The sequence below is a fragment of the Lachnoclostridium sp. An14 genome (assembly GCF_002160755.1).
Lineage (GTDB): Bacteria > Bacillota > Clostridia > Lachnospirales > Lachnospiraceae > Lachnoclostridium_A.
Genome location: NZ_NFLE01000006.1, coordinates 57672 through 115103, shown reverse-complemented (window position 1 = coordinate 115103; position 57432 = coordinate 57672). Strand labels below are relative to the sequence as shown.

Genomic DNA, 57432 nt, shown 5'->3' with positions numbered 1-57432 from the left:
GACCTGATTGTGGATTATGAGATTAAACTGCCCTTTCCGGTGTTTTCCCTGGAGGAACTGCCGCAGCAGGTTCGCTGCCTGAGGCGGGCTTGGACCGGAAAGGATGGTTTGAGGGCGGAAAACGGGGATCAGAGCGAAGGGGAAACCATTGTATACGTGGGCCGGGACAGTGTCCGGTATCATGTAAGCCGAACCTGCCACTATCTCTATAACCACATCACAGCGGTTTCCAGAGGGGAGCTGGACAGTTTGAGGAATCAGGACGGAAAGCGCTATAAGGCCTGTGCCATATGCGGAAACGGGACGGGAGATACGGTCTATATTATGCCGGGCGGGGAGAGTTATCACTCCAGACGGGATTGCAGGTCTATCACTGCCTATGTGCGGGCCGTTCCGTTGGAAAGCGTTCGTCATTTGGGGGCTTGTTCTTATTGCTCTGCCGCAGGAAACTGAGCTTTCCATGGTGAAAATGTTTCCGGCGGAGAAACGCTCTACACAGAGGGAAAAGGGAAACGGAAACGGTCGCGCTCCGGCGCCAGTGGGTGCCACAGCCTGCCCTTTTCCCGGAAAATTTATGAAACGAAAAGGGGAAAGGAATATGAAGGAGATTTTGTTTTTAGGCTTTTTGATAATCGCGGCATGGCAGGATGCCAGAAAAAAAGAGATTGACGCCTGGATTTATGTGGTGTTTGGGAGTTTGATCTGGTTTGGAAAGCTGTGCTTTGACGGACCGGTATCTTTAGGCTCGGAGATGGTCAACGCGGTGCCGGGGATATTGTTGGTCCTGTTTTCAAAGTGGTCGGACGGGGCTGTGGGAGAGGGAGACGGCTGGTTTTTCGTGGTGGCCGGGATTGCCCTGGGGTTTAAGAGAAATGTGGCTTTGTTTTTTGTCAGCCTGTTTTTGTGCGTTCTCTGGTGTGCCGGGCTGCTTATGTGGGGAAGGGCAAAGAATATTTCCGTAAGAAAGAGGACGGTGCCTTTTCTGCCCTTCACAGTGCCGGCAGTGTTGTGGATGCTTGTGAGATAGGAGGGCAGACCGGTATGAAATTAAGGGGAAGCTATACGGTGGAGGCAGCGTTTGTCATGGGAATGCTGCTGCTGGCAGTGACCCAGGGGATTTTATGGACTTATCGCCTGAAGGACCAGGTGGTAGGGGCGATGATCCTGGAGGAGGCTGTGGAGTGGGTTCGGTACGACGAGGAAACGCCCCTTGGGGAAAACCTGCAAAAGGGGCTGGAGATCCTGGGATTTGGGGTACGCGTTGCGGATGAAGGCACCTATTTAGAGGGAACGGTGGAAAAAAACGGGCAAAAGCGGGAGCTTTCCATGAAACGGTACGAACCGGAGGAGTTTCTGCGAAAAGTATCAATGATAGAGGAGGGAGTGGAACATGGAAATTCGGTATCAGCGGGAGATTAGACATAACTATCTTATTATAGGAATGGAGTGGCGGCCGGATGATTTTGAAATGAGAATGGCGGAAGAAAACAATATTTCCGGATTTCTGCCGTTCCAGGCAAAGGAAGTGGGAGGGAAACTGGAATGTTATTATGAAATTACCTCCAGACAGCCCTTAAGCCGTATGGTGGAACGAAAGGAGATGCGGGCGGAGGAGCTGCGCCATCTGATTCTGGGAATTTCTGCTGCGGTGGAGGAAATGGAGCGCTATCTTTTGGGCGAGGAACACATTTTGCTGGAGCCGGAGTATATATACATTGAACCGCAGAATTATACAGTATCCTTATGCTTTGTGCCAGGATATATGGGAAATTTCCCTGTGGCGGTGTGCCGGCTAATGGAGTACCTTCTGGGACGGATCAGCCATGAGGACCGGGAGGGCGTGGTTTTGGCCTACGAACTGTTTCAGGTGACGAAACAGGAGAATTATGGGATCCGTGATCTGTTGAAGACGCTGTATCAGCCGGAGCACACCCTGGATACACCGATTCCGGAAACGGATTGGTTTCAGGAGTCATTTGCACAGCAGGGCAGAACGGAGACCGATTTCAGTATGGAAGAAGGAAATGTGGAGAAAAAAGGGCTGCTGACCAGGCTGAAACGAAAGAAAACGGAAAAAATACCGGAGGAAAGACGGGAAAATACCGGTTTCGGGCCGAAGGAGCTGTTCCGTCCCAAACGGGCGGAGAATTCCTGGCAGATGGTATTCCCGGAGGATGAGTACGAGAGGGTGGCGGAGCCGCCGGCCCGGTACGGAATGGAGTCTCAGGAGGGAGAGAATACTGCTTTGCTGACGGAACGGGAACCAGCGGAGCGAAGGCTGATCAGCGTTTCCGGAGAAGGGGAGATTTCCATTCCCTATTTTCCCTTCCTTATTGGAAAGCAGGAGGGATTGGTGGACTGTGTGCTGCCAAAAGATACGGTGAGCCGGCTTCATGCCAGAATTGACAAAGAGGGGGACGGGTATACGGTGACAGACTTAAATTCCACAAACGGCGTGCGTGTGTCCGGCCGGCTTTTGCAGACAAATGAGACCGCCGCCCTGCCGGTGGGAAGTGAGATTTATTTCGCGGATGCAGGCTTTTTGTTTTTATGAGTCTTAACAAATTCTGGAAAATATGTTACAATAAGCGTGTATAAAAAGGAGAAAACGTATGCAGCATCGCCGGAGAAAGCCCGCGTATATCAATGACACGCTGATCATTGTCAACATATTATATTTTCTATGGCTGGAATTTTGCGGATCTACGGAAAATGCCTGGTTCATGGTAGAACATGGAGCAATGTACGTGCCGTTGATTGTAAAGCACGGGGAGTACTACCGCCTGCTGACATCGGTGTTCATGCACTTTGGGATTTCCCATTTGGTGAACAACATGATTATTCAGTTTGTGCTGGGGGATAATCTGGAACGGGCGTTGGGCAGGATCAAGTATCTGGTGTTTTACCTGGTCTGCGGAGTTGGGGCAAACGTTTTTTCTATGATAGTCAGTATTAATGATTATGAGCCGGCAGTTTCGGCAGGGGCGTCGGGAGCGATCTTCGGAGTGATCGGCGGCCTGCTGTACGCAGTGATCCGGAACAGAGGACAGCTGGAGGATTTAAGCACCAGACAGCTTACGATGCTTGTGGTATGTTCTCTCTATTTCGGATTTACCAGCACAGGTGTGGATAACGCGGCTCATATAGGCGGCTTGGTTCTTGGATTTCTTCTGGGGGTATTGTTTTATACCGGCCCGGAGGAGAGGAAGCCGTATGCTGAGGAGGGAGGCATGAATGAAGGACGATAACTGCATTTTCTGCAAAATTGCAAATGGAGAGATCCCATCTTCTACCATATATGAAGATGAGGACTTTCGGGTAATTCTGGACCTGGGGCCGGCTTCCAGGGGCCATGCACTGATTCTTCCGAAGAATCACTATCAGGACGTGTGCGCTCTGGATGATTCGGTAGCCGCAAAGGCTCTTCCCCTGGCGGCAAAAATAGGCGCTGCAATGAAAAAGGCATTGGGCTGCAGCGGCTTTAACGTGGTGCAGAATAATGGGAGGTCAGCCGGCCAGACTGTGTTCCATTTTCATGTACATATTATTCCACGGTATGACGGCGGCCCTGAAATGGTGTCCTGGAAACCGGGTGAACCAACAAAGGAGGAGCTGTCAGAGACAGCGGAGCTTATTAGAAATGAATTATAATAAACGGCAGGCAGGAGAGAATATGGAACGTGAAATGAATCAGTTGTTCCGGTCAATTTACGAAACGTATCAAGCACCTTTGAGAACGATTGCCAGAAGGTACGGAGTGGAGTATGACGATATTGACGATGTGGTTCAGGAGACCTTCGCTGCGTATTATCAATACTATCTGTTCAAGGACGGAGAAGAAATCGGCAATATCAAAGCGATGCTGACGAAGATCCTAAAGAACAAATGTGTGGATCTGTACAGAAGGAATTGCCGGATCGGAAAAGTAGAATGGGATCCAGAAGATGGCAGAGTGCCGACCGCGGTACTGTTGCGGTGTATGGGAAAAGATGTTTCAGACCTGGTGATTGAGAACCATCGCTATATGGAGATTCGCGGAATCATTGATGCGATGAAACCAGATTGGAGAGATGTTGTTTACTATTGCTGTGTTTTGGAGTATTCGCCTTCCGAGGCCAGCGAACTGTTGGGCATCTCGGGAACGGCGTGCCGTTCCCGATTGATGAGAGCCAGGATCTATTTGAGAAAGAAATTAGGTCCGGAGTATATGCCTCAGTTTGCGGAATAGGATTCGATCAGAGATATGATCGTATCCACCGCGTTGGAGAGCGGGCTCTGTTCCATTGAGGAGATAAACTGCGACCGGTTTTGATCGGTGGCGGTGATGGCCTGATAAAGGGAATCCTCCGTCAGGCTTTCCTCCTCAAGGACGGTGCTGAATCCCTGCTTTTCAAAGGATCTGGCATTTAAAATCTGATCACCGCGGCTGGCAGCTGCGGACAGCGGGATCAGTACGTTCGGTTTCCGGAGGGCCAGAATCTCGCAGATAGAGTTGGCGCCAGCTCTGGAGACGATCACATCAGCAGCGGCAAACAGATGCTTTAACGGCGCGTCCACGTATTCATACTGAACATATCCGGCGGTTCCAATCAGGCCTTCGTCCAGATTGCCTTTCCCGCAGATATGTACCACCTGGTATTGGGAGAGGAGCTTGGGGAGAATCTTTCTCACCGCGTTGTTGACGGTGACAGAACCTAAGCTGCCGCCAATTACCAGTATGACAGGACGGTTTGCGGACAAGTGAGCGTATTGAAGTCCGGAGAGCCGGTCACCCTCCAAAAGCTCCTTGCGGATGGGGGAGCCGGTGAGAACTGCTTTTTCCTGAGGAAGGTATTTTAAAGTCTCAGGGAAATTGCAGCAGACCTTCTGGGCAGAAGGAATACATATTTTGTTGGCCAGACCGGGAGTCATATCGGATTCGTGGATAATCGTCGGGATTTTGTAATGTTTCGCGGCCAGAACCACAGGAACGGCAACAAAACCACCCTTGGAGAATACAACGTCCGGTTTGTATTCTTTCAGCAGTTTTAAAGCCTCGCCGTAACCTTTCAAAACGCGGAAGGGATCTGAGAAATTTTTCAGATCAAAATATCGGCGCAGCTTACCGGAAGAAATGCCGTGGTATGGAATACCGGCATTTTCAATCAACTTCTTCTCAATACCCTGATAAGAACCGATGTAATGAATCTCGTATCCCAGTTCCTGTAAAGACGGGATCAGAGCGAGATTTGGAGTGACGTGCCCGGCTGTACCGCCGCCGGTTAGGATGATTTTTTTCATATGGTTACCTCCACAGCAATTCGGGTTTTATCTCTATTACTATACTACCCATAAGATGTGAAAAGTCAACCCTTTCAAAAAAGGGAAGTTGAGGATAATTGGCAGAATGAGGTGCTTTGTGGACAGCAAGAAGATCAAGGGGCAGCAGGATGATTATATAATGGATGAGATCAAAGCAGCCTATGGGTTTTCTGAAAGGCAGCTGAAAATGGATATGGATGATGCCATCGCCCACCCAGACACCTCTCCGGAACTGAAAGCTCCGGACGGCGAATTTGAGCTGATTATGCAGAAAGTGAAAATGTGGATGAAGGAGAGAGAGGAAAAACAGTCCGATTCAAGCGTTTCAGACCCTTTGCCAGATACAAATGGTTCCCCATCCCCGCCCCGGCGTTTCCGAAGAAGGAAATGGTCGCGGGTTGTTGTGGCAGCGGCTGTTGTTGGGGTGATTTGCGTGGGGGGGACGGTTTGTGTTGTGGGTAGGAATGGGTTTAGGTATGGGGAAGTGAGTGAAAGTGATGGAAATAAAGGTGTTGTATGGAATAATGTTCCCGTATTGGCAGGAGATATAAAAACGGCAGAAGATGCTTGTGATGAAATTGCAAAAGAATTGGGAATTCCTGTTTTGTCACTAAGCTATGTGCCTTCAGATATGTTTTTTCAAGAGTTAGTATTTGAAGGAAAACGAGCAATTATTAAGTGGGAGTATAATGATCATATTATAAGATTAACGGAACTTGGTGATGAGGAAGAAATTGTCAATATGCATATATCAGATAGGATACCATATGCAAAACAGCACAATCGTTTGCTGGGTGAAGATGTTATTTTGAGTAAAAATTATTTAACTAATGGAGCAGTAGAATTTAGTGCAGAGATAACAACAAGAACAGCATATTATCTTTTAAGCGGTATAATGGAAGAAGATGAGTTTAAAAAAATCGTTGAAAATATGCGATATTATTAATGAGAGGATGAGGGACATATGAGAAAATTGTTAAAGAGTATTTTAATAGGGATATTAATTGCAATTTTAGGAACTAGTCCGACTTTTGCGCAAACAGCCACTCAGGAAAATAGTCATAATCAAAATTTGCAGGAGAAACAACAAGTTATTGTGCAGCTTTATGATCCAAGAGGAAACTGGGTTGCCGATGGGATCTTATCTATTAGCAATCCTAGAAATGGTAGGATAGGTATCTATATGACAACGCAATGTCATGTGGCAGTTGATGAGATACAAATGGATATAGCAGTAGAACAATATGATGAAGATCGAGAAAGATGGAATCAGGTTGATTATTTAACATATAATTTTTATCCAAGTGGAGGCAAACCTTTAACAGAAGCATCCGTTGATTTCCAATTATCTGGACATGAGTCAAATTGTACATACAGACTAAGGGGTTGGCATACAGTGTTTGTGAATGGAAACTATGAAGAATTAAAAAGTGAAACACCTGGTATTAAAATCACCGGCTAATCCCTGAAACGCACATCACCAACCAGCAAATCACCCCCAAAATTATCTTACACCTCCAAGGCCTCTGGACCCATCTCCAGAGGCCTCACTCTTTCCACAATTCATCCCCTTCACCTAAAAATCCATTCTTTTACCCGTCCACCCCCACCGGCCCGCAGCTCTCCCTCACCACAATATGATGAGGCACAATGGTTTTCGTCGCCATCAGGTTCGGGTTTTCGATATGGCTGATCATCTGGGAGGCGGCCTCAATGCCCAGCTGAAGGGAGTTTACGTCCATAGAGGTAAGGGGCGGGCTGGAAATCTGGGAGAACAGGGAGTTGTTGAAGGAGATGATAGACAGATCCTTCGGAACCGACAGGTTCATCTCCAGACACAGGCGCTCCAGGCAGGAGGCCAGGATGTCATCACTCACCAGAATAGCCGTGGGGCGGTCCGGGCGTTTTAAGAGGGCCTCCACGGTCTCGTTTCTGACTCCGGGGTGGAACGCCGTCTCCAGGCAGTAGCCTTTGGGGGAGGAGAGGCCGTTTTCCGCCAGGGCCAGCAAATAGCCGGATTTTCGGTCTCCGGCAAACAGCAGGGAGTGGCCCACACTTATATAGGCGATCCGGCGATGTCCCAGAGAAATGAGGTACTGGGTGGCCTCTCTGCCCGCCAGAATGTTGTCATTGTCCACGTAGATGGTCTGGTTGGCGTTGCGGTAGGCCTTGCCCACCAGAACGTAGAGGATTCCCTCCTCGTGAAAATAATTGATCACCGGATCATTTTCGCGGGAATAGAGCACGATGAATCCCTCTGCCAGGCCGCTGCGCACCATGGTTTTGGCGGCGCGAAGGATCTCGTCTTCGTTTTTTCCGGTGATGACGGTGTTGATGTACTGCTTTTCGTTGCACAGCAGGCTGATGCCGCGGATAGCCTCCAGATAGAAAGAGTTTTCATAGGCCTCCCATTCCGACGGAGGAAGAATGATTCCGATGGTGCGGGAGTTCTGGGTGGCCAGGCCGCTTGCCTGAAAATTGGGCTCATATCCCAGAATATCCATAGCCTGACGGACCTTCTCCTTCGTCTGGCGGCTGATGGACGGATGATCCTTGCAGGTGCGGGAAACCGTGGAGGGGGACACGCCCGCCAGGGCGGCCACGTCTTTTAAGGTAACTGGCATGGAAAACCTCCTTTGCTGCCGGCTGTTCGGAGTAAAAATGACCGCCGGCGAAAATAATGAAAATTGCATAAAGCGTACGTTTCACGCAAGAAAAATCAAAAATTTATACTTCTAGTTTAATCAGTTTGCGGACGTTTGTCAAATGATTTTGCATAGTAAATGCAAGCGATTGCACAAAATATAGGATAAAAAGTGCACAAAACAGGGGTCGATAATTTGTTGAAATGGTAGAAAACGAGAAAAATAAAGGAAAACACTTGCTTTTTCGCGGCTGGATGCTATATATTTAATGCAAGCGATTGCACAAAATAATGCAAACCATCAGCGCAACGGTGCAGAAAGCAGAGCAGACCTGAGAATGAGATGTGCGGGATGGGTATGAAAAGCTGAAAAAGGATGAAAAGGTAAGGAGGAAATTGTATGAAGGAGCAGACCAAGGACGGTTGCACAGGGATTGTCATTCGGTCACCGCTTACGGGTACGGCGGTTGCGGTTGATCAGGTTCCGGATCCCGTATTTTCCCAGAAGATCATTGGGGACGGGGCGGCCATTGAGCCGGCAGATGGGCGGATTGTCAGCCCGGTGGACGGCGAGGTAGTGTCGGTGGCGCCAACGCTGCACGCTTATGGATTCCGCACGGAGGACGGTGTGGAAATTTTAGTGCACTTCGGACTGGAAACAGTTTCTCTGAAAGGGGAGTGCTTTAAGGCTCATGTGGAGCCGGGCGACAAGGTGAAAGCCGGAGATCTGGTGGCGGAAGTGGACGTGGAGGATTTAAAGAGCCGCGGCATGAATACCATCACGCCGGTGCTGATCTGTGAAGGGCTGACAGACCGGACGATGAATGTTCATTTAGGCCCGGTTGAGGCAGGCAAAACGGAGCTGATCACCATTCTGGACAACTGCCAGGAAGGCATGGACACCGCGGCAGAGACCAAAAATGAGACGGCGCAGAAACCGGAAACCGATGGCAAGAAATCCGCGGCCAGCTCTGTGGAGACCACCCAGGCTGGAAACGGCGGCGCAGGTTCCGAAAAGAAGAAAAAGAAACTGCCCATTGATTTCGATTTCCTTCAGAAACTGGGCAAGGTGCTGATGACGGTTATCGCCGTAATGCCGGCGGCTGGTCTGATGATCAGTTTGGGAAAGCTGGTGCAGATGAGCGGCGGCGATATGTCCATGATTCTCACTGTGGGCAGTACCATGGAGAATATCGGATGGGCGATTATCAATAACCTTCACATCCTGTTTGCCGTGGCCATCGGCGGTTCCTGGGCGAAGGAGCGGGCTGGCGGCGCGTTTGCGGCAGTGATCGCGTTTATCCTGATCAACATGATCACCGGCTCGGTGTTTGGCGTGACCAGCGAGATGCTGGAGACGGAAGGCGCCATCACCCACACCCTGTTTGGACAGGCGATCCAGGTAGACGGCTATTTCACGTCGGTGCTTGGCGCTCCGGCCCTGAATATGGGTGTGTTTGTGGGAATTATCGCCGGATTTGTCGGCGGGACGGTTTACAACCGCTACTATAATTATAGAAAACTTCCGGATGCCCTGGCATTCTTCAACGGAAAACGGTTTGTGCCCCTGGTGGTTATCGTTTGGTCCGTGATCATTTCCCTGGTGCTGGCTGTGGTTTGGCCGGTGATCCAGACGGGAATCAACGCTTTTGGTGTGTGGATCGCCAATTCCTCCTCCACGTCGCCGGTACTGGCGCCGTTCATCTACGGAACGCTGGAGAGACTGCTGCTGCCCTTCGGACTGCACCATATGCTGACGATCCCCATGAACTACACCTCCTTTGGCGGAACCTACACGATCCTCACCGGTGCCAACGCCGGAACCCAGGTATTCGGACAGGATCCCCTGTGGCTTGCATGGGCGACTGACTTAATTAACCTGAAAAACGCCGGAGATATGGCCGGCTACCAGAACCTTCTGACCACGGTAACTCCCGCCAGATTTAAGGTGGGCCAGATGATCGGCGCTACGGGCCTGCTCCTTGGCATCGCCCTGGCAATGTACCGGAGAGTAGAGCCGGAGAGAAAGAAAAGCTATCGTTCCATGTTTGTTTCCATCGTGCTGGCAGTGTTCTTAACGGGAGTGACGGAGCCTCTGGAGTTCATGTTTATGTTCTGCGCGATGCCCCTTTACCTGGTATACGCGGTGCTGCAGGGCTGCGCCTTCGCTATGGCCGGAATCATCGACCTGCGTCTTCATTCCTTCGGAAACCTGGAGCTGTTTACCAGACTTCCCATGTCGGTACAGGCCGGTCTGACAGGTGACATTATCAACTTCGCGATCTGCGTGGTGGCATTCTTCGTCATCGGCTACGCGGTAGCGTACTTTATGATTGGAAAATTCAAATTCGCTACGCCGGGACGTCTTGGAAACTATACAGATGAGGGCGGAAACGACGAGTCCGCGGACGCTCCCCAGAGCAGCGGGGCCACGGCCGGCGGAAATGGCAGCCAGGCAGAGCGCATCATTGGCCTGTTGGGCGGCAGAGAGAATATCGTGCTGGTGGACGCCTGCATGACGAGACTGAGAGTAACCGTCAAGGATATGGACAAAGTGGCAGACCTGGCAGCCTGGAAGGCAGAGGGCGCCATGGGCTTAATCAAGAAGGACGGAGGCATCCAGGCGGTTTACGGACCGAAGGCGGATGTGTTAAAATCAGATATTAACGATCTTTTATAAAGCGCGGAGGCGGTTGGAGATGAAACTTTTGACTTTAAATACCCACAGTTTGGCAGAAACGGAGTATGAGCGAAAACTGGAGGCGTTTGTGGCCGGGATTCTGGAGGAACAGCCGGACATTATGGCGCTCCAGGAGGTGAACCAGAGCATTTCCGGGGAGGAAGTCCCCCTGGAGGAGCTGCTTGCCAGCGGGTATGTGGAGTCTGTGGAAATGAAGGACGGTTCCGGGGATCTTCTCCCATCCCCGGCCGGCCAGCCAGCCTCGGCGGAACCGCCCCATCCCATTCCGCCCGTCCGCCGGGACAATCACGGCTTTCGCGTGGCATCCCTTCTGGCGAAAGCCGGCTGCCCCTATCACTGGGCGTGGGTTCCCGCAAAGCTGGGATATGGAAAATATGATGAGGGAACGGCCCTCTTTAGCCGCAGGCCCATTGACCGGGCATTCTGGCAGTATTTGACGGATTCCAGGGACTACACGAACTGGAAAACGAGAAAGGCCCTGGGCATCACGGTGCAGACGGAGGGCGGGGCGGCCCATTTCTTCAGTCTGCACATGGGTTGGTGGCAGGACGAGGAGGAGCCGTTCACGAAACAGTGGGAGCGGCTTTCCCGGACGGCAGAAACCCTGAAAGACACGGGAGCTGTGTGGCTGATGGGCGATTTCAATTCCCAGGCCGGGGTGCGGGGCGAGGGCTACGACTTAATCCGCGGCGCCGGTTGGGAGGATGTGTATGAGGCAGCCGCCCGAAAAGGCGGTGAAATGACGGTGCCGGGAGAGATCGACGGCTGGAGAACCGGCGAGGCGGCATCGGGAATGCGGATTGACTATATTTGGCACGGCGGCGCCGAAAGCGTGGATATTTCCTGGGCCGGGACCGTTTTTGACGGCAAAAACCGGCAGGCGGTGTCGGATCATTTCGGATTGATGGCGGAGTACGCCAGAAACTGACGGCGAAGTGAGCCGGAAATGGATGGCAAAATATGCCGGAAATTCATGGCAAAACGCGCCGGGAAGGAGAACGATTTATCATGAAACGAGAGAGCGGGATTTTACTCCCTATCACCAGCCTTCCGTCCAGGTACGGCATCGGCTGTTTTTCAAAGGAAGCTTATGAGTTTGTGGATCAGCTGAAGGCGGCGGGGCAGTCTTATTGGCAGATCCTGCCTCTGGGGCCCACCAGCTATGGGGATTCGCCCTACCAGTCCTTCTCTACCTTCGCGGGAAATCCCTACTTTATCAGCCTGGAGCGGCTGCAGGAGGAGGGCGTTCTCACAGAGGAGGAGTGTGAGGAGGCAGATTTTGGCAGCAGGGCGGACAGCATCGACTACGCAAAAATCTACAAAGGCCGTTACCCGCTGCTGCGGAAGGCCTATGAGAGGAGCAATATCAGCGAAAATCCGGATTTCTGCCGTTTCCGGGAGGAAAACGGATGGTGGCTGAAGGATTATGCCTTATATATGGCGGTGAAGGCCCGGTTTGAGCAGAAGGCCTGGTATGAGTGGGCGGAGGACATCCGTCTGCGGTGGGACAACGCCATGGATTACTACCGGCGGGAGCTTTACTTCGACATCGAATTCCACGAGTATTTACAGTTTAAATTTATGGAGCAGTGGACAGAGCTGAAGGCCTACGCCAACAGCCAGGGAATCCGCATCGTGGGCGACATTCCCATCTACGTGGCCATGGACAGCGCCGACGCCTGGGCCAATCCCTTCTTGTTCCAGCTGGACGGGGAGAGCAAACCAGTGGCGGTGGCAGGCTGCCCGCCGGACGGATTTTCCGCCACAGGCCAGCTGTGGGGAAATCCTCTCTATAACTGGGAGTACCACAGACAGACAGGGTATGGCTGGTGGATCAGCCGCCTGGCCCACTGCTACCGGCTGTACGATGTGGTGCGCATCGACCATTTCCGGGGCTTTGACGAATATTTCTCCATTCCGGCGGACGCGGACACGGCGGTGGACGGCCACTGGGAGAAAGGGCCGGGACTTCCCTTCTTCCAGGCGGTGAAAAATGCCCTGGGAGAGAAGGAGATCATCGCCGAGGATCTGGGCTATGTGACAGACTCTGTGCGGCAGCTGGTGCGGGATACGGGGTATCCCGGCATGAAGGTGCTGGAATTTGCCTTTGACTCCAGGGACTCCGGCTGCGCCAGCGATTATCTGCCCCACAATTATCCGGAAAACTGCGTGGTGTACACAGGCACCCACGACAACGAGACCATTTCCGGATGGTTCCACTCCATTCAGCCGGAGGAGCAGGAGCTGGCCAGGGATTACCTCTGCGATCACAGCACTCCGGATAAGAAGCTGTACCTGTCCTTCATAAGTCTTGCCATGCGCAGCCAGGCCAGAATGTGCATCATTCCCCTCCAGGACTACTTGGGCCTGTCCAACCGTTCCCGGATGAACACGCCGTCCACCGTGGGAAAGAACTGGAAATGGCGGCTGAAACCGGGACAGATGTCACCGAAACTGGTGGATCTCATCGGAAAAATGACGCTGCGCTACGGCCGGTGGAATTGGGCGTAACCGGCCGCTGGATGGAAAGGGAAAAAACCTGAAAACACTTTTTATTTCCTGGCGGGGAGCCGGGCTGGTTCGGGAGAGCTCGGACGGGCGCGGTTCCCTGGCGGGAGCTTTTTGTTGTAGAGGTGAGAGTGGTTCCGGGCAGAATTTTGCCGCAGAGATGGGCGCGGTCTCCCCACAGGAATTTATTCCATAGGAATGAGAGAGATTTCCTTGGTGGGAACTTTTTGCTGAGAGGATGAGCGCGGTTCCCTGGCAGAAATTTTTTGCCGGAAAATGTCTGCGGCTCCTTGGCGGCCGCCTTTTCCCTGAGTATAAGCACCGTTTCCCAGCATAAAACACTCCGCCCGCAGGCGCAAGACGCTCCGTATTTCAGAATATCAGAATATCGGCCACGAAAATACTTTTCAACAGAAAAAGGAATGATATAATCATAGTAGTCTCAGCGGAATGCCAACCAGGCAGCCGCGGGAGCGGAAATTGGAAGATTCAGAAGGAGAAATCAGGCTATGGCCAGAGTGACAGATATGACAAAAGGGAAACCGGCGGCGCTGCTGATTTCCTTTGCGTTTCCCCTTCTGCTGGGGAATTTGGGACAGCAGCTGTACATGATCGTGGACGCGATCATCGTGGGCCGCGGCGTGGGGGTAAAAGCCCTGGCGGCTGTGGGCGCGACGGATTGGACGTACTGGCTGTTTTTGTGGGTGATCCAGGCCCTGACCCAGGGCTTTGCCACGCGAATTTCCATCCACTACGGGGAACGGAATTTCGCCAGGCTGCGGAAAGATGTGGGAATGTCGGTGTTTTTGTGTGTAGGTGCCGGAATTTTCCTGACTGTGATCAGCATGGTGTCGGCCGGTTTTATGCTCCGCGTTCTGAAAACGCCGGAAGACATTTTTGACGGTGCCTATGCCTATCTAATTACCATGCTGGCGGGGACTTTGATTGTCATGGCCTACAATATGGTGTCGGCCATCCTCCGCGCCTTCGGAGACGGAAAGACGCCCCTTGTGGCCATGGGAATCGCGGCCAGCACCAACATTGTGCTGGACCTGCTGTTTGTGCTGGGATTCCATCTGGGAATCGTGGGGGCCGCTGTGGCCACGCTGATTGCCCAGCTCATTTCCTTTTTATACTGCTTTTTCGTGCTGAAAAAGATGGATTTTCTGAAAATGCAGCCAAAAGACTGGAGCTGGGACGGACGGGTGGTTGCCGACCTGTGTATGCTGGGTCTGCCTCTGGCCCTGCAGAATATCCTCATCGCCATCGGCGGGATGATTCTGCAATCCACCATCAACAGCCAGGGAATCCTGTTCGTAGCCGGTTTCACCGCCACCAACAAGATCTACGGGCTGCTGGAAAGCTCGGCCTTCGCCCTGAACTTTGCCACAACCACCTACATATCCCAAAACTACGGCGCAGGACACGGCGACAGGATCCATAAGGGAGTAAAAAGCGCGACCTTGATCGGCCTGGCAATGTCTGTCTGCGTGGCCGTTCTCATGGTGCTGTCTGGCAGGACGATCCTGCAGCTCTTTGTGGACTCCTCCGACGGAAACGCGTCGGAAGTGCTGGCCATTGCCTACCGCTATCTGGTGGTGATGAGCAGCCTGCTGTTTACCCTGTACCTGCTGCATATATACCGAAGCGTGCTGCAGGGGCTGGGAAATGGAGTTGGCCCCATGGTTTCCGGCATCATTGAGTTTGTCATGAGGGTGACGGCCGCGCTGGTATTTACGCGGATCTGGGGCAGCGGCGTCATCTTCTTCGCAGAGCCCATGGCCTGGGCGGGAGCGGCGGCCTTTGTGATCGTGGCTTGTCTGTGGAAATTGAAAAAGATCCCCGATTCAAAACGAAAAGAACAGGGATAACAGCGGATAAAATAGAAGAATGGGGACGGCGGCGGCCGTCCTATAGAAACATATGGCAAAACACTGCGTGAGAGCTTGCTCACTAAGCAGTGTTTTGCCATATGTTTTTGCATAGCGGAACTGTCACAGGTTTTTCCCTGAAAAAAGGTTTTACAGTGGAAATTTCTCCGCAATTTATATATAATAGGGAAATACAGCCGCCGGAACTGGATTTCGGAGGGCGCCAAATGGGCGCGAACGGCAGAAGGAGACGAAAATGGCGGGAAAAAGCGGGAGAGAAGGAGAACGGACGGAGAAGAAACGGCGGGCTGCCGGCGCCGCAGCCGGGCCTTGCGCCGGAGAAACCGTTTCCGCCCGCCCCGGCCTCACCGGCACGCAGCTAAAAATGATTGCCATGGTTTCCATGTTCATAGATCACAGTGCCATCAGCCTGGTATCCCCGGCATTTGGGCTGGGACAGCAGTTTTATGGGTTGTATCTGGCCATGAGGGCCGTGGGGCGCCTGGCGTTTCCCATTTACGGGTTCTTGCTGGTGGAAGGGTTTCTGCACACGAAAAACCGCAGGCGCTATCTGTCCAGGCTGATTTTTTTCGCGGTTATCTCCGAGATCCCCTTTGATCTGGTGGCCTTTGGAAGAATGTCCGCCATAGACGGACAAAACGTATTTTTTACTCTGGCGATTGCCCTGGGAGTGATGTGGCTTTTGGAGCGATACGGCAAAGGGAAACTGCTCTGCGCGGCGATCACGGCGGCCGGCGGCATGGCCGCGTTCTGGCTGCGGGCGGATTACGGGTTTTTAGGCGTTCTGTATGTGACGCTTTTGTACCTGTTTCGCTGGAACCGGGAGTTTCGCAGGCTGGGACAGACGGTGATGGCGGTGGCCATTTACCCCGATGCCATGTGCGTTCCCTTTCTCTGCTCCATCCCTCTCACGGACCGCTACAACGGTTTGGCGGGGCGGCGGCTGGGAATGTGGGCCTACTGGTTTTACCCGGTGCATTTGTCCGTACTGTACGCACTTTCGATTTGGATATAATAACTGGAGGCGGCAGGCGTACTCCGCGCAATGGAAACTGGCTGCTGACGCAGCCGCACTCCGCGCAGAGGAATATGGCTGCTGACGAAACCGCGCTCCGGCGCGAATGTGTGCCAAGTGCACACTTTTTAAGGTGGAATAGAATTGGAGGAAATCATGATTTTTGATACACACGCTCATTATGACGATGAGGCATTTGACGAAGACAGAGAGGAGCTGCTGGCGAGCCTGCGGGAGCACGGAATCGAGGCGGTGGTAAACGTGGGAGCCAGCATTGCCGGCACAAAACGGACGCTGGAGCTGACGCGCCGCTGGCCCTTTTTCTACGGGGCTGTGGGCGTTCATCCCAACGAGACGGCAGAGCTTGACGAGGAAAAACTGGAGTGGCTAAAGCAGGTTTCCGCGGAGCCGAAGGTGGTGGCCATCGGGGAGATCGGGCTGGATTATTACTGGGATGATCCGGAGAGGGACGTTCAGAAGAAGTGGTTTGACCGCCAGCTGGAGCTTGCCAGGGAGGTGGGGCTGCCGGTGGTCATTCACAGCCGGGACGCGGCAAAGGACACCCTGGACATGATGAAGGCGGCAAAGGCCGGGGAGATCGGCGGGGTGATCCACTGCTTTTCCTACGGAGTGGAGATGGCGAGAGAATATCTGAACATGGGATTTTTCATTGGGATCGGAGGCGTTCTCACCTTTAAAAACGCCAGAAAGCTGAAGGAGGTGGCGGCCTACGCCCCCATAGAGCGGATCGTGCTGGAGACGGACTGCCCCTATCTGGCGCCGGTGCCTTACCGGGGCAAGCGCAATTCTTCCCTCAACCTTCCCTATGTGGTGGAGGAGCTGGCGCAGATCAAGGGCCTGACGCCGGAGGAGATCGTGGAAATTACCAACCGGAATGCCAGGCGCCTGTACCGCCTGGGGGACCAATAGGAGGAAAAAATGGCGAATTTAGGGATTGCGAAAAATACCATTGAGATTATTCAGAAATACGGGTTTGCGTTTCAGAAACGGTTTGGGCAGAACTTTCTCGTGGACACCCATGTGCTGGAGCGGATCATCCGGGCGGCAGGGCTGACGAAGGAAGATATGGTTCTGGAGATCGGCCCCGGGATCGGCACCATGACCCAGTATCTGGCGGAAAATGCCGGGCGGGTGGTGGCTGTGGAGATTGACTCCAATCTGATTCCCATTTTAAAGGAAACGCTCCAGGCCTACGACAACGTGACGGTGCTCAACGAGGACATTCTCAAAGTGGACATCCGGGCGCTGGCGGAGGAGTACAACGGCGGCCGCCCCATCAAAGTGGTGGCAAACCTTCCGTATTACATCACCACCCCCATTATTATGGGGCTGTTTGAGAGCCAGGTGCCCATCGACAACATTACGGTGATGGTGCAGAAAGAGGTGGCGGAGCGAATGCAGGCCGGGCCGGGGACGAAGGACTACGGCGCCCTGTCTCTGGCGGTGCAGTATTACGCGGAGCCCTACATCGTGGCAAACGTCCCCCCCAACTGCTTTATCCCCCGCCCTGGCGTAGGCTCGGCGGTCATCCGCCTCACCAGGCACCAGGAGATGCCGGTGAAGGTAAAAGACGAGAAACTGATGTTTTCCCTCATCCGCGCCTCTTTTAACCAGCGACGGAAAACCCTTCAGAACGGCTTGAGCAACTCCGCGGAGCTCTCCTTCTCCAAAGAGGAAATCTCCGCCGCCATCCAGGCCCTGGGCTTATCCCCCACGGTGCGGGGAGAGGCGCTGACGCTGGAGCAGTTCGCGGGGCTGGCGGATGCGCTGGGGGAGAAGACGGATGGAACCCAGGAGAGGTGAAAACGGTTTGACACCGAAAAATCTTCTTCATCCAAAAAAGAATTCTATCTTTTTCTTTCCCCCAAAACTTGCTATAATAAAGGAAAGCTGGAAAACTGAAAAAGGGGAAACGGCTGAAGTGGTAACACAATGTCAAACGAGGAGGGCGAAAATATGAAAATTTTAGTTACAGGAGGCGCCGGCTACATTGGGAGCCATACGTGTCTGGAGCTGCTGAATCAGGGCCATGAGGTTGTGGTGGTGGATAACCTCTGCAATTCCTGTGAGGAAGCGTTAAACCGGGTGAAAGAGCTGACGGGAAAGGATCTGGCGTTCTATGAGGCCGACATTCTGGACAAAGAGGCGTTAAACCGGGTATTTGACCAGGAAAAGATCGACGCGGTCATTCATTTTGCCGGATTAAAGGCTGTAGGTGAGTCCGTGGCAAAGCCCCTGGAGTACTATCACAACAATATCACCGGCACCCTGGTGCTCTGCGACGTAATGCGCAGCCACGGCGTGAAGAAGATTATTTTCAGCTCCTCCGCTACCGTTTACGGCGATCCGGCGTTTATCCCCATCACAGAGGACTGTCCCAAGGGAAAAATCACCAACCCCTACGGCCAGACCAAGAGTATGCTGGAGCAGGTGCTCACCGATCTGCACGTGGCGGATCCGGAGTGGAACGTGATCCTGCTGCGGTATTTCAACCCTGTGGGCGCCCATGAGAGCGGCCGCATCGGCGAGGATCCCACCGGCATCCCCAATAACCTGACGCCCTACATCACCCAGGTGGCCGTAGGCAAGCTGAAAGAGGTAAATGTATTTGGAAACGACTACGACACCCCCGACGGCACTGGCGTGAGAGATTACATCCACGTGATGGATCTGGCCATCGGCCACGTGAAAGCGCTGCAGAAATTTGCCGACAAGCCGGACGTTTACATCTACAACCTGGGAACGGGCCGAGGCTACAGCGTGCTGGAGATGATTCAGGCCTTTTCCAAAGCGGTGGGCCACGACATCCCCTACGTGATCAAGCCCAGACGGGCCGGAGACATCGCCACCTGCTACGCGGACGCGACGAAGGCGAAAAACGAGCTTGGCTGGACGGCGGAGCGGGGCATCGACGAGATGTGCCAGGACGCCTGGAGATGGCAGTCCAATAATCCCAATGGATACAGAGACTAATGGCCGCTGAAAAACTGCCATAAATCAAATATGAAAAATTACAGAAACCGGCCCGGCGAGGCAGCTACCCGCCGGGGCCGGTTTCTGCGTTTCCGCAAGGGTAACGTGCACAGATAACAGAATGACACAGACGCAGCTTGCTGAAATCATTGGAGCTGCAGGATGGGAAACAAGCGAATATTCAGAAAGGAAAGAGCTTATGAGTGATTTAATACATTACAATGAGCAGTTTGAAAAAATCGTTGACATTATTGAATCGGCAAAGGAGCGTGCATATCGTAAAGTCAACGAAGAACTGATTTTGATGTATCGTGATGTCGGAGAGTATATCAGCAGGCAATCCGAAAATGCTGAATATGGAGATGCGTTTGTCCAGAAACTTGCTGATTTTTTTGCGGCTAATTATCCTGATCTGAAAGGATTTAACCGCCGGGGTCTTTATCGAATGAAACAGTTTTACGAACTTTACAAAGACAATGAAAAAGTGTCACCACTGGTGACACAATTAAGTTGGACGAACCATCTCAAAATCATGTCGGCGTGTAAGTCTATGGAAGAACGCATATTTTACATGAATATGTGTATCAAAGAGCGCCTTTCCAAAAGAGAACTGGAAAGACAGATTGACAGCGGATATTACGAAAGATATATGTTGTCGCGGAAACCATTGGCTCCTGCCATCGAAGAATTCAGAAAAGCCACAGGAAATGTTTTCCTTGATAAATATGTGCTTGATTTTCTGGATGTGCCGGAGACAGTTTCTGAGCGTGATTTACAAAAATCCATCATACGAAATCTGAAAAATTTTATTCTTGAAATCGGTAAGGACTTTACTTTTATCGGGGAAGAATATCGTGTGCAGGTCGGAAAGCACGATTATTATATTGATTTGCTGTTTTACCACCGAGGACTTTCCTGTCTTGTGGCGTTTGAACTGAAAATCGGAGAGTTTAAGCCTGAGTATGTCGGCAAGATCAACCTCTATCTGGAAACGCTTGACCGTGAAGTAAAAAAAGAGAACGAAAATCCGAGTGTTGGTGTCATCCTCTGCGCGAGCAAGGACGATGAGGTTGTAGAATTCGCTCTCAGCCGCAGCCTGTCGCCGACAATGGTTTCCGAATACAATCTGAAACTGATTGATAAAAAACTGCTTCAGAATAAGTTGAAGGAGTATATCGAATTGGTGGGAACAAGTTCGGACGAGGAGTAAAATGTTTGTATTTACAAAAATTGTTCCTGATCTTCCCACCCGTTTCCCCCATTGATTTTCCCCCGCCCCATGGTGTAAAATGAATAAGAACCAAATATTCATCAAAAAATGAAAAATGAGATCACAGCGTCTCAAAAGAACCATCATCCCATGATCAAATTTAACGGGAAACAAACCGAACATACGAAAGGAACCATAATGAACTTAAATTTTAAAACCGTAGAAGCCGAAGACATTTTAAACATCACCCCGTTTGTAGGCCTGAGGCCCAATAAAACCTGTGACAGCGTGTTTTTAGACAGCTTTCTCTGGCGGGAGTACTACAAGGTAAAATTTGCCATCAGCGACGGCAAGGCGGTGCAGTGGCTCATGGAACTGGACGGAGAGCCCTCCAGCGCCATGCCGTTGTGTGCGGAGGAGGACCTGGAGCACTATTTCTATGAAATGGTGGACTACTTCAACCAGGAGTTAAAAAAGCCGTTCCAGATCTACCTGGCAGACGAGGAGGCCATCTTAAAGCTGAACCTGGATCCGGCCAGATTTGAGGTGAGGGAGCAGGAGGATTTAAAGGACTACCTCTATGACGGCGAGGCCCTGCGCACCCTGGCGGGGAAAAAGCTCCACAAGAAGAAAAATAACTACAATGCCTTCGTAAAAGCCTACGAGGGCCGCGTGGAATACCGCAAGCTCTGCTGTTCTGATCGGGACGACGTGTGGAAATTCCTGGACGCCTGGCGGCTCCAGAAGGGCGAGGACGTGGAGGAGCACTTAGACTATGAGGTGCGGGGCATTCACGAGATCCTGAAAAACTGTTCCGTCCTGCCTGTGGAAATGGGCGGCGCCTACGTGGATGACAAGCTGGAGGCCTTCACCATCGGCAGCTTTAACAAGCGGGAAAACATGGCCGTGATCCATATTGAAAAGGCAAACCCGGAAATGCGCGGCCTCTACCAGTTTATCAACCGGGAATTCCTGATCCACGCCTTCCCCACGGCGGCCCTGGTGAACCGGGAGGACGATCTCGGCCTGGAAGGCTTAAGAAAAGCTAAAATGTCCTACAATCCCGTAGGCTTTGCCCGCAAATACAGCGTAAAACAGATCATGCCCTGAGGTGAAATGTGAGATACTTAAAGCAGGAGGAAAAGGAAACCAGCCGCGCCCTCTGGGAGGCGGCCTTTCCGGAGGATTCCCGGTCATTTGACGACTACTATTTCAGCGAAAAATTAAAGGATAACCGTATTCTGGTCAAAGAGGAAAGTGGAGAAATCATTTCCATGGCCCACTTAAATCCCTACCGCGTTCAGGTGCGCGGCCGGGAATACGGCCTGTTCTACATCGTGGGGGTGGCCACGAAGGAAGAATGCCGCCACCGCGGCCATATGCGGGACATTTTAACGGCGCTCCTTCAGGATATGCGGCGGGAACGCCTGCCCTTTACGTTTCTGATGCCGGCGGCAGAGGCCATTTACCTGCCCTTTGGGTTCCGTTTTATCTACGATCAGGCCCACTGGGGCTGGAACATGGAAACGGCCGGCGAAGACTCCCGTCTCCGGCGGGAAACGTACTCCGCCGCCCAGATTTTAGCTGATCCCCGGCTGATCCGGGAGATCGCCCGCTGGCAGCAGAGGTTTTTAGAACAGCGCTTTGAGGTGCTGGCGGTGCGGGACGAGGCCTATATCCGCCGCCTCATGGCAGAGCTTGCCAGTGAAAACGGCTCCGTGAGCCTTCTTTACCGTCAGGAGGAGGGAGAAACGGCCATCGCCGCCATGGAAAGCGCCTGGGGCCTGGAAAAGACGGAGCAGCGTTTCCTCTACGGGGACGAGACCGTGACAGAGGAAATCAAACCGAAAACCCCGGCCATCATGGCCCGGATCACCCACCTGGAGGAGTTTGCAGCATCCATTTCCCTTCGGGAGGACGCCCCGGTGGAACAAATGCAGGTGATCCTCACTGCCTTCGACCGCCTGATCCCGGAAAACGACGGCAATTTCCTGTGGATATTGGACAAAAATAGTTCCACCATGGAAAAACTGCCGGATGGCTGGGCCTTCAGGGCGGGAGAACCGGCGTACAGAGTCTACCGCCTGGCCCTCTCCGTGGAGGAACTGGCTCAGTGGCTGTTTGGCTACCGGATGCCGGCGGAGGAGATGCCCCAGTGGTTTCAGTGGATCCGCCCGCTTGAGGGCGTTTGTTTGGATGAAGTGGTGTAGGAAAACCGCCGGGCGGCGGCAGACCGGATGCCAGCAGAAAAGGGGGAACAAGAATGGAAGCAGTAGAACAGTTAAAACAGTGGATAAAAGAGAGTGAGAATATCGTGTTTTTCGGCGGGGCCGGTGTGTCCACGGAGAGCGGGATTCCCGATTTCCGCAGCCAGGACGGCCTGTACCATCAGCAGTACGACTACCCGCCGGAGCAGATCTTAAGCCACACGTTTTTTATGAAGAAACCGGAGGAATTTTTTCGTTTCTACCATAATAAAATGATCGCCGCGGACGCGAAACCCAATAAGGCCCATCTGGCCCTGGCGAAACTGGAGTGGGAGGGAAAGCTGAAAGCCGTGATCACCCAGAACATCGACGGCCTGCACCAGGATGCGGGGAGCCGGGAGGTGCTGGAGCTGCACGGCTCCGTGCGCCGGAATCACTGTATGAGATGCGGCAAATTCTATGGGCTGGAAACGATCCAGGCCCAGGCCGGCGTCCCCCGCTGCAGCTGCGGCGGAATGATCAAGCCGGACGTGGTGCTCTACGAGGAAGGGCTGGACATGGATACCTTAAATAAGGCCGTAGCCTACATCAGCCAGGCGGATGTGCTGATTGTGGGAGGCACGTCCCTGACGGTCTATCCGGCGGCTGGCCTGGTGGACTACTACCGGGGAAAGAAACTGGTGCTGATCAACCGGGACGCCACGCCCTTAGACGGGAGCGCCGACCTGGTGATCAACGGAAAAATCGGAGAGGTCTTAAGTCAGGCCTGCGGCTGACGGGACCAGCCGGACGGGAAACTGTTTCCGGACGGCAGAAGTTAGGTGAGAGGAACCATTTGGAGGGAGAGTATGGGAGAACGTTTAAAATATGAAGTGGGAGATATTGTAAAACTGAAAAAACCCCATCCCTGCGGGAGCCACGAGTGGAAAATCCTGCGGGTGGGCGCCGATTTCCGCCTGGAGTGCACTGGCTGCGGCCACCAGGTGATGATGGCCAGGCCGTTAGTGGAAAAAAGCACCAGAGGTTTGAGGAAACCGGAGGAAATACCCGAAAACGGGCCGCAAAAGCTTGGAAAATAGGCAAAAAAAAAGCAGGAAAACCCCTTGATTTCAAGGGGCTTTTCTGGTATGATAGTAACCCGTGACAACCATTAATCCTTGCTCCTGTACTGAAAGCAGGGGCCAGAGACCACAAGGAGGTAAAGAAAGATGAACAAGTATGAGTTAGCAGTTGTTCTGAGCGCTAAACTTGAGGATGAAGAAAGAGCAGCCGCGATCGAGAAGGTAAAGGGCTACATCACCCGTTTCGGCGGCACCGTTACCAACGTGGACGAGTGGGGCAAAAAGAGACTGGCCTACGAGATCCAGAAGATGAAAGAGGCTTACTACTATTTCATCCAGTTTGATGGCGATTCCGTATGCCCGAACGAGGTGGAAGCACACGTTCGCATCATGGAGCCGGTTATCAGATACTTATGCGTTAGACAGGATGCGTAATAGATAAGAAAGAGTGATCGTATGAATAGAGTAATCTTGATGGGAAGGCTGACGAGAGACCCGGAAGTGAGATACTCCCAGGGAGAGCGTTCCATGGCCATCGCCAGATACACGCTGGCAGTGGACAGGAGAGGACGCAGGAGCCAGAGCCAGGACGGCGCGGAGCAGACGGCAGATTTCATTCCGTGCGTGGCCTTTGACCGCGCAGGAGAGTTTGCGGAGCGGTATTTCCGCCAGGGAATGCGCGTGCTGATTTCCGGCAGGATCCAGACCGGCAGCTATACCAACAGAGACGGTCAGAAGGTTTATACCACAGAAGTAATCGTAGACGATCAGGAGTTCGCAGACAGCAAGGGAGCTGCCGCAGACATGGGCGGATACCGTCCGGCTGCCGCACCGGCCGAGAGACCGGCTCCTGCCAGCGCAATCGGCGATGGATTTATGAACATTCCTGACGGAGTGGAGGACGAGGGTCTTCCGTTTAACTAAATATTATAGGAGGTAACGCAAAATGGCTTTCAATAAGAATGATAAGGCTGATGGTTCTAAGGTGAGAAGAGGCGGAATGCGCAGAAGAAAAAAAGTTTGTGTTTTCTGCGGCGAGAAGAACGGCGTCATTGATTACAAGGATGTAAATAAATTAAAGAGATACGTTTCCGAGAGAGGAAAAATCCTTCCCAGAAGAATCACCGGAAACTGCGCAAAGCACCAGAGAGCTCTGACGGTTGCGATCAAGAGAGCACGTCATCTGTCCCTGATGCCCTACACCTGCGAGTAATTTCAGGACAAGAAGCCTGTGGCCCCCGGCGGACCGCAGGCTTTTTCTTTTCTATATCATAGGAAACGGCGTCCCCTGTGACGAAAACGCCCCCGGCGGAAGACACGGGCCGCCATCCCCACGTTTAAATCATTTGTATTTTCAGATCATATGTGGTATAGTAAGGATAATATTCTGAAAAAAGGAGGAATGGTTATGAATCTTAACAGAAATGAGTTCTATTCAGCGGCGGGAAGCTACACTGCGGAGTCCATGGGACGGTACACGGCAAAGACCTTTGGCTGGATGTTTGCCGGGCTGCTGATGACATTTGCCATATCTATGTTCGGGTATCTGACAGGCTACGTGTTTTATCTGTTTTTGATCCCCTACTTCCCCATGATTCTGCTGCTGGCGGAGCTGGGCGTGGTGATCTATCTGTCCGCGCGGCTGGAGAAGATGTCTGTGGGGACGGCGAAAGCCATGTTTTTCCTGTACGCGGCGTTAAACGGGATCGTGTTCTCCACCCTGTTTTTGGTCTATGACCTGGTCAGCCTGGTATTTGTGTTCGGGGCTACGTCCCTGTTCTTCGGAATTATGGCGGTGCTGGGCTATATGACAAACGCGGATTTCAGCAAGCTCCGTCCCTTTATGCTGGCCGGCCTGATATTCCTGGCGGCCTTCTGGGTGCTGTCTATGTTTATCAACCTGAGTCAGTTTGAGACGGCCATCTGCGCCCTGGGAATTTTCCTGTTCCTGGTGATCACCGCTTACGACACGAAGAAAATCAAGGCATATTACCAGATGTACTCCAGGCAGCCGGATATGGCGGCAAAGGCCTCTATTTTCGCGGCGCTGGATCTGTATCTGGATTACGTGAATCTGTTCCTGTACCTGATCCGTGTGCTGGGCAAAAAGAAATAAGCAGGACAAAATAAAAAGAGACAAAAAAGGCGCTGCCAGTGGGGGTTCCGCTGTGCAGCGCCTTTTTGCGCGGTGTGCGCCTGGCAGCCCGCGCTTTTCGGGTGCCGTAAGGTCATTTTCAGATTATATGTAAGGATGCAGCTGCCAATACTCCTGCGCCAGCTGGATAAAATCCCTGGCCGCCCGCATCTGGTAGGATCCCTTCTTATACACTGCCGACAGCTCCCAGGAAGGGCGGGACGGCAGGTAAAAATAGGCGATCTCGTCGTCGGGACAGGCGTAAATGGCGGGAAGAATGGTGCAGCCGATCCTCCGTTTTACAATGGAGCGGAGGGTAAAGTTGCTGGCGGATTCAAACAGCACGTTCGGAGAATAGCCGGCGGCCTTGAACAGGGGATTGATCAGGTTTCTCATGGTAGATCCCCTGGTCATCAGTACAAAACGGTCCTTTTTGAAATAGTCCAGACTGATCTCCGTGTAGGGCTCTCCGGGGGCGGCAGCCAGTGACGCCATGGGATGGCTCCTGGGGATGGCTAACACCAGATCCTCCGACAGTACGTGAATATACTCATACGTATTGCGGTCCCGCTCGGTGATGGTGACGAAACCCAGATCCAGATACCCTTTGGAAATGCGGGAGAGCTGCTCCTTGACGCCCACCTCCAGCGGCTCGATGGTAATGTTGGGGTACTTGGCGTAGAAGGCGGGGTAAATGTCCATAAACATGGGAATTCCCCGCTCCGGCGTCAGTCCCACCCGCAGAGTGCCGATTTTATTGTCGGCCATATCGTTTAAAATGTTGTAGGCCTCCTGCTTGAGCTGCAGGATTTTTCTGGCGTAGGATACATAGATGTGTCCTGCCTCCGTCAGCCGGAAGTCATTCTTGGACCGGTGGAACAGCTGGATCCCCAGCTCCGCCTCTAGCTTTAAAAGCTGCTGGTTCAGGCCGGACTGAGTGATATAGAGGCGTTCTGCCGCCTTGGTGATGCTGTTTTCATCTGCGATTTTGATAATATATTCCAACTGCCTTAGGTCCATGGAAACGCCTCCTTTGTACTCATCTTTTCTATTCTAATGGATAATCAGGGCAAATACAAGGCAGATTTTCCGGAATGTATGTAAATATATACATTTAAAACGTATAAATATTGAGCCTCAAAACAAAAAAATCAGTAAAATACAGCAGTTTTACTAATTTAATATTGAAAATACAAAATATAATTAGATACTATAGCTATTTACAAACACATAATTATACAGTATAGTGTATAAAAGAAAATGGAACGCGCGACTGCGCTTGTGAGGAGGATTTATATGAAAAAGGCATTTGTGATAGGAATGATGGGATTGGTGTTCGCGGCAGCGGTTGGCTGCGGCAAAAAGGAAGAAAACAAGCTGGAGATGATCAAGGAAAAGGGCGTGCTGGTGATGGCGACCAGCCCGGATTTTGCCCCCTATGAGTTCCAGGATGTGAGCACCGGCGAGACCGTATACCTGGGCAGCGAGATCGAGCTTGGAAAATATATCGCGGAGCAGCTGGGAGTGGAGCTGCAGATTGAGGCCATGGATTTCTCCGCTGTAGAGGCAGCGATCAGTACCGGCAAGGTGGACATTGCCCTTTCCGGATTCGCGAAAACCCCGGCCAGGGAGGAGAACATGGGCCTTTCCAATTACTATAAGGCGGAGAGCTCCGACGGCAAGGATCAGGGCCTGCTGGTTCTGAAGGAGTATGCCAGCCAGTACCAGACAGCAGAGGATTTCGCCGGCAAGAAGGTGGGAGCCCAGAACGGCGCCTTACAGCAGAACCTGGTGACAGAGCAGCTGCCGGATGACACCCAGATGGAAACCCTGACCAATATCAACGACGGAATTATGATGCTGACCACCGGAAAGATCGACGCTCTGGCTGTGGCGGACGCTGTAGGTGAGTCCTACGTGCAGAACTATCCGGAGCTTGCCATGGCAGATTTCTATTTTGACTACGAATCCAGCGGAAACGTGGCCGCTGTCACCAAGGGCCAGGATGAGCTGCTGGCGGAGGTCAACAAGATCATCGACGACGTGATGGAGCAGGGACTTTACAAGCAGTGGTGGGATGAGGCCGTAGAGCAGGCCAACGCCCTGGGACTGTCCACCCAGTAGTCCGTAAGAGCGGTAAAAGGAGGAAATTTCCGTGATCAATAATATTGTGAAGGTCTGGAACGGGTATTGGAACCTGTTCCTGACCGGTCTTGAATTTACGCTGCTGTTAAGCCTGATTACCGTGCTGGCCGGCTGCGTGATCGGCTTTTTCATGTCTCTGATGAGAATGAGCAAGTGGAAGGTGGGAAATGTACGCCCCCTGTCGGCGATTGTGGGCATTTTTGTGGAAATCGTCCGCGGCACGCCTCTGCTGCTGCAGCTGTACTTTTTCTACTTCCTGCTGCCAGACCTTCTGTATTTCTGGGAGCCCAGCAAATTTACGTGTATTACCATCGCCCTGTGCTTAAACTCCGCGGCCTACGTTTCTGAGATCATCCGCGCCGGCATCCAGGCGGTGGATAAGGGACAGACGGAGGCGGCCCGCAGCCTGGGCTTAAACAGCCGTCAGGCCATGATCCACGTGGTGCTGCCCCAGGCCGTGAAAAACATTCTTCCGGCCCTGTGCAACGAGTTTGTAACCATGATCAAGGAGACTTCCCTGGCATCCACCTTCTTTGTGGGAGAGCTGATGACCCAGTATAAGACCATCTCCGGCGCCCTCTATCTGACGATTGAGCCGCTGATCATTGTGGGCGTGATTTACTTTGTGGTGACCTTTGGCCTGTCCAAGTGCGTGCTGGCCATGGAAAGGAGGATGAGCGCAGGTGACTGATATGGAACTGCTGAAAGTAGAAAATTTACATAAACGGTTTGGAGACCTTCACGTGTTAAAGGGCGTGACGGAGCACATCACCCAGGGAGAGGTGGTGTCCGTGATTGGCCCGTCCGGCGGCGGAAAGAGTACGTTTCTGCGGTGTTTAAACCTGTTGGAGATCCCGGACGAGGGAAAGATTTATTTTGAAGGGGTGGACATCACCGACAAGAAGGTGGACATCAATGTGCACCGCCAGAAGATGGGAATGGTGTTCCAGCATTTTAACGTATTCCCTAACATGACTGTGGGAAAGAACATCACCATGGCTCCTGTGCTTTTGGGCAAAAAGTCCCAGAAGGACGCGGACGAGATGGCGAAAGACCTGTTAAACCGCGTGGGCCTGTTAGACAAGATCGACGAGTACCCCAAGCGCCTTTCCGGCGGTCAGAAACAGCGTCTGGCCATTGTCCGCGCTCTGGCGATGGAGCCGGACGTGATGCTTTTTGACGAGCCTACTTCCGCCCTGGATCCGGAGATGGTAGGCGAGGTGCTGGCCGTTATTAAGGAGTTGGTAAAGACCGGTATGACCACGGTGATCGTGACCCATGAGATGGGCTTTGCCAGAGAGGTTTCCGACCGGGTATTCTTTATGGACGGCGGAATCATCGCGGAAAAGGGCACGCCGGAGGAAATTTTCGGCAATCCCCAGAATCCGAGAACGAAGGAATTTCTTGGTAAGGTGCTCTACTAGGGCGCCGGGAGGAGAGGTATGGAAACGATAAAAAAGGAATGTCTGGATTACATTGACGAGAAGAAGGACGTAATTACAAACGTATCCGACAAGGTATGGGAGTACGCGGAGCTGTCCCTCATGGAGTTTCAGTCCGCGAAACTGTATTGCCAGGTGTTAAAGGAAGAAGGGTTCCAGGTGGAAACGCCGGTGGCGGGCATTGAGACGGCTTTTAAGGCCTCTTACGGCTCCGGAAAGCCGGTGATCGGCATTCTGGCAGAGTATGACGCCCTGTCCGGCCTTTCCCAGAAGGCGGGGGCTACAGAGCGGGAGGAGCTGGTAAAGGACGGCTGCGGCCACGGCTGCGGCCACAATATGCTGGGCGCCGGTTCCATGGCGGCCGCGTTTGCCGTAAAGAAGTACCTGGAGAAACAGGGAGAAGGCCACGGCACCGTGATTTTTTACGGCTGCCCCGGCGAGGAAGGCGGCGCCTCCAAGGCGTTTATGGCCAGAGACGGCGTTTGGAAAGAGCTGGATGCCGCCCTCACCTGGCATCCGTCTGATGTGAACCAGGTGACCAGCGGAACCTGCAACACCTGCATTCAGACGGAGTACATTTTCAAGGGAATCGCCTCCCACGCTTCCGGCGCTCCGGAATTTGGCCGGTCCGCCCTGGACGCGGTGGAGATTATGAACATGGGCGTGCAGTTTTTGAGAGAGCATATGCCGGATTCCGCCAGGATTCACTACGCCATCACCGACGCCGGCGGAAATTCCCCCAACGTGGTGCAGCCCCATGCCAGAGTGCTCTACATGGTGCGCTCCAAGCTGGCGAAGGACGCCCTGGCTCTCCAGGCCCGGGTGGACAAAATCGCCCAGGCCGCGGCTATGATGACGGAGACGGAGGTGCGCCAGCAGTTTATCGACGGCTGTTCCAACACCGTTCCCAACCGGGCCTTAGAGCAGCTTTTGTGGGACAACTTTAACGAGGTGGGCGTCCCCACATACACCGATGAGGAGATGGATTACGCGAAAAAGCTGATGGCGTCCATCGAGGTGAAGTCCGACAGCCTGCCGGGTTCGGCCTGTGACGAGGACGAGGCCATCGCCCAGTTTGTGGATGAGAAATCGGAGCACGGCACGAGAGCCATGAACGATTTCCTGATCCCCTATCACTACAGCGACCGGCAGCGGGCCGGATCTACGGACGTGGGCGACGTGAGCTGGCTCACCCCCACCGCCCAGATCAATGTTTCCTCCTTCGTGTCCCAATCTCCGGGACACAGCTGGCAGAACGTATCCTGCGGCCATACCTCCATCGGCCACAAGAGCGTGATCACCGCCGGAAAGGTGCTGGCTGCTGCTGCCATGGACCTGTACGAGAAACCGGAGGTGCTTAAGGCAGCGAAGGCAGAGTTTGAGAAAAAGACCAAGGGCGGCTATTACTGCCCCGTTCCCAAGGATGCAGTGCCGGTGATTCCGGGACAGTAGGCGGCGTTGGGAGATATGTGCGGTTTGCGTGATTTGCGCGATTTGTGCGGATAGAAATGTGATAAATGTGATGTGAATTTGATGTAAATGGGAAACAGGCCTGGCCTGGCATCGCGGCGGGAGCGGAGAAATGCTCCTGGAGGGGGTGCTGGGGTGGGCCTGTTTTTTGTTTATTTGATCCAGGAAAAGATACAGCAGAGCTTGTTTGATTTTTTTGAGGCGCCGGAGTGGAACCGGCGTTTTTTGTTATGAAATATCAGGACTACGGGAGTGTATACCACAGAGAGGACTGCCGTTTAAGGGATGAAATGCCTGTTTTCTTTGCTGTTATAGGAACAATGCTTTCTGTGGCAGGAAAGCCTCTGTTAGAGAAACACTGCGCGAGAAAGAAGATGACTGTTGGCGCAGCGGTGTTTCTGCGCAAATGTACATTTCTGTTTGTAGAAAAATATGATCGAAAATGTTTGAATAAACATTGACGTCCTTTAAAAATGAAAATGTATTATAAAATAAATAAAAAATCACACAAGAATTATACAAATTATATAATTATACTGCTAAATTTACAGAATTATTGGCTATAATATACAAAATTTGCATTGAATTTAAAAATAAAAATGTTATAATCAAAACATAAACAAACTAAAAAGGAACAACAGACAGAGGGATATTATGGTTATGACAGTGTTCCACAAAAGATTTTGGCGCATTGCAGTCTGTGATAATCCGGGATAAGTCTTTGGAATCAGCCAGACTCAAATATTGAGGCGTGCGGATTTTTGAACTGTCTGCCAGCAGGATGACTTGTGAAGAATGGGCAATCACTGCTTTTTTGATGCTGTATTCGTCAAAAGAGCTGGTCGATAGAATACCGTTTTCAGAGATACACGGGATTCCTAAAAAGGCAGTTTTAAAGTGCATGGTGCTGATCAGGTCGGTGGTAATAGGACCAGTAGCTGACTGTGTGGATTTACTTACCTTTCCGCCAAGACATATCACATCAATATTCGGAAACTCATTAAAGCGCAGAGTGGTTTTCATGGAAGTTGTAGTGATAATCAGCTGCTGATTATGAGGGATAAAATCAGCAATGACTGAGACTGTAGAGCTGTCATCAATGAAAATATTGTCGCCGGAGCGTATATATTTCACAGCCTCCTGAGCAATGGCTTTCTTCTCGTTTATGTGGAGCGTGGACCGGGAATCCATGTTGATCCCGTTTATGTAGTGCTCTGTGGGAAGGATGGCGCCGCCATGGATGCGGATTGCTTTCCCCTGATCGGCAAGAGTCGCAAGGTCTCTGCGAATGGTCATTTCAGAAGTCCCTAAATCCGTGCTTAGGGAACAGACGTCTACAGAGCCGTACAGATTGAGAGCCAGTTCTATTTGCTTTAAACGACTATTTTTATTCATTATAATCTCCATTCTGCCGTTGTTCTACGAATTTTGGTTTGGTTTAGATTGTAGCAGAAAACGGATGGAAAGAAAACAGGGGAAGAAAAAGAAAAATGGAAATTTCGTTGAAAGACCGTATTGCCGGCTGTCTGATCGGAGCTGCCTATGGGGATGCTTTGGGAGCGCCGACGGAAAATCGGACAAGGGAACAGATTTTTGAGAAATGGGGATATGTGCAGGAATTCCTGGCGCCTCCAGAGGATGTTTTTGCAAGAGGGAATGCGGCGGGACAGGTAACGGATGATTTCAGTATGGCATATGTCACTATACAGGAAATATTAAAGGCTGAAGGCCGTGTAAATGAGGAGGTGGCAAAGCAGGCATTGCTGGAATGGGCGAAAAACGAAAGGTTTTTAGAGCAGTTCGCAGGGCCTACATCAAAGAAATTTATTAATCGTTTGAGAGGGATTGATGCAACAGAACAGAAGGGATTTGAACCGGTTAACGATAACCGCAGAGCCTCTAACGGAGGGGCAATGAAAATAGGACCTGTGGCCTGCATGGGAAAAGGAAATACAGGAAAAACTTTAAAAATTGCAGAAATCATATGTTTTCCCACCCATGGAAATCCCATTGCAATGTCAGCGGCCTGCGCGGTAGCCAATGCCGTCTGCAGTGCATTAAAGGGGAATGATCTGTACCAGATTCTTCAGGATGCACTGGATGGAGCGGAAAAGGGGGAGAAGATAGGGGAACGGGGAGCTGTGGTTGCTGGACCGTCGATGAAAAAACGGCTTAAAATAGCAATAGCAATGGGAATTTCATCGGAAAATGTCAGCGACGCAATGGATATATTGAGGAAATATTTTGATTGCAGTGGAATGGCAGCTGATTCTGTACCGGTATCATTTGGCCTGATGGCAGCCGCGGAAGGAGATGCGCTGCAGGCAATTGAGGCGGCAGCAAATATTGGGAATGATACGGATACTATGGCGACGATTGTTGGGGCGGTACTGGGAGCATACCGGGGGAAAGACGTTTTTCCAGAACGGGTGTTAAAACGCCTGAACGAGGCGAATGGGTATGACTTAGAGGATTTAGCGGAACAAATGGAAAATGTAACGGTAACGGTAAGGTAGATGAGAAGGTGAGTACATGAACTATGACAAAATTTTAGGATGTCTTTTAGGTGCGGCTGCAGGCGACGCTATGGGAGCGGCTACGGAAACACGAAACAGGGAGCAGATTGAGGAATATTTTGGAGGGTATGTAAAAAAATTTTTTACACCGCCGGAAGATACATTTGCCCATGGCTGTGAAAAAGGACAGATTACGGATGATTTCAGTATTGCTTACTTAAATTGCTGCGAGATCGTGAAAAATGGAGGAGTGGCTACGGAGGATGTGGCCAAAAAGGCACTGTTAAAGTGGTACGATGTTCCCCAATTTTCCAGATTTGCCGGGCCTACGACTAAAGCGGCTATTCACACTATGATGGGACAGCAGAAAAAGGAGACCACATTTACCCCCGCTGTGGATAATGGGAAGGGGACGAACGGGGCTGCAATGAAGGCGTCGCCTCTGGCTCTCTTTTCCGGCGGGAATGTGGATCAGGCAATAGAGGATACGCTGATTATGTGCCGTGTCACTCACAATAATAATGTTGCGCTGTCCGGGGCCTGCGCCGTTGCGGCCGCTACCGCAGCGGCTCTGAAAAAGGAGAGCAAGCTGGAAGATATTATAAAAGCGGGTGTATACGGCGCGGTAAAGGGAGATGAGGCCGGACGCAGAGATGGAAAAGAAATATGCGGACCGTCGATAGCCAAGAGAATCCAGAAAGCCGTGGAGATTGGCATGACAAGTCGCGGAATGAAGGAGGCTATCTGCGGGATAGAAGATTACATAGGAAGTGGTCTTATGGCGGCAGAAGCGGTGCCGGCGGTATTTGGAATTATTGCCGCTTCTGGAGGCTCTGCCCTGGAAGGGATTTTTGGAGCTGTCAATATTGGAGATGATACAGATACTGTGGCGACAATGGTTGGAGGAATTTTAGGAGCATGGGAAGGCGCGAAGGCGTTTCCGGAGGAGTATCTGACCATAATTCATGAGCACAATCCGATTGATTTAAAAAAGCTGGCAGGCCAAATTTGGGAGCTAGCGGAACGGGAGGGAAAAAATGTATAAAAAGATATTGGGGTGTTTGGCAGGAGCTGCTGCCGGGGATGCTATGGGAGCTGCTACTGAGACAAGAACGAGAAAGCAGATCGCGGAATTGTTTGGTGGATACGTAACGGACTTTTTAGCCCCTCCTGCGGATACTTTCGCGAGAGGCAGCCGGGCTGGACAAGTGACGGATGATTTCAGTGTCGCGTATGTTACGCTTCAGGAGATTGTAAACAGAAAAAGAATAGATGAGGAGACGGCGGTGGCTGCATTGTTAAAGTGGGCCGCGGTTCCGGAATACTTTGACCGGTTCGCCGGGCCGACGACCAGAGCCAGAGTGCTGGAATTGCAGGGAAAAAAAGCTGGCAGCGATGAATTTGTCCCTGTTAATGACAATAATAAGGCGACAAATGGAGCTGCGATGAAGGCCGCTCCCATCGCCCTATTATCCAGAGGAGATGTGGATGCTGCCATTGATCAGGCGGTCACGGTCTGTCGCATCACTCATAATAATAATATAGCCTTATCTGGAGCAGCAGCCATTGCGGCAGCGACAGCAGCGGCCATAGGAAAGAATGACAACCTATTTGATGTGGTGAGAGCGTCTCTTTACGGTGCGAAAAAGGGAGATGAGATCGGCAGGAAAACAGGAGCAACTTTAGCTGGGGCCTCTGTTGAGACGAGGATCCGGTGGGCGGTATCTATTGCCGTAGAAGCAAAGGATTTGAGTACAGCGATAGATGAGATCGCAGATTATATCGGTAGCGGACTGATGGCGGTTGAGGCAGTCCCAGCGGCTATTGGGCTCTGTGTAGCGGCTGGAGGCCATACGGTGGACGGCATCTGCGCGGCAGTGAATATAGGAAATGATACGGATACCGTTGCCACGATGGTGGGAGGAATCCTGGGGGCATTAAACGGAATTGACTCCATGCCGGAACGATATCTGGAAATGATAGAAAAAGAGAACCAGTTTGATCTGAAGGGCTTGGCAAAGAGTATTTTGGAGTTTTGAATATGAAAAATACGGTAACAATGGTCATGATAGGCTCTGGCTGCATGGATGAATATTATGAAATGGATTTTGTGCCGGAGTTGGGAGAAAAGGTCTGCTGCGATTTTTTGGGAGAAAAAGTGGGAGGAATGATCGGGAACGCAGCGGCGGTGGCAGCCTCTTATGGCATGAATACGTATTTGATGGATACCGTAAACGGAAATGAAAAAGCCAGACAAGTTCTGGCGGATTTTGAAAAATCCGGCGTGAATGTGAATATGGTCCGGTATGATCCATCCCTTCCTGATGTAAAATGTCTGATTTTTTTGAAGGATGGAGAACGTATTATCTATGTGATTCCCACGAAAAAGAAAAATCTCGTTCCGGATCCGGAACAGGAGAGGTACTTAAAAGAGGCAGATTATGTATATACGACTCTGGGAGAAATGAGATGTTTTCTCGATCCCATAGGTCTGGTGGATATGCTGCGGTCATGCGGTGTCAGGCTGGTACTGGATGTGGAGTATCTGGACATCCCCGCTCTGGAACAGGAGTGGGAGCTGATAAAAAAGGCAGATGTCCTGTTTGTTAATTCGGAAGGGAACAGGCAACTGAAAAATAAAGTAGGGCCTGCGTACCGACAGGAGTTAAATACGGATTGCATCGTTGTACTCACGGAAGGAGATCAGGGCTGTTCTATCTATAAAGGCTTGGAAAATTATCGAATACCGGCATATCGGGTGACTCCGGTGGATACGACGGGGGCGGGAGATACGTTTAATGTAAGCTTTCTATACGGACTGTCCTTGGAAATGAGTTTAAAGGAGGCTGGAGAATTCGCAAATGCCGCTGCGGCCCGTTCTATTCTCTTTATAGGGCCGCGAAGTGGGGCGGTGGGAGAAACGGCAGTGAGGAAATTTATGAATCAATGGAAAGGAGAAGATGAAGTATGAGAAAAACTTGGAAAAAGGCAGTGGCACTGATTGCGGCAGCAGCACTTTTGGCAGGATGCGGACAGAGCAGCGATGAAGGCAGTTCCAGTGCAGCAGCAGAGAACGCGGCTGGATCAGAAATGGCAGCTATGATCATTTCCATTGCTCAGGGAGATCCGTTTCTGGTTCTTGCGTATGACGGCGTGGAACAGTTGGGCGAAGAATACGGCGTGGAGACAAAGATCATTGAGGCGCTGGATAAATCTGAGTACAGTGAACAAATTCGGGCTATGGCCGAGGCCGGTGCCAATCCTATTTATGTTGTTTGGGATGATTTGGCGGCCGAGGCAATAAAGATTGCTCCTGATTTTCCGGACACAAAGTTTATTGTTGTAGACTGTTATGTGACTAGTGAGCTGGAAAATGTAAAGACGATAGTGGTAGAACCTCAGGAAGCGGCATTTATTGCTGGCGTGGTGGCTGCCAATACTACGGAGACCAATAAAGTATCCTGGATTGGAAGTGCTGATCAGCCGGTAATCAATAAATTCCGGGCTGGATTTGAAGCGGGCGTGAGCTATGCCGATCCCAGTGTAGAGTGTGAATCTCTGTATATAGGAGATGCAAATGATCCCAACAAGGGAAGTGAGCTGACGAAACAGGTGATTGGAAAAGGGGCGGATATCGTGATGCACTCTGCCAATAAGGCTGGTCTTGGCGTGATTAGAGCGTGTGAGGAGGAAGGCGTAAAAGCGATTGGCGCGGATGAGTGGCAGGGGTCTATCAATGAGGACGTTGTATTCTGGTCAGCGCTGAAGGATATTACGGGAGCTGTATATCAGGCTGGAAAAAGTGCTTTGGATGGATCATTTACAGCCGGAATGGATGTCTACAATATCAAATCCGGATCGAGGCTTTATGATGAACGTGATTATGAAAAACTGCCGGATGAGGTCAAAAAGGCTGTAGACGAGGTGGAAGAAAAGATGAGAAACGGAGAAATTGAGGTGCCGTCAGATGTGGAATAGCAGGTGATGGAAATGACTGAGGTCCTCCCGCTCTGCGGCGGGAGGACCGATGAGGAGAAGGCTATGGATTATATTTTAGAGCTGAAAGGAATCTGCAAATATTACGGGGAGTTTGCGGCAAATAAAGACATTAATCTGAAGATTCGGAAGGGAACCGTGCACGCGGTTGTGGGGGAGAACGGTGCAGGGAAAAGCACTCTGATGAATATTATAGCCGGTGTGAATAAGCCGGATGAAGGAGAAATCCTGTTAAACGGGAAAAGGGCAATTTTCAGAGACGCAAATGACGCCAATCGGGCGGGCATTGGGATGGTTCAGCAGGAGTTTATGCTGTTCGACAGGCTTTCGGTGCTGGACAATATCATTATCGGATATGAAAGTGTAGAGAAAGGACTCTTTATTAATAAAAGGGAGAGCGAAGAAAGGATAAAAGCAATCTGTGCGGAGTACGGCTTTCACTTTGACCTGCATACATTGGTACGCGATCTTCCAATTGCGGTGCAGCAGCAGGTGGAGATTGTCAAAGTGCTGTACAGAAACGCGGAAATCATTATTCTGGATGAACCGACGGCAGTTTTGCCGTACCAGGAGGTGCAGGGACTGTTTAAGGCGATTCGCTACCTGATCAGTCAGGGGAAAACGGTACTTTTTATTACTCATAAACTGAAAGAGGTACTGGAGATCTCTGATACAATCACCGTCATGAAGAACGGCTATGTCAGCGGTGAAATTTCTGCCCAAGAGGCCAGTGAGGTAACTTTGACCAGCATGATGGTGGGGCGGGAGGTCATGCTCCATTTAGATAAAGCGAATTTAGAGCATGATAAAGTAGTTTTGCAGGTTGAGGGCCTGAATGTTCGGGATGATCGTAAAATTATGCGGGTTAGAGATCTGTCGTTTAATCTGAAGAAAGGGGAAATTCTGGGAATTGTAGGTGTATCCGGGAACGGACAAAATGAGCTTGTAGAGGCGATTACGGGAATGAGAAAAGCGGAGTCGGGGTCCATGACTGTGAACGGAGAACGGCTTGAAAAAATTTCCATCCGGGACAACCGTCTACGGGGGATTGGATACATACCGCAGGATCGCCTCCGGTTTGGCAGTTCAGATCAGTCTTCTTTGATCGAAAACTGTATTATGGGCTATCACTTAAAGCATCTTCAGAAAAAACGGATATTAATGGATTATGATGGAGCCACAAAATTTACAGAAAAAATAATTGCAGAATACAAAGTGAAAACCAGGTCTGGTTCTGATCCGGCTGGCTCTTTATCTGGCGGAAATCTTCAGAAAATGATTGTAGGCAGAGAGTTCTCGCAGAAAAATAAAATACTGATCATTGAGGATCCTACTCGAGGAATTGATATAGGAGCCATTGAGTTTATATGGCATGAAATTCAGAAACAGGTGGAGGAGGAAGGAGTTTCCGTAATTCTTGTTACCTATGACCTTACAGAGGCAATGACGCTCAGTGACAGAATTCTGGTGATGTATGATGGAAGATTCAATAGGGAATTGCACGGACCGGAATATGACGAAAAAGAAATCGGGCTTTATATGATGGGAGGTGGGGTCGATGAAAAAGGGGCGTAGTATTGCTGACGCAGTGTTGAATTATCTCATTTCCATTGTTTTAGCAATTTTAGTGGCATCTATATTGATTATTATTCAGGGATCGAATCCGCTTGAGGCATTTAAAGAAATGGTTTTGGGTGCGGTAGGCAGCAAATCAGCAATAGCCAGCAGCATTCGCTGGAGCACTCCGGTTATTATTTCGGCTACAGCTGCGGTAATTGCCCAGAAGTCCGGCATTAATAACCTGGGAATTGAGGGACAGATTTATTTTGGAGCATTTACAGCTGCTGTGGTAGGAGCATATGTTCAGGGACCTGGTGTGATCGTGATTCCCCTTGCTGTATTGGCGGGAGCTTTCGCTGGGCTGCTATATGCGGTACTGCCTGCGGTGCTGAAACTGTACTGGAATATTGATGAAATGATAACGACACTGATGCTGAATTACGCTGCAATACAGTTTACGGAATACCTTACTATGATGCTGATGGGGTTGGGAAGCGATACCAACCCGGATATGATTGCAACTCCAGAGATTCCGGAGGCGGCACGCCTTACCCAGATTATGCCGCCGTATCAGGCCAGTACCGCCTTTTTTATCGGGATTGTGCTGGTGATTCTGGTTTTTATCCTTTATCGATACACCCGTATAGGATATGAGTGGAAGATGATAGGAAGAAACAAAGATTTTGCACGATATGGAGGAATTCGCCACTTTAAGAATTATCTCGTTATATTTTTGCTCAGCGGCGCGGTAGCGGGAGTTTGCGGTGCATTGGAAATTTTAGGACCTCATCTGAGATTCCGGACAAATTTTTCCACAAATATGGGATGGGACGGAATTATGGTGGCGCTGGTGGCCAGAAATAATCCGATTGCGGCGGGAATTGTTGCGATTGTATGGGGAATGATTAAGGCTGGATCTTTATCAATGGAGAGAATGACCAGTGTAAACCGTATTCTCGTTACCCTGGTTCAGGCATTGTTTGTGCTATTTATTACTCTTGATTTCAAATCCATTTTCAAAAAGCGGAGTATAGGCAGAAAGGGGAGAAACAGATGATGGAATTATTTTTTGGACCTCTCGTAATGGCCTCTACCCTGAGACTGATGACGCCGGTTTTGTTTGTCGCCATGGGTGGCGCTTTTGGGCATAAGGCAAATGTCTTAAACATCGGATTGGAAAGTTTTATGGCTTTCAGCGCGTTTTTCTCTATGTATGGAAGTTATTTATTTGAAAATGCTTGGATTGGCCTTGTTTTTGGAATGATTTCGGCTGCTCTTGCATCCTGTGTCTTTGCAGTTTTTGTTTTATATTTTAAGTCCAATGCGGTAGTGGTGGGAATTGCACTGAATTTAGCGGGATGGGGAGCGACGACGTTTCTGCTGGATGCTTTGCTGCATACGAGGGGAGTATTTATTGATGAACGGATTAAAAGTTTCAGTTCTATCGATATTCCGGTAATCCAGAACATTCCTTATATCGGGGAAATTGTAAGTGGACACAATGTACTGGTTTATATGGGAATTCTTTTGGTGGCAGTGGCGTATATTGTTATGTACAGGACGCCTTTCGGCCTGCGGCTGCGCGGCGTGGGAATCAAATCGGTGGCTGCGCAAACTGTAGGTGTTAATTCTTTTAAATATCAGGTGGCGGCAATTATGATCAGTGGTATTTTCAGCGGTTTTGGAGGTGCTTATCTTACCATTGGCGGATCCAGTATGTTTACGGAGAATATCTCGGCAGGAAAAGGCTTTCTGGCGTTAGCGGCAATTATGGTGGGAGACGGAAACCCTCTAAAAACGGCGCTGGCCTGTTTGGCTTTCGGCTACACGCAGGCGCTTTCTGTTACGCTGCAAAGCATTGGGCTTCCGTCACAGGTAGTAATTTCTGTTCCCTATCTAATTACAATCGTCATTATGTTTGTCAGCGCGGTAGTAGTAAAATACAGATACAGACTGGCAAAGCAATAATGCTGAAATCAAAAAATGCGGCCGGCATTGACAGGATGCTGGCCGCATTTTTTGCAGGGAGAACTGAAAAAAAGCGGAGCAATCCTGTAATCCTTTGCACTTTCTTTTATCCCCCCACCACCTCCCGCACCTTCCACCCAATCTCCACCTTCGGCCGCACCAGCTCCTCGAACTGTCCGTCTGGCAGAGCTGCCTCCAGCTCCTGTTTCGACTCCTCCGGCATCACGGCCCAGGATTCGTCCACGAAACAGAGCTTTGGGTAGAGGACGCACCACCAGTTGTGGCCTTTGCCGTTTCCGATCACTACGCGGGCGGCCTCGTAGACCCCGCCGGGAAAGCGGAGGTCGCCGTAGTATTTTGTCGGAAAATAGGATTCAGCTACCTGGATCTCCACCGGATAGGAAAATCCGCGGGAGCGGATAAAGTCCTCGGCGGAGCGGGCCAGGCTGGCGCTGTGGCTGTCGATATATTGGATCACGCCAGCGCGGGAGAACGGGGCGATTTCAGCGGAATCTGCGTTCTCCGCCATCTGGCCGTCCCCCCTCATCATCCCGTCCACTCCCTTATAAATCTCCTCCAGCAAAAGGCTCCGCACCTCCAGCTTCAGCTCCTGGTCCTCCTTCCGGTTGCTGTTTGCCAGTATATGAAATCTCAGCACCTGCGGGGCGATCACGCTGGCCAGCCGCTCGTCCTCCGCCCTCACGCGAGCGGAAAACAGCAGGGCAGCCGTGAGGAAACAGGCGGCGCTGAGGACCATCCAAACATTTCGTTTCATAAAATAACCTCCCGATTTCTTCTTTCTAATTGTAATTGTTACCAGGTGTGCTATAATATAAACACTCTACGCCCGCGTATCCGGGCGGAATAAAAAGGAGAAGATCAATTATGAAGAAAACCATCGCAGTTATATTTGGCGGACAGTCCTCGGAGCACGTGGTCTCCTGTATGTCGGTGGTCAATGTGGCCAGCCAGATTGATGCGCAGGAGTACGATGTCCTGCTCATCGGCATCACGGAGGAGGGACGCTGGGTAAAGGCGGATTCCATAGAGAGCATCCAGGACGGCTCCTGGAGAGAAAGTCAGGTAAAGGCAGTCATTTCTCCGGATGCCACCGAGCGCTGTGTCATCCTGGAGGAGAACGGACATTTTGAGAAACGCCCTGTGGACGCGGCATTTCCCGTTCTTCACGGGCTGTACGGCGAGGACGGAACCATCCAGGGCCTGTTTGAGCTGGCCCGGATCCCTTATGTGGGATGCGGCGTGCTGGCGTCCGCCGTTTCCATGGATAAATTGTATACAAAGATCATCGTAGACACCCTGGGCGTGCCCCAGGCGGCTTATGTGCCGGTTTACCGGGAAGAACTGGAGAACATGGACCAGGTGACCGCGAGAGTGGAGGAGAAATTCTCCTACCCTGTATTCGTAAAGCCTTCCAACGCCGGCTCCTCAAAAGGAGTGGGCAAGGCGGAGAACCGCCAGGAGCTGGAAAACGCCCTGCGTGAGGCGGCCCGCCACGACAGGAAGATCCTGGTAGAGGAGACCATCGTAGGCCATGAGGTGGAATGTGCCGTGTTCGGCGGCGGAAAAACCCCGGTGAAGGCCTCCGGTGTGGGCGAGATTCTCGCGGCCGCGGAATTCTACGATTTTGACGCCAAATATTACAACGCGGAATCCAAAACCGTTGTCAATCCCCCGCTCCCCGGAAACGCCGCGGAGAAGATCCGCCAGGCCGCCGTGGACATTTTCAAGGCGGTGGACGGCTATGGCTTGTCCCGGGTGGATTTCTTTGTAAAAGAGGACGGCGGCATCGTGTTCAACGAGATCAACACCCTTCCTGGATTCACGGCTATCAGTATGTACCCCATGCTCTGGGAGGCAGCTGGAATGGACAAAAAAACGCTGGTGCAGGCCCTGATCGGCCACGCTTTCCAGCGCTACGACAGATAAAAGGGGCAGGCGAAAGGAGAACACATGGACAGAAACGCACCCATCGGCGTATTTGACTCCGGTATCGGCGGCCTGACGGTGGCCAGGGAGATTATCCGCCAGATTCCGGACGAACCCATCGTTTATTTTGGGGATACGGCCAGGCTGCCTTACGGAACGAAATCGAAAGACACCATCATCCGCTATTCCCGGCAGATCATCCGGTTTTTGAATACCCAGAACGTGAAAGCCATCGTTATCGCCTGCAATACGGCCAGTGCCTACGCCCTGGAGACTTTGGAGGCGGAGAGCGCCGTCCCCATCATCGGCGTGGTGCGCTCCGGCTCCCATATGGCCGCCCAGGTCACCAGAAACGGGAGAATCGGGGTGATCGGCACCAGAGCCACCGTAAAGAGCGGCATTTACGAAAACACCATCCGCGGCTACAAGCCGGACGCGGAGGTGTTCAGCAAGGCCTGCCCCCTGTTCGTTTCCCTGGTGGAGGAAGGCCTGTGGCACGATTCCGTCACGGAGGAAATCGCCTCCCGCTACGTGTCGGAGCTGAAAACCAAATTCATCGACACCATGGTGATGGGCTGCACCCATTACCCCCTGATCCGCAGCACTCTGCGAAAGATCATGGGAGAAAACGTGACCCTGGTAAACCCGGCTTACGAGACCGCCATCGAGCTGAAAGCCCTTTTGGAGGAAAAGGGGCTGACCTGTCAGCGGACGCCGGAGGAAAAGTACCAGTTTTTCGTCAGCGACCAGGCGGAGGAATTTACCAGCTTTGCCAAATCCATTCTTCCGGAAGTGGTCAAAGGGACAAAGAAAATCAATATAGAGGAGTTTTGAGCAAATGACAAAGGATGTGCTCATCAGCGTTACCGGCGTGCATACCCTGGACGGAGACAGCGGCGACGTGGAGCTGATCACCACCGGGAATTATTACGAAAAGAACGGCGTCCGTTACCTTCTGTACGATGAATCCATGGAAGGTCTGGATCAGCCTGTGAAAAATGTGGTGAAAATCCGTCCCGACACCATGGAAATCATCAAACGGGGCGGAGTAAACGTCCACATGACCTTCCGGCGGGGCGTGACCGTCATGGCCAGCTACGTCACTCCCTTCGGGGAAATGCTGGTGGGCATCACCACGGAGCGGATCCGCCTGGAGGAGACAGACGGAATGCTGTGTGTGCGGGTGGAATATATTCTGGAAATCAACGGCCAGCAGGTTTCCCGCTGTCACATCACCCTGGAGGCCAGGTCCAGGGGAAACGAGGAGGCAGATGCCTGACCATTCTGCGGGAATATCCGGAAATTGCCATCCAGAAACGGATGGGTGCGCCGGCTCTGCCTTTGTTATGTGGGTAATATGCGGATAAATGTATAAATTTGCAGAAATAAGGTGCGCTCCCGAAGAAAATATGGTATGATAGCATTTACAGCCTGCTCGCGGCGAGACAGGCAAAAAGCGACAATAGGGGGTTCCATGATGGAAAAAAAGAAAAAATTTGAAATGCCGCATACATATATCATTATCTTTTTCGTGATTCTGTTTGCGGCTGTTCTCACCATGTTCATCCCGTTAGGAACGTATGAGACGAGAGAGGTCACCTATATGCAGGGGACCGAGGAAAAGACAAGGACTGTCATTGATCCGGACAGTTTCCAGTACGTGCTGGATGAAAACGGAGACCGGGTGACGAAGGTGGCGCCTCTGTTCGGAACAGAGGACTTCGGCGGCCAGGGAATCTTAAACTACGTGTTTGAGGGCCTGACTGTGGGAGATAAAAACGGCACCGCCGTGGGAATCATCGCCTTTATCCTGGTGGTAGGCGGCGCCTTCGGTATCGTGCTGAGGACGGGAGCCGTGGAAAGCGGCATTATGCAGGTAATCGCCAAGACAAAGGGGCGGGAAATCCTGCTGATTCCTCTGCTCATCACCCTGTTTTCCCTGGGAGGGGCCGTGTTCGGCATGGGGGAGGAGTCCCTGCCGTTTGTAATGATCCTGGTTCCCATGTTCATTGCGCTGGGCTATGACGCCGTTGTGGGCGTGATGTGCTCCTATGTGGCTACCCAGATCGGTTTCGGCTCCTCCTGGATGAACCCGTTCAGCCTGGCGGTAGCTCAGGGCGTGGCAGAGGTGCCGGTGCTTTCCGGAGCTCCGTTCCGTATTGTTATGTGGGTATTCTTTACCGGACTTACCATCGCCTTTACCATGAAATACGCTCAGGCGATCCACAAAAATCCGCAGAAATCTGTGGCCTACGAATCCGACCAGTATTACCGTGAGGATTTCAAATCCAAGGAGAAACAGGATGTTCCCTTCACACTGGGCCACAAGCTGGTGCTGCTGACCATCGTTGCCACCATTGCCTGGACCATCTGGGGAGTCATCGGACAGGGCTATTACATTCCGGAAATCGCCTCTCAGTTCTTTGTGATGGGACTGGTAGCCGGTCTCATTGGCGTTGCGTTCCGTTTAAACGATATGAAGTTAAACGACATTGCCAGAGCCTTTGACCGCGGCGCGGCGGACCTTCTGGGCGCGGCCATCTGCGTGGGAATGGCGCAGGGAATCCTGATCGTGCTGGGCGGTACCGACGCCACCAGCCCGACGGTGCTCAACACCATCCTCCACTCCATCGGTGAGGGAATGAAGAACTTCCCGCCCATGCTTTCCGCTTGGGCGATGTACGTGTTCCAGTCCGTATTTAACTTCTTCGTGGTATCCGGTTCCGGCCAGGCGGCTCTCACCATGCCCATCATGGCGCCCCTTTCCGACATCGTGGGAGTGACCAGACAGGTAGCGGTGCTGGCCTTCCAGCTGGGCGACGGATTTACCAACTTTATCGTGCCCACCTCCGGCTGCCTTATGGGCGCTCTCGCGGCCGCGAGACTGGATTGGGGCCGCTGGGCCAAATTCCAGATCAAATTCCAGGCAGTGCTGTTTGTGTGCTCGTCTGTGGTGGTGATTTTGGCGGTGTTGGTTGGGTTGTCATAACCTGCAAATAATAAACTAAAAAATGAGAGTGAGGAATACGGAAATGGTATACTCGCTCTCATTTTTTGTATATAGGAAACGGCGTTCCCGATGACACGAAAGCCTCTGCTGAAGGTGCGCTCCGCGCGGGGGAAACGGCTGCCGGAGCAGCCCCGCGTTCCGCTCGGATGCCCGTCGCGGTGCACGTTTCCCCTCACACAAAAACCCCCGCCCAGACCTCTCCGCGCCGTAGCGCGCCAGTCTGGCGGGGGTTTTCTTTCAATTCCTTTTATTTCCCGACGATCTTATTTGTCCTTTTTAAACCGGGCAAAAAATCCCTTCTTCTTCGGCGGTGCCTGGATGGAGCCGCCGCGGACGCTTTTGATCTCCGTTATGTAGATACCGCTGACGACGGCCTTCACCTCCGTCTTTACGGGAAGGGCCTCAAATACCTTCGGGTCAGCCATGAGGGTCATCACCTTCGGGCCGATCTTGGCCTTGACCACCGGCACCTTAGAGCGGCGCAGGTATTTGGGAGTCTGCTCATAAACCATTTTCGGGAGTCCCGCATCCTTCAGCTTTAATTTCTTTTTGTCAATGACAAGCATGGAAACGGTCTGAGCCGCTGCCTCCATGAGTGCCTGGGATTCCACCTGGCGTTTTTCCAGTTTCCTTCCTAAGAAATAGAGGACAACCAGAGCGATCACGGCGATTATGAGAATCACCAAAAGTACTGTCCATAGTGTGTTCACGAGACCTACCTCCAATGTGTAATTTCCAATAGGAGAACCTATCCGCAATAGTATACCATTTTCTGACGAAAAGTGCAAGTAAAAAATCCTTGACAGCTTGACTTTCCTATGATAATATGAAATGTGCACTATTGTGGCGGCGTGTGCCTAGGCACAACTATGCCCAAAATTAGAATAATATAACAGGGGTGAAACGTCAATGGAAAAAAGCAGAATGCGCCCGGTTCAGTCCGGGAAAAGCGTGAGAATGAGCTTTTCAAGACAAAAAGAAGTTCTTGAGATGCCCAACCTGATTGAGATCCAGAAGGACTCCTATCAGTGGTTCCTTGATGAAGGCTTAAAGGAAGTGTTCGATGACATTTCCCCGATCGCTGATTTTGCAGGACATTTGAGCTTGGAATTTGTAGATTTTACACTTTGCAAGAACGATGTGAAATATACGATTGAAGAATGCAAGGAGCGCGATGCGACTTACGCGGCGCCCTTAAAAGTCAAGGTACGGCTCTGTAACAAGGACAAGGACGAGATCAATGAGCACGAGATCTTCATGGGCGACCTTCCGCTTATGACGGATACCGGCTCCTTCGTGATCAATGGAGCGGAGCGCGTTATTGTCAGCCAGCTGGTGCGTTCCCCCGGTATTTACTACGGAATCGGTCATGACAAGATCGGAAAGGAGCTCTACAGCTGCACCGTGATCCCGAACCGCGGCGCATGGCTGGAGTACGAGACCGATTCCAATGATATTTTCTACGTGCGCGTGGACCGGACCAGAAAGGTTCCCGTCACCGTGCTGATCCGCGCCCTGGGCTACGGCACCAACGCGGAAATCATCGACCTTTTCGGCGAGGAGCCGAAACTTCTGGCCAGCTTTGGTAAGGACACGTCCGACAATTACCAGGATGGCTTATTAGAGTTATACAAAAAGATCCGGCCCGGCGAGCCGTTATCCGTTGATAGTGCAGAAAGCCTGCTGAACAGTATGTTCTTTGACCCCAGGAGATACGATCTTGCAAAGGTTGGCAGATATAAATTCAATAAGAAACTTCATCTCAAAAACAGGATCAAGGGCCATGTGCTGGCCGAGGACGTAGTGGATGCCACTACGGGAGAGATCCTGGCGGAGAAAGGGACTTCCGTGGACCAGGAGCTGGCCACAAAGATCCAGAACGCCGCGGTTCCCTACGTTTGGGTACAGGGACCGACGAGAAACCAGAAGGTTCTTTCCAACATGATGGTGGATCTGGCTGCCTATGTGGACTTCGACCCGGCTGAGGCAGGCGTTACGGAGTTAGTATTCTACCCGGTGTTAGAAGGTATCCTGGCAGAATGCGGAAACGATCAGGAGGCGTTAAAGGAGGCGGTTCACCGCAATATCCACGACCTGATCCCGAAACACATTACGAAACAGGACATTCTGGCCTCTATCAACTATAATATGCACCTGGAGGAGGAAGTAGGCACGTCCGACGACATCGACCATCTGGGCAACCGCCGGATCCGCGCCGTGGGCGAGCTTCTTCAGAATCAGTACCGCATCGGCCTTTCCAGAATGGAGAGAGTGGTGCGGGAGAGAATGACCACCCAGGACATGGAGGGCATCACTCCCCAGTCCTTAATCAATATCAAGCCTGTGACGGCTGCGGTGAAGGAGTTCTTCGGAAGTTCCCAGCTGTCCCAGTTCATGGATCAGAACAACCCGCTGGCGGAGCTGACCCACAAGAGACGTCTTTCCGCCCTGGGGCCCGGCGGTCTGTCCAGAGACAGAGCCGGATTCGAGGTGCGAGACGTACACTACACCCACTACGGACGTATGTGCCCCATTGAGACCCCTGAGGGACCGAACATCGGTCTGATTAACTCCCTTGCGACCTACGCGAGAGTAAACGAGTACGGTTTCATCGAGGCCCCCTACCGCGTGGTGGACAAGAGCACCGACCCGGCCAACCCCATCGTTACGGACGAGGTGGTATACCTCACCGCCGACGAGGAGGACAACTACATTGTCGCTCAGGCGAACGAGCCGCTGGACGAGGAAGGCCACTTCATCCACAACAATGTTTCCGGACGTTTCCGCGAGGAGACTTCCGAGTTCCAGAAAAAGAATATTGACCTGATGGACGTTTCCCCGAAGATGGTATTCTCCGTGGCGACCTCCATGATCCCCTTCCTGGAGAACGACGACGCGAACCGCGCCCTCATGGGATCGAATATGCAGCGTCAGGCCGTACCGCTTCTTAAGACCGAGGCCCCTGTGGTGGGAACGGGAATTGAGGGCAAGGCAGCCGTGGACTCCGGCGTGTGCGTAGTCGCGAAGAACGCCGGTGTGGTAGAGCGCTCTGCCTCCAACGAGATCATCATCAAGAGAGATTCCGACGGAAACCGGGATGTGTACCACTTAATCAAGTTCACCAGGAGCAACCAGTCCAACTGCTACAATCAGAAACCCATCGTCTACAAAGGCGATCACGTGGAGGCCGGCGAGGTCATCGCTGACGGCCCGTCCACCCAGAACGGCGAGATCGCCCTGGGCAAGAACCCGCTGATCGGATTCATGACCTGGGAGGGCTACAACTACGAGGACGCCGTTCTGCTCAGCGAGCGTCTGGTGCAGGAGGATGTTTACACCTCCGTCCACATTGAGGAGTATGAGGCAGAGGCCCGTGACACCAAGCTGGGACCGGAGGAGATCACCAGAGACGTTCCCGGCGTAGGCGAGGACGCCTTAAAGGATCTGGACGAGAGAGGAATCATCCGCATCGGCGCTGAGGTTCGCGCGGGAGACATCCTGGTAGGAAAGGTGACCCCGAAGGGCGAGACGGAGCTGACGGCGGAGGAGAGACTGCTGCGCGCCATCTTCGGCGAGAAGGCCAGAGAGGTCCGCGACACTTCCCTGAAGGTGCCTCACGGCGCTTACGGCATCGTGGTGGACGCCAAGGTATTCACCAGAGAGAACGGCGACGAGCTGTCTCCCGGCGTGAATGAGACCGTCCGCATCTACATCGCTCAAAAGAGAAAGATCTCCGTAGGCGACAAGATGGCTGGACGTCACGGAAACAAGGGTGTGGTTTCCCGCGTGCTTCCGGTGGAGGATATGCCGTTCCTGCCGAACGGACGTCCCCTTGACATCGTGCTGAATCCCTTAGGCGTGCCGTCCCGTATGAACATCGGACAGGTGCTGGAGATCCACTTAAGCCTGGCGGCCAAGGCCCTTGGCTTTAACATCGCCACCCCCGTTTTCGACGGAGCCAACGAGGTTGACATCATGGACAGCCTGGACGTGGCGAATGACTATGTAAACGGAACCTGGGAGGAATTCCAGGAGAAATATAAAGATACCTTAAAGCCGGAGGTTATGGAGTACCTGGGCAGCCATCTGGAGCACAGAGAGCTCTGGAAGGGTGTGCCGCTCTCCAGAGACGGTAAGGTAAGGCTGCGCGACGGCCGTACCGGCGAGTATTTCGACAGCCCCGTTACCATCGGCCATATGCACTACCTGAAGCTTCACCATCTGGTAGACGATAAGATCCACGCCCGTTCCACCGGACCATACTCCCTGGTTACTCAGCAGCCTCTTGGCGGTAAGGCACAGTTCGGCGGACAGCGTTTCGGAGAGATGGAGGTTTGGGCCCTGGAGGCGTACGGCGCGTCCTACACCCTGCAGGAGATCCTGACTGTGAAGTCCGACGACGTGGTGGGCCGTGTGAAGACCTACGAGGCCATTATCAAGGGCGAGAACATTCCGGAGCCGGGCATTCCGGAGTCCTTCAAGGTACTTCTGAAGGAGCTGCAGTCCCTGGGACTGGATGTCCGCGTACTCCGCGACGACAATACGGAGGTAGAGCTGTCCGAGAACATCGACTACGGCGATACCGACCTGCGCTCCATCATTGAGGGAGACCGCCACTACAACCAGGATGAGTCCTACGGCGCCTACGGCTATCAGGAGCAGGAGTTTAAGGGCGACGAGCTGGTGAATGTGGACAGCGCGCAGGAGGAGCCGGATGACGGCTATGATGATGATTCGTTCGATCTGGGCGATGACTCTTATGATGATGAAGAATAAGTAGAAGGGAGTAATGATATGCCTGAGACAAATGAAACTTATCAGCCGTTGACATTTGACGCCATCAAGATTGGCCTGGCATCCCCGGAAAAGATCCTGGAGTGGTCCCACGGCGAGGTAAAAAAGCCGGAGACCATCAACTACAGGACCTTAAAGCCGGAGCGGGACGGCCTGTTCTGCGAGCGTATCTTCGGACCGACAAAGGACTGGGAATGTCACTGTGGAAAATATAAGAAAATCCGTTACAAAGGCGTGATCTGCGACCGCTGCGGCGTGGAGGTCACCAAGGCAAGCGTCCGCAGAGAGCGGGTAGGCCATATTCAGCTGGCTGCGCCGGTTTCCCATATCTGGTATTTTAAGGGAATTCCCAGCCGGATGGGACTGATCCTGGACATCTCTCCGAGAACCCTGGAGAAGGTGCTTTACTTCGCTTCCTACATCGTGCTGGATCCCGGCCAGACGGCCCTGCAGCTCAAGCAGGTGCTCTCCGAGAAAGAGTACCGGGATGAGCTGGAGAAATACGGCTACGGCGCGTTCCGCGTGGGAATGGGCGCCGAGGCCATCCAGGAGCTTTTAAAGGCCATCGACCTGGAGAAGGACTCCGCGGACTTAAGAAAAGCCCTTAAGGACGCCACCGGCCAGAAACGGGCCAGAATCATCAAGCGCCTGGAGGTCGTAGAGGCCTTCCGCAACTCCGGAAACCGTCCGGAGTGGATGATCATGGACGTGATCCCGGTGATTCCGCCGGACATCCGCCCCATGGTACAGCTGGACGGCGGCCGTTTCGCCACCTCCGACTTAAACGACTTATACAGAAGAATTATCAATAGAAACAACCGTCTTGCCAGACTGCTGGAGCTGGGCGCTCCGGACATCATCGTCCGCAACGAGAAACGTATGCTCCAGGAGGCGGTGGACGCCCTCATTGACAACGGACGCCGCGGCAGACCGGTAACAGGCCCCGGAAACAGAGCCCTCAAGTCCCTCTCCGATATGTTAAAGGGAAAACAGGGACGTTTCCGTCAGAACCTGTTAGGAAAGCGTGTGGACTACTCCGGACGTTCCGTTATCGTGGTAGGCCCGGAGCTTAAGATTTACCAGTGCGGCCTGCCCAAGGAAATGGCCATCGAGCTGTTTAAGCCCTTCGTAATGAAGGAGCTGGTGTCCAACGGCACCGCCCACAACATTAAGAACGCCAAGAAGATGGTGGAGCGCCTTCAGCCGGAGGTTTGGGATGTGCTGGAGGATGTGATCAAGGAGCATCCCGTTATGTTAAACCGTGCTCCTACCCTGCACAGACTGGGTATCCAGGCATTCGAGCCCATTCTGGTAGAGGGTAAGGCCATCAAGCTTCATCCCCTGGTATGTACCGCGTTCAACGCAGACTTCGACGGAGACCAGATGGCTGTGCATCTTCCCCTGTCCGTAGAGGCTCAGGCGGAGTGCCGTTTCCTGCTACTGTCCCCGAACAACCTGTTAAAGCCGTCCGACGGCGGCCCTGTGGCCGTTCCGTCCCAGGATATGGTGCTTGGTATCTACTACCTGACTCAGGAGAGACCGGGCGCTGAGGGCGAAGGCAAGTTCTTCAAGAGCGTAAACGAGGCGATTCTGGCCTATGAAAACGGCGTGGTGACCCTGCACTCCAGAATCAAGGTGCGTGTGACCAAAACCATGGCCGACGGAACCGTAAAGACCGCAGTGGTAGAGTCCACCGTAGGACGGTTCATCTTCAACGAGATTATTCCTCAGGATCTGGGCTTTGTAGACAGAACCGTAGAGGGCAATGAGCTGAAACTGGAAGTAGACTTCCACGTAGGAAAGAAACAGTTAAAGCAGATTCTGGAGAAGGTTATCAATACCCATGGAGCGACCCAGACAGCCATCACCCTGGATGACATCAAGTCCATCGGCTACAAGTACTCCACCAGGGCAGCCATGACCGTATCCATTTCCGATATGACGGTGCCGGCCTCCAAGCCGAAACTGATCGCGGACGCTCAGGCTACTGTGGACCGGATTTCCAAGAACTTCCGCCGCGGCCTGATCACCGAGGAGGAGAGATACAAAGAGGTTATCGAGACGTGGAAGGCGACGGACGACCAGCTGACCCACGACCTGCTGACCGGACTTGACAAATACAACAACATCTACATGATGGCGGACTCCGGAGCCCGTGGTTCTGACAAGCAGATCAAGCAGCTTGCGGGAATGCGCGGATTGATGGCGGATACGACGGGACACACCATCGAGCTTCCCATCAAGTCCAACTTCCGTGAGGGACTGGACGTACTGGAGTACTTCATCTCCGCTCATGGAGCCCGTAAAGGACTTTCCGATACGGCTCTGCGTACCGCTGACTCTGGTTACCTGACCAGACGTCTGGTAGACGTTTCCCAGGACCTGATCGTCCGCGAGACGGACTGCTGTGAAGGCAAGGAGATCCCGTTCATGGAGATCAAGGGCTTTATGGATGGTCAGGAGACCATCGAGAGCCTGGAGGAGAGACTGACCGGGCGCTATATCGCCGAGACCATCGTGGATCCGGATACGGGAGAGGTTGTAGTAAAGGCCAACCATATGTGTACGCCGAAACGTGCCGCTGCCGTTATGAAGGTCCTGCAGAAACTGGGCCGGGATTCCGTAAAGATCCGTACGGTGCTCAGCTGTAAGTCTCACATCGGTGTCTGTGCGAAGTGCTACGGCGCCAACATGGCGACGGGCCAGCCGGTACAGGTAGGCGAGGCCGTAGGTATCATCGCCGCTCAGTCCATTGGTGAGCCTGGTACGCAGCTGACCATGAGAACCTTCCATACCGGCGGCGTGGCCGGCGGCGACATCACACAGGGTCTTCCCCGTGTAGAGGAGCTGTTTGAGGCGCGTAAGCCGAAGGGACTTGCCATCATCACCGAGTTTGGCGGAACGGTGGCCATCAAGGATACGAAGAAAAAGAGAGAGATCGTAGTCACGGACAACGAGACCGGAAACTCCAAGACCTATCTGATCCCCTACGGATCCAGAATCAAGGTGACGGAGGGACAGGTGCTGGAGGCCGGCGACGAGCTGACCGAAGGTAGCATCAATCCTCACGACATCTTAAAGATCAAGGGCGTCCGCGCCGTGCAGGACTACATGATCCAGGAAGTACAGCGTGTATACCGTCTCCAGGGCGTAGAGATCAACGATAAGCACATCGAAGTGATCGTCCGCCAGATGTTGAAGAAGATCAAGATCGAGGAGAGCGGTGATTCCGACGTACTGCCGGGCGTATCCATGGACGTTCTGGACTTCAACGACATGAACGAGGCTCTGATCGCCGAGGGCAAGAAGCCGGCGGAGGGCAAACAGGTCATGCTTGGTATCACCAAGGCATCCCTTGCCACCGATTCCTTCCTGTCCGCCGCGTCCTTCCAGGAGACCACCAAGGTTCTGACCGAGGCCGCTATCAACGGCAAGGTAGACCACCTGATCGGCCTGAAGGAGAACGTTATCATCGGTAAGCTGATTCCTGCCGGAACCGGTATGAAACGCTACCGCAACGTCCGCCTCAACACGGACGTGTCCCCGGAGGATGAGATCCTTCTGGACGACGAGGCAGAGGAGGACGAGATCCTGATGACAGCCGACGAGCCGGAGATGGAAACCGAGGAGATGGCTGATCCGGAAGAATAATTCACAGGATTTGCAAGAGAATCTGATGAAAATAAGAACAGAGAGGGAGGCGCCCCGCGGCGCCTTCCTTTTGGCGTATATGGGAAATATGGGGAATTTGGGAAATTTGTCAGGGAGAGATGACAGGAAAAAAGTAGTTAATGAAAACCATTATCAAAAACATTGACAATTCCCTACTAAAGGTGTATAGTATCCTCAAAAACAGGAGAGGAGGGTGCGCTGTGAATCCCATTGATATTTTACTGTTGGTCATCATCGCTGCCTGTGTGGTGTTGGTGGTGCGGAAACTGGTGAAGGATAAAAAAGAAGGAAAGACCTGCTGTGGATGCAGTAGTTGCGGAGGGAGCTGCGGCTGCGGACACGGTGGTTCGGAGAGCACGGAACATAAAGCTTAAAACGAATTTGAAAATCATTATCAAAATGCTTGACATACAAAAACAAGTATGCTATAGTATAACCATCGCAGGGAAACAAAGGGCGTTGACAGGAGAACGCCTCCGGCGATGAATATTGTATAGAGGATATGCCAATCCTAATTTTTGACGAGAGTGATACTCTCATACTTCTAACCCCTCATGAGTAGAGCAGCCGGGAATGCAAGCGCCCGGCTGCTCTTACGTTTTGGGGAACGTGAGGGAGCTGCCGCCGGGCTCTAAAAACGTCCGGGAACGCGAGAAAGTAGCACAGGAAAATAATTTGAAAATAATTCTCAAAATCATTGACAAACAATTTCCAATATGCTATACTCTCATCATCGCAAGGGAACACAGGGCGTTCACAGGAAAACGCCTCCGGCGATAACGATTGTATAGAGGATATGCCAATCCTAATTTTGTAGAGAGAATACTCTCATACTTCTAACCCCTCATGAACGAAAGAACGGCCGGGAATGCAAGCACCCGGCCGTTCTTTCGTTTTTTCATGGAAAGATTTACTTCTTATCCATATAATCCCGTTTTTATTTAATTACATTCTGCGGAGTCCCGTCCATCCATTTCACGATGTTGTCAAAGACGATCACAGCCCGTTTTACCAGAGCCTCCTTGGTGGCAAAGGCCACGTGGGGGGTGGCGATCACGTTTTTCGCGGTGAGGAGCGGATGATCTTTGGCGATGGGCGGCTCTCCCTCGAATACGTCGATGCCGGCTCCGGCGATCTTTCCGCTGTTTAAGGCCTCGGCCAGGGCGGCGCTGTCCACTACCGGGCCGCGGGCGGTGTTGATTAAGATGGCGTTTGGTTTCATCAGGGCCAGCTGCTCTTTTCCGATCATGCCGCGGGTGGCGTCATTTAACGGGGTGTGCAGGGAGACGATGTCACAGGTGGAAAGCAGGGTGTCCAGATCCACATAGGTGATGCCGGGGATGTCTTTTTTCGTACGGCTGTAGGCGTACACCTGGCAGCCGAAAGCCTGGGCGATGGCCGCCACCTTCAGGCCGATGGCTCCCGTTCCCACCACGCCGAACTTCTTTCCTTCCATTTCAAAGCCGATGAGCCCGTCCTTGGTGCCCCCTTCCCGTACAACGCGGTCGCAGGCGATCATCCGGCGGTAGAGAGCCACGATCATTCCGAATACCAGGTCGGAAACGGCGGCGTTGGAGTAGCCAGAGCAGTTGCAGACGGTGACGCCCTTCGCCCGGCAGGCGTCCATGGCGATGTGGTCGGTGCCGGTGAAGGCCACGGCCAGCATTTTTAAGTTTTCACAGCCGTTGATCACGTCGGCGTTTAAGGGCAGGTTGGAGACGGCGATGATGTCCGCGTCCTTTCCTCTGGCGATTAACTCCGCCGTGTCCGTGGTCCTGGTGTCAAAATACTGGATCTCCAGGGAATCCGGGAGTGCCTCGGCGGCCATGGAGAGCAGTTTCTCGTCCTCAACCCCCAGGGGCTCAATGATAACTAATTTCATTTGTACAGTCTCCTTTTTCAGTGATTTTATATGTTCCAGTATACCGTTTTTCCTCCGTCCGCGCAAGACGGGAACGAGGAATGGCCTTCCTGCCGGCTCTTTTTGTAAAATCCTTGAAAAGTCCCTGAAAAGTTTCGTATTTTTCACGTATTTTCGCGGAAAAACTCCTTGACACAAAAAAACAATGTAGATATAATAAGTAAGCGTGCAAACACACGTAGTGTTTTAGTGCGCAAAAATACGCTGAACAAAAAGCGCAACCACAGACAATATCACAGGAGGTGAAAAGAATGCCAACATTTAACCAGTTAGTTAGAAAGGGAAGACAGACAGCAGTAAAGAAATCTACCGCTCCGGCTCTTCAGAAGGGCTACAACTCCTTACAGAAGCGCGCAACCAATGAGTCTGCTCCGCAGAAGCGTGGCGTGTGCACCGCTGTAAAGACCGCTACCCCGAAGAAACCGAACTCTGCTCTCAGAAAGATCGCCAGAGTACGCCTTTCCAACGGCATCGAGGTTACTAGCTACATTCCGGGCGAGGGACACAACCTGCAGGAGCATAGCGTAGTGCTGATCCGTGGCGGACGTGTAAAAGACTTACCTGGTACCAGATACCACATCATCAGAGGAACTCTGGATACCGCAGGCGTTGCTAACAGGAAACAGGCTCGTTCCAAGTACGGCGCTAAGAGACCGAAAGAGAAAAAATAATTCGCGTTAAGCGAAATCAGTGCCGGACCTTTTGATATTGACCTGTAGGTTGCAGGATTATAGATCAGGAACCGAGCACGAACACACACAGAATGTGTGAGTACCGAGGAATTAAGTACGCCGCGAACAAGGCGGTAATATTAAGGAGGGAAGTAACGTGCCACGTAAAGGACATACTCAGAAAAGAGACGTTCTGGCAGACCCGATTTACAACAACAAGGTTGTGACCAAGCTGGTAAACAACATCATGCTGGATGGTAAGAAGGGTGTTGCTCAGAAGATCGTTTACGGCGCATTTAACCGTGTCGCAGAGAAGACCGGAAAGGATGCCGTAGAGGTATTTGAGGAAGCAATGAACAACATCATGCCTGTACTTGAGGTAAAGGCAAAACGTATCGGCGGCGCTACCTATCAGGTGCCGATCGAGGTTAAGCCGGAGAGAAGACAGGCGTTAGCGCTTCGTTGGCTGACCATGTTCTCCCGTAAGAGAGGCGAGAAGACTCAGGAGGAGAGACTGGCCAACGAGATCATGGATGCCGCAAACAACACTGGCGCATCTGTGAAGAGAAAAGAAGATATGCACAAGATGGCAGAGGCAAACAAGGCATTTGCACACTATCGCTTCTAATTATCATAGGAGGAAAAGACCTTGG

At 52.1% G+C, this 57432-nt stretch carries 57 protein-coding genes (2 of these 57 running past the window's edge); 50 read left to right on the top strand and 7 right to left on the bottom strand.

Annotated features, from left to right (window positions below):
* From B5E84_RS05415 to B5E84_RS05385, 7 genes are all read left to right on the top strand, one after another.
* Positions 1–453, top strand: partial view of a hypothetical protein gene (locus B5E84_RS05415; RefSeq protein WP_143469177.1) — the 3' portion only. It extends 333 nt beyond the left edge of the window; the window shows 453 of its 786 coding nt (coding positions 334–786); the start codon falls outside the window, past its left edge; its stop codon occupies positions 451–453.
* A 145-nt stretch (positions 454–598) separates the two neighbouring features.
* Positions 599–1027 carry an A24 family peptidase gene (locus tag B5E84_RS05410; RefSeq protein WP_162612810.1) on the top strand — a complete coding sequence of 143 codons (429 nt, stop codon included), beginning with the start codon at positions 599–601 and terminating at the stop codon, positions 1025–1027.
* A gap of 14 nt (positions 1028–1041) precedes the next feature.
* A complete protein-coding gene (locus B5E84_RS05405; protein WP_087220341.1) occupies positions 1042–1419 on the top strand; it encodes a hypothetical protein in 378 nt (125 codons plus the stop codon).
* Entirely contained in the window at positions 1391–2554 is a 1164-nt protein-coding gene (locus tag B5E84_RS05400; protein ID WP_087220338.1) for a DUF6382 domain-containing protein, read from the top strand. Before B5E84_RS05405 ends, B5E84_RS05400 begins: the two co-directional genes overlap by 29 nt.
* Positions 2555–2612: 58 nt before the next feature.
* The gene (locus B5E84_RS05395) at positions 2613–3248 is read left to right on the top strand and encodes a rhomboid family intramembrane serine protease (protein ID WP_087220334.1); all 636 of its coding nucleotides are present in this window, start codon (positions 2613–2615) and stop codon (positions 3246–3248) included.
* The gene (locus B5E84_RS05390; RefSeq protein ID WP_087220331.1) at positions 3235–3651 is read left to right on the top strand and encodes an HIT family protein; all 417 of its coding nucleotides are present in this window, start codon (positions 3235–3237) and stop codon (positions 3649–3651) included. Before B5E84_RS05395 ends, B5E84_RS05390 begins: the two co-directional genes overlap by 14 nt.
* A gap of 22 nt (positions 3652–3673) precedes the next feature.
* Positions 3674–4228, top strand: coding sequence for an RNA polymerase sigma factor (locus B5E84_RS05385; RefSeq protein ID WP_162612809.1), 555 nt, complete (start codon positions 3674–3676; stop codon positions 4226–4228).
* Here B5E84_RS05385 and B5E84_RS05380 read toward each other — a convergent pair.
* Positions 4213–5280: an undecaprenyldiphospho-muramoylpentapeptide beta-N-acetylglucosaminyltransferase gene (locus B5E84_RS05380; protein WP_087220325.1), complete on the bottom strand. Its 1068-nt coding sequence runs from the start codon at positions 5278–5280 to the stop codon at positions 4213–4215. The two genes, B5E84_RS05385 and B5E84_RS05380, sit on opposite strands and share 16 nt — an antisense overlap.
* Before the next feature lie 118 nt (positions 5281–5398).
* Here B5E84_RS05380 and B5E84_RS05375 point away from each other — a divergent pair, with 118 nt between their 5' ends.
* Together B5E84_RS05375 and B5E84_RS05370 are read left to right on the top strand one after the other, a co-directional pair.
* Positions 5399–6247, top strand: a complete 849-nt coding sequence (locus B5E84_RS05375) for a hypothetical protein (RefSeq protein ID WP_143469176.1) — start codon at positions 5399–5401, stop codon at positions 6245–6247.
* Positions 6248–6265: 18 nt separating this feature from the next.
* Entirely contained in the window at positions 6266–6763 is a 498-nt protein-coding gene (locus tag B5E84_RS05370; protein ID WP_087220320.1) for a hypothetical protein, read from the top strand.
* A 130-nt stretch (positions 6764–6893) separates the two neighbouring features.
* Here B5E84_RS05370 and B5E84_RS05365 read toward each other — a convergent pair whose 3' ends face one another.
* Complete coding sequence (locus tag B5E84_RS05365) at positions 6894–7925, bottom strand: LacI family DNA-binding transcriptional regulator (RefSeq protein WP_087220317.1); 1032 nt, start codon at positions 7923–7925, stop codon at positions 6894–6896.
* A gap of 420 nt (positions 7926–8345) precedes the next feature.
* On the opposite strand from B5E84_RS05365, the gene B5E84_RS05360 reads away from it, so the two are divergent.
* The 18 genes from B5E84_RS05360 (at position 8346) to B5E84_RS05280 (ending at position 25649) form a co-directional block, all read left to right on the top strand.
* Positions 8346–10625 carry a PTS transporter subunit IIBC gene (locus B5E84_RS05360; protein WP_087220314.1) on the top strand — a complete coding sequence of 760 codons (2280 nt, stop codon included), beginning with the start codon at positions 8346–8348 and terminating at the stop codon, positions 10623–10625.
* A gap of 19 nt (positions 10626–10644) precedes the next feature.
* Entirely contained in the window at positions 10645–11574 is a 930-nt protein-coding gene (locus tag B5E84_RS05355) for an endonuclease/exonuclease/phosphatase family protein (protein ID WP_087220311.1), read from the top strand.
* Positions 11575–11654: 80 nt separating this feature from the next.
* Entirely contained in the window at positions 11655–13157 is a 1503-nt protein-coding gene (gene malQ, locus B5E84_RS05350) for a 4-alpha-glucanotransferase (protein ID WP_087220308.1), read from the top strand.
* A 506-nt stretch (positions 13158–13663) separates the two neighbouring features.
* A complete protein-coding gene (locus B5E84_RS05345; protein ID WP_242963302.1) occupies positions 13664–15025 on the top strand; it encodes an MATE family efflux transporter in 1362 nt (453 codons plus the stop codon).
* Between the two features lie 256 nt (positions 15026–15281).
* Positions 15282–16061 (top strand): TraX family protein, encoded by a 780-nt coding sequence (locus B5E84_RS05340; protein ID WP_087220305.1) that lies wholly within the window; start codon positions 15282–15284, stop codon positions 16059–16061.
* A 156-nt stretch (positions 16062–16217) separates the two neighbouring features.
* Positions 16218–16991, top strand: a complete 774-nt coding sequence (locus tag B5E84_RS05335) for a TatD family hydrolase (RefSeq protein WP_087220302.1) — start codon at positions 16218–16220, stop codon at positions 16989–16991.
* Between the two features lie 9 nt (positions 16992–17000).
* On the top strand, positions 17001–17885 hold the full coding sequence (gene rsmA / locus B5E84_RS05330; RefSeq protein ID WP_087220299.1) for a 16S rRNA (adenine(1518)-N(6)/adenine(1519)-N(6))-dimethyltransferase RsmA: 885 nt from the start codon (positions 17001–17003) through the stop codon (positions 17883–17885).
* The gene (locus tag B5E84_RS20575) at positions 17866–18042 is read left to right on the top strand and encodes a hypothetical protein (protein ID WP_162612807.1); all 177 of its coding nucleotides are present in this window, start codon (positions 17866–17868) and stop codon (positions 18040–18042) included. Before rsmA ends, B5E84_RS20575 begins: the two co-directional genes overlap by 20 nt.
* Positions 18039–19055, top strand: coding sequence for a UDP-glucose 4-epimerase GalE (galE, locus tag B5E84_RS05325; RefSeq protein WP_087220297.1), 1017 nt, complete (start codon positions 18039–18041; stop codon positions 19053–19055). Before B5E84_RS20575 ends, galE begins: the two co-directional genes overlap by 4 nt.
* Before the next feature lie 121 nt (positions 19056–19176).
* Positions 19177–20265: a PDDEXK nuclease domain-containing protein gene (locus B5E84_RS05320; protein WP_330374177.1), complete on the top strand. Its 1089-nt coding sequence runs from the start codon at positions 19177–19179 to the stop codon at positions 20263–20265.
* Positions 20266–20463: 198 nt separating this feature from the next.
* Positions 20464–21375 carry a DUF2156 domain-containing protein gene (locus B5E84_RS05315; protein ID WP_087220410.1) on the top strand — a complete coding sequence of 304 codons (912 nt, stop codon included), beginning with the start codon at positions 20464–20466 and terminating at the stop codon, positions 21373–21375.
* A gap of 8 nt (positions 21376–21383) precedes the next feature.
* A complete protein-coding gene (locus tag B5E84_RS05310; protein ID WP_087220290.1) occupies positions 21384–22475 on the top strand; it encodes a GNAT family N-acetyltransferase in 1092 nt (363 codons plus the stop codon).
* Positions 22476–22528: 53 nt separating this feature from the next.
* The gene (locus tag B5E84_RS05305; protein ID WP_087220287.1) at positions 22529–23248 is read left to right on the top strand and encodes an NAD-dependent protein deacylase; all 720 of its coding nucleotides are present in this window, start codon (positions 22529–22531) and stop codon (positions 23246–23248) included.
* Positions 23249–23320: 72 nt separating this feature from the next.
* Positions 23321–23551 (top strand): DUF951 domain-containing protein, encoded by a 231-nt coding sequence (locus B5E84_RS05300; protein WP_087220284.1) that lies wholly within the window; start codon positions 23321–23323, stop codon positions 23549–23551.
* A 129-nt stretch (positions 23552–23680) separates the two neighbouring features.
* Entirely contained in the window at positions 23681–23968 is a 288-nt protein-coding gene (gene rpsF, locus B5E84_RS05295; protein ID WP_087220281.1) for a 30S ribosomal protein S6, read from the top strand.
* Between the two features lie 21 nt (positions 23969–23989).
* Positions 23990–24457 carry a single-stranded DNA-binding protein gene (locus tag B5E84_RS05290; RefSeq protein WP_087220278.1) on the top strand — a complete coding sequence of 156 codons (468 nt, stop codon included), beginning with the start codon at positions 23990–23992 and terminating at the stop codon, positions 24455–24457.
* A gap of 22 nt (positions 24458–24479) precedes the next feature.
* Positions 24480–24746: a 30S ribosomal protein S18 gene (rpsR, locus tag B5E84_RS05285; RefSeq protein WP_087220275.1), complete on the top strand. Its 267-nt coding sequence runs from the start codon at positions 24480–24482 to the stop codon at positions 24744–24746.
* A gap of 195 nt (positions 24747–24941) precedes the next feature.
* On the top strand, positions 24942–25649 hold the full coding sequence (locus B5E84_RS05280) for a Bax inhibitor-1/YccA family protein (protein WP_087220272.1): 708 nt from the start codon (positions 24942–24944) through the stop codon (positions 25647–25649).
* Between the two features lie 123 nt (positions 25650–25772).
* On the opposite strand, the gene B5E84_RS05275 is transcribed toward B5E84_RS05280, so the two are convergent.
* Positions 25773–26687: a LysR family transcriptional regulator gene (locus tag B5E84_RS05275; protein WP_087220269.1), complete on the bottom strand. Its 915-nt coding sequence runs from the start codon at positions 26685–26687 to the stop codon at positions 25773–25775.
* 276 nt (positions 26688–26963) lie between these two features.
* Between B5E84_RS05275 and B5E84_RS05270 the strand changes: the two genes are divergently transcribed.
* The 5 genes from B5E84_RS05270 (at position 26964) to B5E84_RS05250 (ending at position 31185) form a co-directional block, all read left to right on the top strand.
* A complete protein-coding gene (locus B5E84_RS05270) occupies positions 26964–27791 on the top strand; it encodes a transporter substrate-binding domain-containing protein (protein ID WP_242963301.1) in 828 nt (275 codons plus the stop codon).
* A gap of 31 nt (positions 27792–27822) precedes the next feature.
* Positions 27823–28503 (top strand): amino acid ABC transporter permease, encoded by a 681-nt coding sequence (locus tag B5E84_RS05265; RefSeq protein WP_087220264.1) that lies wholly within the window; start codon positions 27823–27825, stop codon positions 28501–28503.
* A 1-nt stretch (position 28504) separates the two neighbouring features.
* Positions 28505–29236, top strand: coding sequence for an amino acid ABC transporter ATP-binding protein (locus tag B5E84_RS05260; protein ID WP_087220261.1), 732 nt, complete (start codon positions 28505–28507; stop codon positions 29234–29236).
* A gap of 18 nt (positions 29237–29254) precedes the next feature.
* Positions 29255–30706, top strand: a complete 1452-nt coding sequence (locus B5E84_RS05255; RefSeq protein ID WP_087220258.1) for a M20 family metallopeptidase — start codon at positions 29255–29257, stop codon at positions 30704–30706.
* A gap of 248 nt (positions 30707–30954) precedes the next feature.
* On the top strand, positions 30955–31185 hold the full coding sequence (locus B5E84_RS05250) for a hypothetical protein (protein ID WP_087220255.1): 231 nt from the start codon (positions 30955–30957) through the stop codon (positions 31183–31185).
* Between the two features lie 163 nt (positions 31186–31348).
* Here B5E84_RS05250 and B5E84_RS05245 read toward each other — a convergent pair whose 3' ends face one another.
* Positions 31349–32119, bottom strand: coding sequence for a DeoR/GlpR family DNA-binding transcription regulator (locus B5E84_RS05245; protein WP_087220252.1), 771 nt, complete (start codon positions 32117–32119; stop codon positions 31349–31351).
* Between the two features lie 95 nt (positions 32120–32214).
* Between B5E84_RS05245 and B5E84_RS05240 the strand changes: the two genes are divergently transcribed.
* From B5E84_RS05240 to B5E84_RS05205, 8 genes are all read left to right on the top strand, one after another.
* Complete coding sequence (locus tag B5E84_RS05240) at positions 32215–33240, top strand: ADP-ribosylglycohydrolase family protein (RefSeq protein WP_087220249.1); 1026 nt, start codon at positions 32215–32217, stop codon at positions 33238–33240.
* A 16-nt stretch (positions 33241–33256) separates the two neighbouring features.
* Positions 33257–34285 carry an ADP-ribosylglycohydrolase family protein gene (locus B5E84_RS05235; RefSeq protein ID WP_087220246.1) on the top strand — a complete coding sequence of 343 codons (1029 nt, stop codon included), beginning with the start codon at positions 33257–33259 and terminating at the stop codon, positions 34283–34285.
* Positions 34278–35279 (top strand): ADP-ribosylglycohydrolase family protein, encoded by a 1002-nt coding sequence (locus B5E84_RS05230; RefSeq protein ID WP_087220244.1) that lies wholly within the window; start codon positions 34278–34280, stop codon positions 35277–35279. Before B5E84_RS05235 ends, B5E84_RS05230 begins: the two co-directional genes overlap by 8 nt.
* 2 nt (positions 35280–35281) lie before the next feature.
* A complete protein-coding gene (locus B5E84_RS05225) occupies positions 35282–36211 on the top strand; it encodes a carbohydrate kinase family protein (protein ID WP_087220241.1) in 930 nt (309 codons plus the stop codon).
* The gene (locus tag B5E84_RS05220) at positions 36208–37218 is read left to right on the top strand and encodes a BMP family ABC transporter substrate-binding protein (protein WP_087220239.1); all 1011 of its coding nucleotides are present in this window, start codon (positions 36208–36210) and stop codon (positions 37216–37218) included. The genes B5E84_RS05225 and B5E84_RS05220 overlap by 4 nt, the downstream gene beginning before the upstream one ends.
* A 63-nt stretch (positions 37219–37281) precedes the next feature.
* On the top strand, positions 37282–38811 hold the full coding sequence (locus B5E84_RS05215; RefSeq protein ID WP_087220407.1) for an ABC transporter ATP-binding protein: 1530 nt from the start codon (positions 37282–37284) through the stop codon (positions 38809–38811).
* On the top strand, positions 38795–39853 hold the full coding sequence (locus B5E84_RS05210) for an ABC transporter permease (protein WP_087220237.1): 1059 nt from the start codon (positions 38795–38797) through the stop codon (positions 39851–39853). The genes B5E84_RS05215 and B5E84_RS05210 overlap by 17 nt, the downstream gene beginning before the upstream one ends.
* On the top strand, positions 39850–40764 hold the full coding sequence (locus B5E84_RS05205; RefSeq protein WP_087220234.1) for an ABC transporter permease: 915 nt from the start codon (positions 39850–39852) through the stop codon (positions 40762–40764). Before B5E84_RS05210 ends, B5E84_RS05205 begins: the two co-directional genes overlap by 4 nt.
* 106 nt (positions 40765–40870) lie before the next feature.
* On the opposite strand, the gene B5E84_RS05200 is transcribed toward B5E84_RS05205, so the two are convergent.
* Entirely contained in the window at positions 40871–41539 is a 669-nt protein-coding gene (locus B5E84_RS05200; protein WP_087220231.1) for a stage II sporulation protein R, read from the bottom strand.
* A 107-nt stretch (positions 41540–41646) separates the two neighbouring features.
* Between B5E84_RS05200 and B5E84_RS05195 the strand changes: the two genes are divergently transcribed.
* The 4 genes from B5E84_RS05195 to yfcC all read left to right on the top strand — a co-directional run bounded on the left by B5E84_RS05195 (position 41647) and on the right by yfcC (position 45700).
* Entirely contained in the window at positions 41647–42711 is a 1065-nt protein-coding gene (locus tag B5E84_RS05195; protein ID WP_087220228.1) for a D-alanine--D-alanine ligase family protein, read from the top strand.
* A gap of 24 nt (positions 42712–42735) precedes the next feature.
* Positions 42736–43545: a glutamate racemase gene (gene murI / locus B5E84_RS05190; protein ID WP_087220225.1), complete on the top strand. Its 810-nt coding sequence runs from the start codon at positions 42736–42738 to the stop codon at positions 43543–43545.
* Positions 43546–43549: 4 nt separating this feature from the next.
* Positions 43550–43990, top strand: coding sequence for a YwiB family protein (locus B5E84_RS05185; protein WP_087220222.1), 441 nt, complete (start codon positions 43550–43552; stop codon positions 43988–43990).
* A 195-nt stretch (positions 43991–44185) separates the two neighbouring features.
* Positions 44186–45700 (top strand): putative basic amino acid antiporter YfcC, encoded by a 1515-nt coding sequence (gene yfcC, locus B5E84_RS05180; RefSeq protein ID WP_442911391.1) that lies wholly within the window; start codon positions 44186–44188, stop codon positions 45698–45700.
* 284 nt (positions 45701–45984) lie between these two features.
* On the opposite strand, the gene B5E84_RS05175 is transcribed toward yfcC, so the two are convergent.
* The gene (locus tag B5E84_RS05175; protein WP_087220216.1) at positions 45985–46431 is read right to left on the bottom strand and encodes a hypothetical protein; all 447 of its coding nucleotides are present in this window, start codon (positions 46429–46431) and stop codon (positions 45985–45987) included.
* A gap of 199 nt (positions 46432–46630) precedes the next feature.
* On the opposite strand from B5E84_RS05175, the gene rpoB reads away from it, so the two are divergent.
* The 3 genes from rpoB (at position 46631) to B5E84_RS05160 (ending at position 54561) form a co-directional block, all read left to right on the top strand.
* The gene (gene rpoB, locus B5E84_RS05170) at positions 46631–50497 is read left to right on the top strand and encodes a DNA-directed RNA polymerase subunit beta (protein WP_087220213.1); all 3867 of its coding nucleotides are present in this window, start codon (positions 46631–46633) and stop codon (positions 50495–50497) included.
* An 18-nt stretch (positions 50498–50515) separates the two neighbouring features.
* On the top strand, positions 50516–54166 hold the full coding sequence (gene rpoC, locus B5E84_RS05165) for a DNA-directed RNA polymerase subunit beta' (RefSeq protein ID WP_087220210.1): 3651 nt from the start codon (positions 50516–50518) through the stop codon (positions 54164–54166).
* A gap of 221 nt (positions 54167–54387) precedes the next feature.
* Positions 54388–54561, top strand: coding sequence for a FeoB-associated Cys-rich membrane protein (locus B5E84_RS05160; protein WP_204248542.1), 174 nt, complete (start codon positions 54388–54390; stop codon positions 54559–54561).
* 563 nt (positions 54562–55124) lie between these two features.
* Here the strand turns inward: B5E84_RS05160 and B5E84_RS05155 are convergent.
* Positions 55125–56069, bottom strand: a complete 945-nt coding sequence (locus B5E84_RS05155; RefSeq protein WP_087220204.1) for a 2-hydroxyacid dehydrogenase — start codon at positions 56067–56069, stop codon at positions 55125–55127.
* 290 nt (positions 56070–56359) lie between these two features.
* Between B5E84_RS05155 and rpsL the strand changes: the two genes are divergently transcribed.
* From rpsL to fusA, 3 genes are all read left to right on the top strand, one after another.
* A complete protein-coding gene (gene rpsL / locus B5E84_RS05150) occupies positions 56360–56779 on the top strand; it encodes a 30S ribosomal protein S12 (RefSeq protein ID WP_087220201.1) in 420 nt (139 codons plus the stop codon).
* Between the two features lie 157 nt (positions 56780–56936).
* A complete protein-coding gene (gene rpsG / locus B5E84_RS05145) occupies positions 56937–57407 on the top strand; it encodes a 30S ribosomal protein S7 (protein WP_087220198.1) in 471 nt (156 codons plus the stop codon).
* A gap of 21 nt (positions 57408–57428) precedes the next feature.
* Positions 57429–57432, top strand: partial view of an elongation factor G gene (gene fusA, locus B5E84_RS05140; protein ID WP_087220195.1) — the beginning only. Its footprint extends 2117 nt past the window's final position; only the first 4 of its 2121 coding nucleotides appear in the window; it begins with the start codon at positions 57429–57431; the stop codon falls past the right edge of the window.

Bases quoted from the DNA above. Each gene is read 5' to 3' on its own strand.
- B5E84_RS05410 (WP_162612810.1), top strand. From the start codon at position 599: ATGAAGGAGATTTTGTTTTTAGGCTTTTTGATAATCGCGGCATGGCAG.
- B5E84_RS05405 (WP_087220341.1), top strand. From the start codon at position 1,042: ATGAAATTAAGGGGAAGCTATACGGTGGAGGCAGCGTTTGTCATGGGA.
- B5E84_RS05400 (WP_087220338.1), top strand. From the start codon at position 1,391: ATGGAAATTCGGTATCAGCGGGAGATTAGACATAACTATCTTATTATA.
- B5E84_RS05395 (WP_087220334.1), top strand. From the start codon at position 2,613: ATGCAGCATCGCCGGAGAAAGCCCGCGTATATCAATGACACGCTGATC.
- B5E84_RS05390 (WP_087220331.1), top strand. From the start codon at position 3,235: ATGAAGGACGATAACTGCATTTTCTGCAAAATTGCAAATGGAGAGATC.
- B5E84_RS05385 (WP_162612809.1), top strand. From the start codon at position 3,674: ATGGAACGTGAAATGAATCAGTTGTTCCGGTCAATTTACGAAACGTAT.
- B5E84_RS05380 (WP_087220325.1), bottom strand. From the start codon at position 5,280: ATGAAAAAAATCATCCTAACCGGCGGCGGTACAGCCGGGCACGTCACT.
- B5E84_RS05370 (WP_087220320.1), top strand. From the start codon at position 6,266: ATGAGAAAATTGTTAAAGAGTATTTTAATAGGGATATTAATTGCAATT.
- B5E84_RS05365 (WP_087220317.1), bottom strand. From the start codon at position 7,925: ATGCCAGTTACCTTAAAAGACGTGGCCGCCCTGGCGGGCGTGTCCCCC.
- B5E84_RS05360 (WP_087220314.1), top strand. From the start codon at position 8,346: ATGAAGGAGCAGACCAAGGACGGTTGCACAGGGATTGTCATTCGGTCA.
- B5E84_RS05355 (WP_087220311.1), top strand. From the start codon at position 10,645: ATGAAACTTTTGACTTTAAATACCCACAGTTTGGCAGAAACGGAGTAT.
- malQ (WP_087220308.1), top strand. From the start codon at position 11,655: ATGAAACGAGAGAGCGGGATTTTACTCCCTATCACCAGCCTTCCGTCC.
- B5E84_RS05345 (WP_242963302.1), top strand. From the start codon at position 13,664: ATGGCCAGAGTGACAGATATGACAAAAGGGAAACCGGCGGCGCTGCTG.
- B5E84_RS05340 (WP_087220305.1), top strand. From the start codon at position 15,282: ATGGCGGGAAAAAGCGGGAGAGAAGGAGAACGGACGGAGAAGAAACGG.
- B5E84_RS05335 (WP_087220302.1), top strand. From the start codon at position 16,218: ATGATTTTTGATACACACGCTCATTATGACGATGAGGCATTTGACGAA.
- rsmA (WP_087220299.1), top strand. From the start codon at position 17,001: ATGGCGAATTTAGGGATTGCGAAAAATACCATTGAGATTATTCAGAAA.
- B5E84_RS20575 (WP_162612807.1), top strand. From the start codon at position 17,866: ATGGAACCCAGGAGAGGTGAAAACGGTTTGACACCGAAAAATCTTCTT.
- galE (WP_087220297.1), top strand. From the start codon at position 18,039: ATGAAAATTTTAGTTACAGGAGGCGCCGGCTACATTGGGAGCCATACG.
- B5E84_RS05320 (WP_330374177.1), top strand. From the start codon at position 19,177: ATGACACAGACGCAGCTTGCTGAAATCATTGGAGCTGCAGGATGGGAA.
- B5E84_RS05315 (WP_087220410.1), top strand. From the start codon at position 20,464: ATGAACTTAAATTTTAAAACCGTAGAAGCCGAAGACATTTTAAACATC.
- B5E84_RS05305 (WP_087220287.1), top strand. From the start codon at position 22,529: ATGGAAGCAGTAGAACAGTTAAAACAGTGGATAAAAGAGAGTGAGAAT.
- B5E84_RS05300 (WP_087220284.1), top strand. From the start codon at position 23,321: ATGGGAGAACGTTTAAAATATGAAGTGGGAGATATTGTAAAACTGAAA.
- rpsF (WP_087220281.1), top strand. From the start codon at position 23,681: ATGAACAAGTATGAGTTAGCAGTTGTTCTGAGCGCTAAACTTGAGGAT.
- B5E84_RS05290 (WP_087220278.1), top strand. From the start codon at position 23,990: ATGAATAGAGTAATCTTGATGGGAAGGCTGACGAGAGACCCGGAAGTG.
- rpsR (WP_087220275.1), top strand. From the start codon at position 24,480: ATGGCTTTCAATAAGAATGATAAGGCTGATGGTTCTAAGGTGAGAAGA.
- B5E84_RS05280 (WP_087220272.1), top strand. From the start codon at position 24,942: ATGAATCTTAACAGAAATGAGTTCTATTCAGCGGCGGGAAGCTACACT.
- B5E84_RS05275 (WP_087220269.1), bottom strand. From the start codon at position 26,687: ATGGACCTAAGGCAGTTGGAATATATTATCAAAATCGCAGATGAAAAC.
- B5E84_RS05270 (WP_242963301.1), top strand. From the start codon at position 26,964: ATGAAAAAGGCATTTGTGATAGGAATGATGGGATTGGTGTTCGCGGCA.
- B5E84_RS05260 (WP_087220261.1), top strand. From the start codon at position 28,505: ATGGAACTGCTGAAAGTAGAAAATTTACATAAACGGTTTGGAGACCTT.
- B5E84_RS05255 (WP_087220258.1), top strand. From the start codon at position 29,255: ATGGAAACGATAAAAAAGGAATGTCTGGATTACATTGACGAGAAGAAG.
- B5E84_RS05250 (WP_087220255.1), top strand. From the start codon at position 30,955: ATGAAATATCAGGACTACGGGAGTGTATACCACAGAGAGGACTGCCGT.
- B5E84_RS05245 (WP_087220252.1), bottom strand. From the start codon at position 32,119: ATGAATAAAAATAGTCGTTTAAAGCAAATAGAACTGGCTCTCAATCTG.
- B5E84_RS05240 (WP_087220249.1), top strand. From the start codon at position 32,215: ATGGAAATTTCGTTGAAAGACCGTATTGCCGGCTGTCTGATCGGAGCT.
- B5E84_RS05235 (WP_087220246.1), top strand. From the start codon at position 33,257: ATGAACTATGACAAAATTTTAGGATGTCTTTTAGGTGCGGCTGCAGGC.
- B5E84_RS05230 (WP_087220244.1), top strand. From the start codon at position 34,278: ATGTATAAAAAGATATTGGGGTGTTTGGCAGGAGCTGCTGCCGGGGAT.
- B5E84_RS05225 (WP_087220241.1), top strand. From the start codon at position 35,282: ATGAAAAATACGGTAACAATGGTCATGATAGGCTCTGGCTGCATGGAT.
- B5E84_RS05220 (WP_087220239.1), top strand. From the start codon at position 36,208: ATGAGAAAAACTTGGAAAAAGGCAGTGGCACTGATTGCGGCAGCAGCA.
- B5E84_RS05215 (WP_087220407.1), top strand. From the start codon at position 37,282: ATGGATTATATTTTAGAGCTGAAAGGAATCTGCAAATATTACGGGGAG.
- B5E84_RS05210 (WP_087220237.1), top strand. From the start codon at position 38,795: ATGAAAAAGGGGCGTAGTATTGCTGACGCAGTGTTGAATTATCTCATT.
- B5E84_RS05205 (WP_087220234.1), top strand. From the start codon at position 39,850: ATGATGGAATTATTTTTTGGACCTCTCGTAATGGCCTCTACCCTGAGA.
- B5E84_RS05200 (WP_087220231.1), bottom strand. From the start codon at position 41,539: ATGAAACGAAATGTTTGGATGGTCCTCAGCGCCGCCTGTTTCCTCACG.
- murI (WP_087220225.1), top strand. From the start codon at position 42,736: ATGGACAGAAACGCACCCATCGGCGTATTTGACTCCGGTATCGGCGGC.
- B5E84_RS05185 (WP_087220222.1), top strand. From the start codon at position 43,550: ATGACAAAGGATGTGCTCATCAGCGTTACCGGCGTGCATACCCTGGAC.
- yfcC (WP_442911391.1), top strand. From the start codon at position 44,186: ATGATGGAAAAAAAGAAAAAATTTGAAATGCCGCATACATATATCATT.
- rpoB (WP_087220213.1), top strand. From the start codon at position 46,631: ATGGAAAAAAGCAGAATGCGCCCGGTTCAGTCCGGGAAAAGCGTGAGA.
- rpoC (WP_087220210.1), top strand. From the start codon at position 50,516: ATGCCTGAGACAAATGAAACTTATCAGCCGTTGACATTTGACGCCATC.
- B5E84_RS05155 (WP_087220204.1), bottom strand. From the start codon at position 56,069: ATGAAATTAGTTATCATTGAGCCCCTGGGGGTTGAGGACGAGAAACTG.
- rpsL (WP_087220201.1), top strand. From the start codon at position 56,360: ATGCCAACATTTAACCAGTTAGTTAGAAAGGGAAGACAGACAGCAGTA.